Here is a 57,020-nt window from a genome sequence, read left to right as displayed (position 1 = left end):
GTTCGCGCGGTGTGGCCGGAAGAACTGCCGCTGGTGGTGCGTCTGTCGGCCACGGATTGGGTGGAAGACGGCTGGAACCCCGATGAAACTGTCGAACTGGCCCGTCGCCTGAAAAGCCTGGGCGTGGATTTGATTGATGTTTCCTCAGGCGGCACTGCGGCCAACGCCGAGATTCCCACCGGCCCGGGTTACCAGACACGTTTCGCCGAGCGAGTACGCAAGGAGGCGGGCATCGCCACAGGCACCGTGGGCATGATCACCGAGCCGGCGCAGGCTGAGCACATCTTGCGCACCTGCCAGGCGGATCTGATCTTCCTCGCCCGCGAACTGCTGCGCGACCCGTACTGGCCGTTGCACGCCGACGACGACCTGGGCGGGCGCAAAGCGGTGTGGCCGGCGCAATACCAACGCGCGACTCACCGTGATCAGCCGATCCATGAATCTGATTTGCGCGATTGAGTGAGGCCCGGAAATGCGAAAGCCCCGATCGAAGTGATCGGGGCTTTTTTTGTCTGGCTTGAATATCGTCTTCGCGAGCAGGCTGGCCCCCACAAGGGATAGCATTTCCAATGTGGGAGACCCCGCAGCGGTTCAAGCTCAGGTGTACTTGCGTTTGTCCGGCGCTGGCGGGAAGTACTGGTACAACCAGGTCTCGCTCAAAGTGCGGTCATTGGTGCGGATGAACAGGCGCAGTTCCACTGGCTCGACGCTGTCGTTGGTCGGGTACCAGTCGAACAGAATCCGGTAACCCTTGATGTCGTCGAGCACCAGCACGCTGAAGTCCTGGACCTTGCCGTTCGAGCAGGTCACCACCGGTTCGATGCCGGTGCCTTCCGGCAAGCGATCCAGACCGCCGCCGGTGAAATCCACGGCAAAGCGACGGGCCCAGACCGGCGGGTAATGCTCGCCCGGCGCCCAGCCCTCGGTGAAACCACCCATCCCAGAGCGGGTCGCGTTGACCCGCGCCAACGGTGTGCCCACCGGCGGCAGGGCGCTCCAATACAGCTTGTAGCCGTAGTTGAGCGAGTCGCCGGCGGCCACCGGTTTCTTCGGCGTCCAGAACGCGACGATGTTGTCCAGGGTTTCGCCGGTGGTAGGAATTTCCAGCAGATCGATAGAGCCTTCGCCCCACGCGGTCGTCGGTTCTACCCACAGGCTCGGACGCTTGCTGTACCAGTCGACGGTGTCCTGGTAGTTGGCGAACTCGTGGTCGGTCTGTACCAGGCCGAAGCCTTTCGGGTCGGTATCAGCGAACGCGTTGAACTGCAGGGTGGCCGGGTTGTTCAGCGGCCGGCAGATCCACTCGCCATTGCCGCGCCACATCGCCAGGCGATCAGAGTCGTGGATTTGCGGGTGGATGGTGTCGCACATCCGGCGTTCGTGGGTGCCGCAGCTGAACATGCTGGTCATCGGTGCGATGCCCAATTGCTCGATGGCGGTGCGTGCGTTGATATGGGCGTCGACCTCCATCACCACGCGCTCGGCCTGGCAATCGATGTCAAAACGGTAAGCACCGGTGGCGCTCGGCGAGTCGAGCAGGGCGTAGACCACAAAACGGGTGCTGTTTTTGTCCGGCGTCTCGAACCAGAACTTGGTGAAATCAGGGAATTCTTCGCGCTTCTTGGCGTAGGTGTCGATCGCCAGGCCGCGCGCCGACAGGCCGTATTGGCCAGTCGCATCCACTGCGCGGAAATAGCTGGCGCCGAGGAACGAGAGCACGTCATGGCGATCCAGTTCCGGTGCCTTGAACAGCTTGAAGCCGGAGAAACCCAGATCGCCAGTCAGTTGCTTGGTGTCGACCGTGGTCTTTTCGTAGTTGAACAGCGATGGGCGGAAATGCACTTCGCGGGCCTGCCGGGTCTTGGGGTCGACGCTGTACATGCGCACCGGCTGCTTGAAACCCATGCCGACGTGGAAGAACTGCACGTCCAGTTGGCCTTTCACTTCCTTCCACAGCGAGTGATCGCCGTCGTAGCGGATCGCATTGAAATTCTGCGGGGTCATGGTCGCCAAGGTCGGCGGCAGCACTTGCTTGGTGTCCTGATAGCGATTGCTGGCCAGTTGCTTGGCCTGGATCTTCAGCGCTTCGAAGTCGAAGTGTTGCGCGTCGCCGTCGGCCGCGCCGCCCGCCGCCCAAGCGTTGGCGGCGATCAGGCCACTGGCCGACAAACCGGTGTAGGCGGCGATGGCCATGGAAGCTTTCAGCAGATTTCTGCGGTGCATAGATACAACCTGTCTTGAATAATCCCGCGCCGTTCCTGGCACGTTGTGGATCAAAGAGGGGAGTTCGGACATACCTTCGGCCAAACGCTACGGACACTAAACAGATGCCCGATAGCTTAAACGGTTCGGTTGCCAAGCAAAAATGATTGGTTACACAGCCTGGGAGCGGCAATGAAACAGCATATTTCGGTAACCTTTCCCACAGTACTTTCTGTTTTATAGGGCATATCTGCTTTTTTCGACTAATTACTCTAATTCCCCCTTTTCACCGCGCAGAATATTCCTATTCTTGTACCCATGACCGGCTAGGCCCTTGAAGCCGGTGGAGTTCAGCAGAGGAGCAACGCGTGGCCGCTACTGAAAAAAACATGAGGGCGATGAGCTATCAGGATTTTCTTTGACGTACGTGAGGGACATCGTCCATGCCGAAAGTGCAGTGTGTTGCCGGTTTCTTTGGTTTGGTATCAGGTTTGGGCAATTCGCGAAGATCGCGTCGACTTAGCGTGGAGGAGGTGAAACTGGTCGAGCAATATCGCGCATTGTCAGAAAGTGATCGCATCGCCATGCGGTATCTGGTGGATGCGATGAGGAGTATTTCGCGGTTTTAGAGCGAGATGCAAAGCCCGGTCGTGTTGTTGGCGACCGGGCTTTCTCTTACCAACGACAGCTACCAGTGGTGTGATCGTTCAATTCGTTGATGCAGAATTCGCAGAATTTGTACCTGCCCATCCTTGTAACGATAGGGGGCGATAAAAGGGATATCGACCAGTACCAACTCGCGCAGGTCGGCAATCGCAGAAGGCCTGCCGGAGCCCGGAAAACGTTCCAGCTGCTGGAACCCGTGCAGGATGGTGGCAACTACTTCAATGGCTTTTGCATTGCCGGCGACGCGTTGGTAGTGCTCGTGAATAGCATCAAGATCACTGTCGGCTTTTTCAGTCAGTACTACGCTCGGCACGCTTTGCCCACTTAGCCTTCACGGCATCCAGTTCGGTCAATTTTCCAGCGTCGGCATCGGCTATGCCTTCGCTGATGGCTTGCAGATGCCAGGATTCGGCCTCCACATAACGAACCAGTGCGCGCTTGAGGTGATACTGGCGGTCGCGATCAGTGGCGGCAGCCAACAGATCAAGCTGCTGGGCCAACAGTTCTTCCACACGGAAAGACAAAACGGGCGAAGCCATGTTGGCTCTCCTGAAAGTGTATACGTTGTAAACACCGTAGGCGGCGGCAAGATTTTCGTCAACCCGTGCGTGCACTGGCATCAGAAAACCTTAGCTGCGAGCGAGCCTCGGGGAACAGCGGATATGTTGCGAAATGCTTGCTCCCAGACTTGATTGATCGCCCCAGCTCCCAGTCATCCCACGTCTGCGCCGTCCCGTGGCATAAGCGATGCCCTTGTCAGTGCTTGAACATCACATGCCGCACAACGGTGTAGTCCTCCAACCCGTACATCGACATGTCCTTCCCGTATCCGGACAGTTTCTGACCGCCATGGGGCATTTCGCTAACGAGCATGAAATGCGTGTTCACCCAAGTGCAGCCGTACTGCAGGCGCGCCGAGAGGCGGTGGGCGCGGCCGACGTCGGAGGTCCAGACCGAGGAGGCCAGGCCGTAGTCCGAGTCGTTGGCCCAGGCCAGCACTTGCGCTTCATCGTTGAATTTGGTCACCGAGACCACCGGCCCGAATACTTCGCGGCGGACGATCTCATCGTCCTGCTGGGCGTCGGCCAGCACGGTTGGCTCGAAGAAAAAGCCATTGCCTTCCACCGCTTTGCCGCCGGTGATCAAACGAATGTGCGACTGCGCCACGGCCCGTTCGACGAAGCCGGCCACGCGGTCACGATGCTGTGCGGTGATCAGCGGGCCCAGTTCGGTGGTCGGGTCATCCTGCACGCCGTACTTGATGCTGCTGACCGCTGCGCCGAGTTTCTCCACAAACTTTTCGTAGATTCCAGCCTGCGCGTAAATGCGGCACGCGGCGGTGCAATCCTGGCCGGCGTTGTAGAAACCGAAGGTGCGAATGCCGTCCACGGCGGCCTCGATGTCGGCGTCGTCGAAGATGATGACCGGGGCTTTGCCGCCCAATTCCATGTGCATCCGTTTAACGCTGTCGGCGGTACTGGAAATGATGTTCGAGCCGGTAGCGATCGAGCCGGTCAGCGACACCATGCGCACTTTCGGGTGGGTCACCAGAGGGCAGCCCACCGTAGGACCCCGGCCAAACACCAGATTGAGCACACCGGCCGGGAAAATATCCGACGCCAGTTCCATTAGGCGCAGCGCGGTCAGCGGGGTTTGTTCCGAAGGCTTGAGCACCACGGTATTACCCGCTGCCAGTGCCGGGGCGATTTTCCAGGCAACCATCATCAACGGGTAGTTCCACGGCGCAATCGAAGCGATCACGCCCACCGGGTCGCGGCGGATCATCGAAGTGTGGCCGGGCAAGTATTCGCCGCCGGCCGAACCGCTCATGCAACGGCTGGCGCCAGCGAAGAAACGGAACACATCGGCAATCGCCGGGATCTCGTCGTTCAGTGCGGCGCTGTAGGGTTTGCCGCAGTTGTCGGATTCCAGTTTCGCCAGCTCTTCGCCGTGGGCTTCGATGGCGTCAGCGAGTTTCAACAGCAGCAGTGAGCGGTCCTTCGGCGGGGTTTGCGACCAGCCTTCGAACGCGTTGTCGGCGGCGCGCACAGCGGCGTCGACCTGAGCTTCGCTGGCTTCATTGATTTCCACCAGCACACGCCCGAGCGCCGGGTTCAACACCGGTTGGGCGGGGCCTTCGCCAGCGATCAGTTGGCCGTTGATCAAGAGTTTGGTTTGCATGGGTTTGTCCTCGTTGAAGCTGTTGTTGTTCTGTTGGCGACACGTGGTCGAATGTGGGAGCGAGCCCGCTCGCGAAAGCGGTGTGTCAGTCCACATCAATGTCGGATGTCAGGGCCTCATCGCTGGCAAGCCAGCTCCCACAGAGATCGGGGTGTTGTTATCCATTTACTTGCCGCCACTCCCCGCCACACTCTCGCCACCTCGGGTCAGGTAATACGCACCAAGAATCGGCAGCATGGTGACCATCATCACCAGCATCGCCACCACGTTGGTCACCGGCACGTCCCGTGGGCGGCTGAGCTGGTTGAGCAGCCACAGCGGCAGGGTGCGTTCGTGGCCGGCGGTGAAAGTGGTGACGATGATTTCGTCGAACGACAGGGCAAACGCCAGCATGCCGCCAGCCAGCAACGCTGAGCCGAGGTTGGGCAGGATGATGTAGCGGAAGGTCTGCCAGCCGTCGGCACCGAGGTCCATCGAGGCTTCGATCAGGCTGTGCGAAGTGCGGCGCAGTCGGGCGATGACGTTGTTGTAGACGATCACTACGCAGAAGGTCGCGTGGCCGACGATGATGGTGAACATCCCCGGCTCGATCCCCAGCGTCTTGAAGGTCGCCAACAGCGCAATGCCGGTGATGATGCCGGGCAGGGCGATCGGCAGGATCAGCATCAGCGAGATGCCTTGCTTGCCGAAGAAGTCCCGGCGGTACAACGCTGCCGAGGCCAGGGTGCCGAGCACCATCGCGATCAACGTGGCGATGGCGGCGATCTGCAGCGACAGCTTGATCGCTTCCAGCACGTCCGGTCTCGAGAACGCCACGCCGATCCATTTCAGGGTGAAGCCCTTGGGCGGGAAGCTGAACGCCGCGTCTTCGGTATTGAAGGCGTAGAGGAAGATGATCAGGATCGGGAAGTGTAGAAACACCAACCCACCCCAGGCGGCGATGCGCAAACCCAGTGACGCGCGCTCAGAGTGCATCGAAAGCCCCCAGTCGTTTGACGATGGACAGATAAACCGCGATCAGCACGATGGGCACCAGGGTGAAGGCAGCGGCCATCGGCATGTTGCCGATCGCCCCTTGCTGGGCGTAGACCATGCTGCCGATGAAATAACCCGGCGGCCCCACCAGTTGCGGCACGATGAAGTCGCCGAGGGTCAGGGAAAAGGTGAAGATCGAGCCGGCGGCAATCCCCGGGATCGACAGCGGCAGAATCACCTGCATAAAGGTCTGGCGCGGCTTCGCTCCAAGGTCGGCTGAGGCTTGCAGCAGCGACGGCGGCAAGCGCTCCAGTGAAGCCTGGATCGGCAGGATCATGAATGGCAGCCAGATATAGACGAACACCAGGAAGCGCCCCAGGTTCGAGGTCGACAAGGTACTGCCGCCGATACCGGGAATTCCCAACACGAACTGCAACACGGGCTCCAGCCCCAGGTGCTGAACGAACCACTGCGCCACGCCGCCCTTGGCCAGCAGCAAGGTCCAGGCGTAAGCCTTGACGATGTAACTGGCCCACATCGGCATCATGACCGCGATGTAGAAAAACGCCTTGGTCTTGCCCGTGGTGTAGCGCGCCATGTAATAGGCAATCGGGAACGCGACGATGGCGCTGGCGATCGACACCACAATCGCCATGCTCAGGGTGCGCAGGATGATGTCGAAGTTCGATGGCTGGAACAGCGCGGCAAAGTTGGCCAGGGTCAGGTCCGGCGAGACCGCCATGGTGAAGTCGTCGAAGGTATAGAAACCTTGCCACAACAGCGTCAGCAGCGAGCCGAGGTAGATGGCGCCGAACCAGATCAGGGGCGGCACCAACAGCATCGATAAGTACAAGTTGGGCCGGCGGTACAGCAGGTCGGCAAACCGCCGCAGCGGCGAGCGGCCGGAGGGCGTTTGAGGAAGGACGAGGGCGCTCATCTCAGACCCCGCTCGCCACGGTGTCATGCAGCGGGATCATCGCTTCCCGCGCCCAGCGCGCGGTCAGGCGCTGGCCGGTCTGGTGTTGCGCGCTGCTGTCGAGCCACTGGTTGTTGGCCTGGCTGATGTTCAGGGTCTGGCCGTTTTCCAGCTTCAGCTCATAGCGTGTCGCGCTGCCCTGGTATTGGATGTCGTGGAGCTGGCCGCTGACTTCGATTTCATGGCTGGCCAACGGACCTTCGGCGAAACGCACATGCTCGGGGCGGATCGAAAACGGCTGCGAATTGCCGCTCAGTTGCTCTGCCAGGTCACCGCGAATCACGTTCGAAGTGCCGACGAACTCAGCGACGAAGGTGGTCGCCGGTTTCATGTACAGGTTGCGCGGGGTGTCGACCTGCTCGATCCGCCCCTTGTTGAACACCGCCACACGGTCGGACATCGACAGCGCCTCGGTCTGGTCGTGGGTGACGAATATGAAAGTGATGCCGAGCTGGCGTTGCAGCTTCTTCAATTCGCTTTGCATCTGTTCGCGCAACTTAAGGTCGAGTGCGCCCAGAGGTTCGTCGAGCAGCAACACGCGCGGACGATTGACCAGGGCGCGGGCCAGTGCCACTCGCTGGCGCTGGCCGCCGGACAGTTGCACTGGTTTACGCTCGCCGTAGCCGCCGAGGGCGACCATCTCGAGGGCTTCTTCGGCGCGTTTCTGCCGTTCGGCTTTGCCTACGCCTTTGACTTTCAAGCCGTAGGCGACATTGTCGCGAACGTTCATGTGCGGGAACAGCGCGTAATCCTGAAACACGGTATTGACGTCGCGCTGATACGGCGGCAACCCGGCGGCTTCCTCGCCGTGAATGCGGATCGAACCGGCACTCGGTTGTTCAAACCCGGCGATCAGGCGCAAGCAGGTGGTTTTGCCGGAGCCGGACGGGCCCAGCATGGAGAAGAACTCGCCGTCCTGGATATCGATGGACACCCGGTCAACGGCTTTCACCTCGCCGAACTGTCGGGACACGTTGGTGAACTGGACTGCAAGCGTCATGGTGCGGTGCTCCAAAAGCTGAAATCTTCAAAAGCTTCGCGAGCAGGCTCGCTCCCACCATGGAGTGCAATCAACAGTGGGAGTGGGCCTGCTGGCGAATGGGCCTTAACGGCCGCCCATGATCGCGATGTAGTCCTGAGTCCAGCGGCTGTACGGCACGAACTTGCCGCCTTCAGCCTGCGGGGTTTTCCAGAAGGCGATCTTGTCGAACTGGTCGAAACCGTTGGTTTTACAGCCTTCAGCCCCCAGCAATTCGCTGTCCTTGCACGCCGCCGGCACCGCTGGCAAAGAACCGAACCACGCCGCCACATCGCCCTGGACTTTCGGTTGCAGCGACCAGTCCATCCACTTGTAGGCGCAGTTCGGATGCTTGGCGTCGGCGTGCAGCATGGTGGTGTCCGCCCAACCGGTGGCGCCTTCTTTCGGAATGGTCGAGGCAATCGGTTGTTTCTCGTTCATCAGGCCGTTGACCTGATACGGCCAAGCGCTGGACGCGACCACGCCTTCGTTCTTGAAGTCGCTCATTTGCACGGTGGTGTCATGCCAGTAGCGGTGGATCAACGGTTGCTGGGCGCGCAACAGATCCAGCACAGCTTTGTACTGCGCTTCGGTGAGTTGATATGGATCGCTGATCCCCAGTTCAGGCTTGGCCGACTTCAGGTACAACGCCGCGTCGGCGATGTAGATCGGCCCGTCATAGGCTTGCACGCGACCCTTGTTGGGTTTGCCGTCCGGCAGATTCTGCGCGTCGAACAACACGTTCCAACTGGTGGGCGCGGTCTTGAACACATTGGTGTTGTACATCAGCACATTCGGCCCCCACTGGTACGGGGTGCCGTAGGTTTGCTGGTTGACCACGTACCAGGGCGCATCCTTCAGGCGCGGGTCGAGGCTTTTCCAGTTCGGGATCAACGCGGTGTTGATCGGTTGCACACGCTTGCCGGCGATCAAGCGCAGCGAGGCGTCGCCCGACGCCGTCACCAGGTCGTAACCACCTTTAGCCATCAGGCTGACCATCTCGTCCGAGGTCGCGGCGGTTTTCACGTTGACCTTGCACCCCGTGTCCTTCTCGAACCCCGTCACCCAGTCGTAGGCCTTGTCGCTTTCGCCCCGTTCGATGTAGCCCGGCCAGGCGACGATATCCAGTTGGCCTTCGCCAGCGCCGACCGCTTTCAGTGTGTCGGCGGCCTGCACGCTGGCGCTGGCCAGCAGGGCGGTGGTGATTGCGCTGAGCAATGCGGTCTTGTGCACGAACATGGAAACCTCTCTTTTATTTATCAGGGGTTAATTGAGAGTAGCTGCAAGCTTCGAGCCGCAAGCGGCAATCAAGCGCAAATCGCATAAGACGTTGACTTGAAGCTTGCCGCTTAAAGCTTCCGTCTATACCGGGCCATCACGTGCCGCACTTCCCGCACAGGCGATTTTCACGACGCACCTGAGTGTATATCGGATTTTCAGAATCACCGGCGCGAGCATTTAGCGACCTATGAGTGCGTGCTGCGGGTGGATGAGCAACATCTGGAAGCACACTCACGAGCGAGCGCGGGGCACTTTCGATCTAGGCTGAAGGCCTTAATGATCCAGTCAAACCGAATACGTGGAGGCGCACATGAACACCCGTGGATTGCTCGATCAATTACTGAAGTCGGGCCAGGATTTGTTGCAAAACAAGGCCGGCGGCCAGCAGAAAAAATCGTCCGGCGGTGGCTTGGGCGGCTTGCTTGGCGGGGCTGGCGCCGGCGGCCTCGGCGGATTGCTCGGTGGCTCCGGTGGCGGGGCACTGGCTGCCGGGGCGATGGGCCTGCTGCTGGGCAGCAAAAAGGGACGCGGCCTCGGCGGCAAGGTGCTGACCTACGGCGGCCTCGCGGCGCTCGGCGTGATTGCCTATAAAGCCTACGGCAATTGGCAGGCGCAACAGGGCGGCGCGCCCAAGCAGGAACCGCAGACCGTCGACCGTGTGCCGCCGGCTCAGGTCGAGCAGCATAGCCAGGCGATTCTCAAGGCCCTGGTCGCCGCCGCCAAGGCTGACGGACATGTCGACGAACGTGAGCGAGTGCTGATCGAAGGTGAGTTCACCAAACTGGATAACGACCAGGAACTGCAGCACTGGCTGCATGCCGAACTCAACAAACCCCTCGACCCCAGCGACGTCGCCCGCGCCGCCAGCACCCCGGAAATCGCCGCGGAAATGTACATCGCCAGCGTCATGCTGGTAGACGAAGAGAACTTCATGGAAAAGTCCTACCTCGATGAACTGGCCCGTCAGTTGAAGCTGGAACCGGGATTGAAGCTCGAGTTGGAGAAGCAGGTGCGCCAGGCCGCTGTTTAGATCCTCAAGACGCACTGCCCGAGTGTGGCAGCGGGCTTGCTCGCGAACGTGCATTGCCATGCAATTCATGTTCGGACGATGACTGGTTTCTCAAGCAGGCCGCCCCCGCTGGAGATCTTAGTGAACGCCGTGTGTTCACGCATGATCAACCCTGCAGGGGGCGAATCTCCTTGCGAGCGCAATTCCGGCACGCTTCCGTCATCCACTGTGCTTTTCTGCCAAGTCGCCCTCCGTGATGTACAACACCCATTAATCAAATCGGAGGGTGGTTGGCTCTGCTGGAAATCAGGTGTTTTCCATGTCGAAAGATCCGTATACGGTTCCTCCGCCGTTTTCCAGAGTGACTTGGTAGTTGCCCACTGCATGGTTGCGGGAGTTAAGGGTGACTTTCAATTCGCCGTCTTCGACGAAGTGATACTGCCCACTCACTTTTACAGACCACCTCAGGTGGTCTGGCAATGTGACGATATCTTTCTTGTAATTGAAATCCCAGGGCTTGCCAATTTGGAGGCCTCCCGGAAAACATAGCGCCACATGCTGCTGGTCTTTATCTCCAATCAGGATCGCCGTGCTCCCGCCGCCAGGTAAGTAATACACATGGTCTGTTTGTAAAATCTGTTTTCCACCTTCGAAGGCTGAAAGTTCTCCCTTTGCGGGCTGCGCTTTTTTTACGTCGTTTGAAAGGTCTTCGTAGCTGATGGCAGTCATGATTAGGTCTCACTGTGCAGATTGAGATCCAAGCCTACAAATCGCTACGCTTCGCTTCTACTGTCATATCTGACAGTTTTTTAGAGTGTTTTCGGCTGTCTTTCCCGGTTTTTATATGACTTTGGTAGGTGCAGCCCGGTTGCTACCCGTGGGGCGAGCGATGAGCTTAACTGGCTAAATGAGTAGCGGTCCGTATCACTCTGCTCCGCAGCAATAACTATCCGTCTTATAAATGAAACACCCTCAGCTATACTCCGCAGCATTTGGAAATGGCCCGAGGACTGACTGTGAAGAACTGGACGTTGCGCCAACGCATCTTGGCGAGCTTTGCGGTGATTATCACCATCATGCTGTTGATGGTCGTCGTCTCGTATTCGCGGCTGTTGAAAATCGAAGAGAGCGAAGCCAGCGTCCGCGAAGATGCGTTGCCGGGTGTTTATTACAGCTCGATGATTCGCGGCGCCTGGTCCGACAGTTTCATGCAGATCCAGGAAATGCTCGGGTTGAAGGAAGGGCAGGGCGTCAGCGCCGAGGTCGCCGCCGCGTTCAAGACCTTTGAAGAGCGCCTGCAGACGCAGATGGACAACTACAAAGCCACCGTGACCACCGAGGAAGACAAGGTCGAGTACGCCAACTTCGAAAAGCTTCATGAGAATTACCACACACTCCTCGCCGCCGTCCTTGACCTGCACAAGCGTAATGAGGAAGCCCAGGCGATCAAAATGTTCAACGAACAACTGATCCCGGCCTGGACGGCCGGCCGAGTCAAACTCAACGACATCATTCGTCAGAACAAGGCGGTGGCCGACAATGACATCGTCGCCATCGACGACGCGGTACTGACCGCGAAAATCATCATGGGCGTGTCCCTGTTGATCGCAGTGCTGGCCGCCGGGCTCTGCGGCCTGCTGCTGATGCGCACGATCATGGCACCGATGAATCGCATCGTGCAGATCCTCGAAATCATGCGCACTGGCGACCTCAGCCGCCGGCTGAACCTCGACCGAAAGGACGAGTTTGGCGCCGTGGAAACGGGGTTCAACGACATGATGACTGAGCTCACGGCACTGGTGTCCCAAGCCCAGCGCTCGTCGGTGCAGGTCACCACCTCGGTTACCGAAATTGCCGCCACCTCCAAGCAACAGCAGGCCACCGCTACCGAGACGGCCGCAACCACCACGGAAATCGGCGCCACCTCGCGGGAAATTGCCGCGACTTCCCGTGATCTGGTACGCACCATGACCGAAGTCTCCACCGCCGCCGACCAGGCGTCGGTGCTCGCCGGTTCTGGCCAGCAAGGCCTGGCGCGCATGGAAGACACCATGCACTCGGTGATGGGCGCAGCCGATCTGGTCAACGCCAAGCTGGCGATCCTCAACGAGAAGGCCGGCAACATCAACCAAGTGGTGGTGACCATCGTCAAGGTCGCCGACCAGACCAACCTGCTGTCGTTGAATGCCGCGATCGAGGCCGAGAAGGCAGGCGAATATGGCCGTGGTTTCGCCGTGGTCGCCACCGAAGTGCGGCGCCTGGCCGACCAGACCGCCGTGGCCACTTACGATATCGAGCAAATGGTGCGCGAGATCCAGTCGGCGGTGTCGGCCGGGGTCATGGGCATGGACAAGTTCTCTGAAGAAGTGCGCCGCGGCATGTCGGAAGTGCAGCAAGTCGGCGAGCAACTGTCGCAGATCATCCACCAGGTGCAGGCGTTGGCGCCGCGGGTGTTGATGGTCAATGAAGGCATGCAGGCTCAGGCCACCGGCGCCGAGCAGATTAATCATGCGCTGGTGCAGTTGGGTGATGCCAGCAGCCAGACCGTCGAGTCCCTGCGCCAGGCCAGTTTCGCCATCGACGAACTGAGCCAGGTGGCGGTGGGGCTGCGCGGCGGCGTTTCGCGTTTCAAAGTCTGATGAGCGAAATCGTCGCCAAGCGCGGCCTCGCCCCGGCGGCGCCGCATGCCCTGTTCCTGGTGTTTCGCATCGGCAGCGAGCGCTATGCCTTGCAGGCCACCGAAGTGGTGGAGGTGCTGGCGCGTCACTCGCTCAAGCCGATCGCCCGGGCGCCGGCGTGGGTCGTTGGGGTGTTCGCCTACCGCGGCAGCGTGGTGCCGGTGATCGATCTGAGTGCGCTGACCTTCGGCCAACCGGCGCAATTGCGCACCAGCACGCGGTTGGTGCTGGTCAATTACCGACCGGATGCGGCCAGTGCCAGTCAGCGGCTCGGGCTGATTCTGGAGCAGGCCACTGATACCTTGCGTTGCGACCCGGCAGAGTTCCGGCCATACGGGCTGGATAATCGCCAGGCGCCGTACCTCGGCCCGGTGCGCGAAGATGCGCACGGATTGCTGCAATGGGTGCGGGTTGCCGATCTGCTCGATGCGCAGGTCCGAGCCCTGTTGTTTCCGTCGCCGCCCCTCGACCCGGCAACGCTTGAGGCGCAGGCATGAGCAGCGATCAGCGTTTTTTTGATTTCCTCAAGACGCGCATTGGCCTCGACGTCACGTCGGTGGGCCCGGCAATCATCGAGCGCGCGGTACGCCAGCGCAGCGTGGCGCACAACGCGCAATCCGCCGACGAGTACTGGCTGCACCTGCAAGGCTCGCAGGACGAACAACAAGCCTTGATCGAAGCGGTGATCGTCCCCGAGACCTGGTTTTTCCGCTATCCCGAGTCCTTTGCCACCCTCGGCAAACTGGCGCTCAAGCGCTTGGCGCAACTCAACCACATGCGCGCGTTGCGCATCCTCAGCCTGCCGTGTTCCACCGGCGAGGAACCCTATTCCATCGCCATGGCGCTGCTGGATGCCGGCCTGGCGCCGCATCAGTTCAAGGTCGATGGCATGGACGTCAGCCCGCTGTCGGTGGAGCGGGCCAAGCGCGGGGTGTACGGCAAAAACTCGTTTCGCGGCGAACAGACTGACTTTCGGGAACGGCACTTTGTGGCCCAGGACGACGGTTACAGCATCAGCGCCAAAGTCCGCGAGCAGGTGCGCCTGCAGACCGGCAACGTGCTCGACCCGGCGCTGGCGAACGAGCCGCCGTACGATTTCGTGTTTTGCCGCAACCTGCTGATCTATTTCGACCAGGCCACCCAGCAGCAAGTGTTCGAAATGCTCAAGCGCCTCACCCAGGTGGACGGTGTGCTGTTTATCGGCCCCGCCGAAGGCAGTTTGCTCGGGCGCCTGGGCATGCGTTCGATCGGCATTCCCCAATCGTTCGCCTTCAGCCGGCACAGCGAGCCGCTGCCTGAGCCGCGGCCGATCACTGTGGCAAAACCTGCACCTATTCGCCCGCCGGCGCCCACGACCCCGCCACCCCGGCAGCGGCCGTTCAGTGGGGTCAAACCCTCGACAATCCCGGCGGCGCCCATCAAGTCTGCGAATGCGGACGCCAACGCCTTGCTCGCGACCATCGCCGCCCTGGCCAATCAAGGTAAAAGCGCTGAGGCTCGCGCCGCGTGTGACCAATATTTACGCAACCATGAGCCGGTGGCCCAAGTGTTTTATTGGCTGGGCCTGCTCAGCGACATGGCCGGCGACACCCCGCAAGCACAGGGGTTTTACCGCAAGGCGTTGTACCTGGAACCGCAGCATCCGGAAGCCTTGATGCACCTGGCCGCGTTGTTGCAATCCCAGGGCGATACCGCGGGCGCGCGGCGCTTGCAGGAACGTGCCGCGCGCAACGAGCGCACCGCTGACAGTGAGCGAAAACGATGATCGGCACCGATGCCTTGAACGTCACCCATGAAGATGCCCAGGCCATTGACGACTGCTGGAACCGCATCGGGGTCCATGGCGACAAGTCCTGCCCGTTGCTGGTCGAACACGTGCATTGCCGCAACTGTTCGGTGTACTCGGCGGCGGCCACCCGTTTACTTGATCGTTATGCCTTGCAGCAGGACGATCGCATGCAGGTCTCGACCCAGGTCGACACCGAAGTAAAAACCCGATCATTGCTGGTGTTTCGCCTCGGCGATGAGTGGCTGGCGCTGGCCACCCGCAGCCTGGTGGAAGTAGCGCCGCTGCAGACGATTCACTCGCTGCCGCACCAACGGTCACTGGCCTTGCTTGGCGTGGCCAATGTGCGCGGCGCGCTGGTGGCTTGCCTGTCGCTGGTGGAATTGCTCGGCCTCGACGGCAACAGCCGCGTGGCGTCCGGCGCGCGGGTGATGCCGCGCATGCTGATCATCGCGGCGCACGGCGGGCCGGTGGTGGTGCCGGTGGACGAGGTCGATGGCATTCACGCCATCGATGAGCAGATCCTGGAAAGCGCCTCGCGTTCAGGCAACCAGGCCAGTGCCAAGTACACCCGGGGTGTGCTGCAATTCAACGGTCGCAGCCTGCGCTGGCTGGATGAAGAACAGTTGCTGTCCGCCGTGACCCGGAGCCTCACATGACCCCCGACCAGATGCGCGACGCCTCGTTGCTGGAACTGTTCAGCCTGGAGGCCGACGCCCAGACCCAAGTGCTCAGCGCCGGGCTGTTGGCGCTGGAACGCGACCCGACCCAGGCCGCGCACCTGGAGTCATGCATGCGCGCGGCGCATTCGCTCAAGGGCGCAGCGCGGATTGTCGGGGTCGACGCCGGGGTCAGCGTCGCCCACGTGATGGAAGATTGCCTGGTCAGTGCCCAGGAAGGCCGCTTGCTGCTGCGTCCGGAGCACATCGATGCCTTGTTGCAAGGTACCGATCTGCTGATGCGCATTGCCACACCGAACAACACGGTCGGGCCGAGTGATATCGACGCTTATGTGGCGCTGATGGCTCGCCTGCTCGATCCCTCGGCGGCCGCGGCCCCGGCGGTCGCATCCGCGCCACCGGTGATGGCCGAGCTGCAACTTGAGCCGCCGGTGCCCGCCGCCCGTGCGCCTGAACCTGTGATCGTGGAGCCCGAAGCCGAGGTTCCGATCGCCACTGCGCGCAAATCCAAACGCATGACCGAGGGCGGCGAACGGGTGCTGCGGGTCACTGCCGAGCGCTTGAACAGCCTGCTCGATCTGTCGAGTAAATCCCTGGTCGAAACCCAACGCTTGAAGCCGTATCTGGCCACTTTGCAACGCCTCAAACGCATGCAGAGCAACGGCTTGCGTGCGCTGGAAGAGCTCAATGTGCAACTGCGCGAGCAGTCCTTGAGCCTGGAAGCCCAGGAAGCGCTCAACGATGCCCGACGCCTGCTGGCCGAATCGCAGCAGTTGCTGGCCGACAAACACGCCGAACTGGATGAGTTCGCCTGGCAGGCCAGCCAACGCGCGCAAGTCTTGTATGACACCGCGTTGGCGTGCCGCATGCGCCCGTTCGCCGATGTGCTCAGCGGCCAGGTGCGGATGGTCCGCGACCTCGGGCGTAGCCTTGGCAAGCAAGTACGGCTGGAAATCGAAGGCGAGAAAACCCAGGTCGATCGTGATGTCCTGGAAAAACTTGAAGCGCCGCTGACCCACCTGTTGCGCAACGCGGTCGACCACGGCATCGAATCGCCCGAGCAGCGCCTGCTGGCGGGCAAGCCCGAGGAGGGCGTGATTCGCCTGCGCGCTTCGCACCAGGCCGGTCTACTGGTGCTGGAGCTCAGCGATGACGGCAACGGCGTCGATCTGGAACGGGTACGGCGCAGCATCGTCGACCGACAGCTGTCGCCCGAGCAAACAGCGGCGCAACTGAGCGAAGAAGAACTGCTGACCTTTCTGTTCTTGCCAGGCTTCAGTCTGCGCGAGAAGGTCACCGAGGTCTCCGGTCGCGGCGTGGGTCTGGACGCGGTGCAGCACATGGTTCGCGAACTGCGCGGCGCGGTCGTGCTGGAGCAGACGGCAGGCGAGGGCAGCCGTTTCCATCTGGAGGTGCCGCTGACCTTGTCGGTGGTGCGCAGCCTGGTGGTTGAAGTCGGCGACGAGGCCTACGCCTTCCCGCTGGCGCACATCGAGCGCATGCGCGACCTGGAGCCGGAAGACATCGTGCAGGTCGAAGGGCGCCAGCATTTTTGGCACGAAGGGCGGCACGTCGGGCTGGTCGCCGCCAGCCAACTGCTGCAACGGCCAGCGGCACAGCACACTGGGCAAACCCTCAAAGTCGTAGTGATTCGCGAGCGCGACGCGGTGTATGGCGTCGCGGTGGAGCGCTTTATCGGCGAGCGCACCTTGGTGGTGTTGCCACTGGACGAGCGTCTGGGCAAGGTCCAGGACATTTCTTCCGGCGCCTTGCTGGATGACGGCTCGGTGGTGTTGATCGTCGACGTCGAGGACATGCTGCGTTCGGTGGATAAACTGCTCAATACCGGGCGCCTGGAACGCATCGCCCGGCACAACCAGCACACTGCCGACGCGGCGCGCAAACGGGTGCTGGTGGTCGACGATTCGCTGACCGTGCGCGAGTTGCAGCGCAAGCTGTTGCTCAATCGCGGGTACGACGTGGCCGTTGCGGTCGACGGCATGGACGGCTGGAACGCGTTGCGCTCGGAGGATTTCGATCTGCTGATCACTGACATCGACATGCCGCGCATGGACGGCATTGAGCTGGTCACATTGCTGCGCCGCGACAATCGTCTACAGTCCCTGCCAGTGATGGTGGTGTCCTACAAGGATCGCGAGGAAGATCGCCGTCGTGGACTGGACGCCGGGGCCGACTATTATCTAGCCAAGGCCAGTTTTCACGACGATGCCCTGCTCGACGCTGTCGTCGAGCTCATTGGAGGCGCACGGGCATGAGGATCGCAATCGTCAATGATATGCCCATGGCGGTAGAGGCCCTGCGCCGCGCCTTGGCATTCGAGCCGGCACATCAAGTGATCTGGGTCGCCGGCGACGGCGCCGAAGCGGTACGCCTGTGCGCGGAGAATACTCCGGACCTGATCCTCATGGATCTGATCATGCCGGTCATGGACGGCGTCGAAGCCACGCGGCGGATCATGGCCGAGTCACCCTGCGCGATCGTGGTGGTCACCGTCGACCGCCAGCAAAACGTGCACCGGGTGTTCGAAGCCATGGGCCATGGCGCGCTGGACGTGGTCGACACCCCGGCCCTCGGTGCCGGTAATCCACAGGAAGCCGCGGCGCCGCTGCTGCGCAAGATTCTCAACATCGGCTGGCTGATCGGCGAACGCGGCAACCCCGAGCGTACCGCTCCGACATCGCTGCGCGCCGCAGCGCAGCGTCAGGGCCTGGTGGCGATCGGTTCATCCGCCGGTGGCCCGGCGGCATTGGAAATCCTGCTCAAAGGCCTGCCGCGCGACTTTCCGGCGGCTATCGTACTGGTCCAGCACGTCGACCAGGTGTTCGCCGCCGGCATGGCCGAATGGTTGAGCAGCGCTAGCGGCCTGGACGTGCGCCTGGCCCAGGAGGGCGAGCCACCGCAGTGCGGCGTGATTCTGCTGGCGGGCACCAATCACCATATCCGACTGTTGAAAAACGGCACCCTGGCCTACACCGCCGAACCCGTCAACGAGATCTACCGACCGTCCATCGACGTGTTTTTCGAGAGCGTGGCCAATTACTGGCAAGGTGACGCGGTCGGCGTTTTATTAACCGGGATGGGCCGCGATGGCGCCCAAGGGCTTAAACTGCTGCGCCAGCAAGGTTACCTGACCATCGCGCAGGACCAGGCCAGCAGCGCGGTGTATGGCATGCCCAAAGCCGCTGCGGCCATTGATGCCGCCGCAGAAATTCGCCCGTTGGACCAGATCGCACCACGTTTGCTGGAGGTATTCGTCAAATGATCACGCCTCGCATCGACCGTGGACCAGGCAGTATTCAGGTGACCGCTCATGAATGAATTACAACTCGATGATTTCAAAACCGACGAAAACGCCGCCATGGTGTTGCTGGTCGATGACCAGGCGATGATCGGCGAGGCGGTGCGTCGCGGGCTGTCGAACGAAGAAAACATCGACTTCCATTTCTGCGCCGATCCGCACCAGGCCATCGCTCAGGCGATCCGCATCAAGCCCACCGTGATTCTGCAGGATCTGGTGATGCCCGGCCTCGACGGTCTGACGCTGGTGCGCGAGTACCGCAACCATCCGGCGACCAAGGACATCCCGATCATCGTCCTGTCGACCAAGGAAGACCCGCTGATCAAAAGCGCGGCGTTTGCCGCCGGCGCCAACGATTACCTGGTCAAGCTGCCGGACAACATCGAACTGGTGGCGCGCATCCGCTATCACTCGCGCTCCTATATGACCCTGCTGCAACGGGACGCGGCTTATCGCGCGCTACGGGTCAGCCAACAGCAACTGCTCGACACCAACCTGGTGCTGCAGCGGCTGATGAACTCCGACGGCCTGACCGGCCTGTCCAACCGCCGGCACTTCGACGAGTACATGGAACTGGAGTGGCGCCGGGCCCTGCGCGACCAGAGTCAATTGTCGCTGCTGATGATCGACGTGGATTACTTCAAATCCTACAACGACAGCTTCGGCCACCTCGAAGGCGACGAAGCCTTGCGCAAAGTCGCCACCGCGATCCGCGATGCCAGCGCCCGACCTTCCGACTTGCCCGCGCGCTACGGTGGCGAAGAGTTCGCTCTGGTACTGCCCAACACATCGCCAGGCGGCGCGCGACTGGTCGCGGAAAAACTGCGCCAGACCGTCGCTGCTCTGAAAATTCCCCACATCGCCCCGGTCGAGGGTTCGAGTCTGACCATTAGCATCGGCCTTTCCACCATGACGCCACAGGCGGGCACCGATTGCCGAGTATTGATCTCCGCAGCCGACAAGGGCTTGTACCTGGCAAAAAATAATGGGCGCAATCAGGTGGGGGTTGAGTGAATCAATGGTTTCATTCACCCCTAAAGCCGCCAGGCGGGCTGCCGTGACAGCTTGATTACGTTATACTCGCCGGCTTTCAAAAGTTCGCCAACGAGTGCTGCCCGCCATGGAAATCAACCCGATCCTTAACAGTATCAAGGACCTGTCCGAGCGCTCCGAAACTATTCGGGGGTATCTTTGACTACGATCAAAAGCATGAGCGTCTGACTGAAGTCAATCGCGAGCTTGAAGATCCGGCTGTCTGGAACAACCCGTCGTACGCCCAGGAACTGGGCCGTGAGCGGTCGCTGCTGGCACAGATCGTCGAGACCCTCGACGAGATGCATTCCGGCCTGGCTGATGCCAAAGACCTGCTGCTGATGTCCGCTGAAGAAGAAGACCAGGCTGCCGTCGATGACGTGGCCGCCGAAGTCGAGCGCCTGCGCGAGTCGCTGGAAAAACTCGAATTCCGTCGCATGTTCAGCGGTGAAATGGACGCCAACAACGCTTACCTGGACATCCAGGCCGGCTCTGGCGGTACCGAAGCCCAGGACTGGGCCAACATCCTGCTGCGCATGTACCTGCGCTGGGCTGACAAACGCGGTTTCGACGCGACCATCATGGAACTGTCCGCCGGTGAAGTCGCCGGGATCAAGGGCGCGACCGTGCACATCAAGGGCGAATACGCCTTTGGCTGGTTGCGTACCGAGATCGGCGTGCACCGCCTGGTGCGCAAGAGCCCGTTCGACTCCGGCAACCGTCGCCACACCTCGTTCTCGGCGGTGTTCGTCTCGCCGGAAATCGATGACAACATCGAAATCGACATCAACCCGTCGGACCTGCGTATCGATACCTACCGTTCCTCCGGGGCCGGTGGTCAGCACGTTAACACCACCGACTCGGCGGTACGGATTACCCACGTACCGACCAACACCGTGGTCAGTTGCCAGAACGAGCGCTCCCAGCACGCCAACAAAGACACCGCGATGAAAATGTTGCGGGCGCGTTTGTACGAGCAGGAAGTGCAGAAGCGCAACGCCGCGTCCCAGGCGCTGGAAGACACCAAGTCGGATATCGGCTGGGGTCACCAGATTCGCTCCTACGTGCTCGATGCGTCGCGGATCAAGGATTTGCGCACTAACATCGAACGCAGCGACTGCGACAAGGTGCTCGACGGCGACATCGACGAATATCTGGTGGCCAGCCTCAAGCAAGGGCTGTAAGCCGTCAGTCAAGACCTTAAGTCCCCCACCCTCGGTGGGGGCAACGAACCTGTGATGGAATTTTTAAAGACATGAGCGACCAAGAACTCGACCCGCAAGCCCTGCAACAGGAAGAAAACTCCCTGATCGCCCTGCGCAAGGAAAAGCTTGCAGCCGAGCGCGCCAAGGGCAATGCCTTCCCCAACGACTTCCGCCGCGACAACTACTGCGAAGACTTGCAGAAACAGTACGCGGACAAGACCAAGGAAGCGCTGGCAGAGGCTGCAATCCCGGTCAAGGTTGCCGGTCGCATCATGCTCAACCGTGGCTCGTTCATGGTGATCCAGGACATGTCTGGGCGGATCCAGGTCTACGTCAACCGTAAGACTTTGTCCGAAGAGACCCTGGCCGCCGTGAAAACCTGGGACCTGGGCGACATCATCGCCGCCGAAGGCACTTTGGCCCGCTCCGGCAAGGGTGATCTGTACGTCGAGATGACCAACGTGCGCCTGCTGACCAAATCCCTGCGTCCGCTGCCGGACAAGCACCATGGTCTGTCGGACACCGAGCAGCGTTATCGCCAGCGCTACGTCGACCTGATCGTCAACGAAGACGTGCGCAAGACCTTCCGCGTGCGTTCGCAAGTGATTGCGCACACCCGCAGCTTCCTGATGAAGCGCGACTTCCTGGAAGTCGAAACGCCGATGCTGCAGACCATCCCCGGTGGCGCCGCGGCCAAGCCGTTCGAAACCCACCACAACGCGCTCGACATGGGCATGTACCTGCGCATTGCGCCGGAGCTGTACCTCAAGCGTCTGGTGGTTGGCGGTTTCGAAAAAGTGTTCGAGATCAACCGCAACTTCCGTAACGAAGGCGTTTCGACCCGGCACAACCCGGAATTCACCATGTTGGAGTTCTACCAGGCGTATGCCGACTACGAAGACAACATGGACCTGACTGAAGAACTGTTCCGCGAGCTGGCTCAACTGGTTCTGGGTAGCACCGACGTGCCTTACGGCGACAAGGTGTTCCACTTTGGCGAACCGTTCGCGCGTTTGTCGGTGTTCGACTCGATCCTCAAGTACAACCCTGAGCTGACTGCCGACGACCTGACCGACATCGACAAGGCCCGCGCCATCGCCAAGAAGGCCGGCGCCAAGGTCCTGGGTTTCGAAGGCCTGGGCAAGCTGCAAGTGATGATTTTCGAAGAGCTGGTCGAGCACAAGCTAGAGCAGCCGCACTTCATCACCCAGTACCCGTTTGAAGTGTCGCCGCTGGCCCGTCGCAATGACGACAACCCGAACGTCACCGACCGTTTCGAGCTGTTCATTGGCGGCCGTGAAATCGCTAACGCTTACTCCGAGTTGAATGACGCGGAAGACCAGGCCGAGCGCTTCATGGCGCAGGTCGCGGACAAGGACGCGGGCGACGACGAAGCCATGCACTACGACGCTGACTTCGTTCGCGCGCTGGAGTACGGCATGCCGCCAACGGCCGGTGAAGGGATCGGCATCGACCGACTGGTGATGTTGCTGACCAACTCTCCGTCGATCCGCGACGTGATCCTGTTCCCGCACATGCGGCCGCAAGCGTAAATGCTCCGATTAAAAAGCCGCCGCTTACAGGCGGCTTTTTATTGCCTGTCTGGTACAAACGTATCAATTGGTTACTTTTGAAATGAGAGGGGATGTCCCGTCGTGAACCGTGCAATGGCTGAAGAAGGTGCAGCGGGTATCGCCACTGCGGTTGCTGAGAGCGTTCAGTACCAGGGTCGCAAGGCCAGCCGTCAGGGCAGCGAGCAGCGTCGACAGGAGATTCTCGACGCGGCCATGCGGATCGTCGTGCGTGACGGCGTGCGTGCCGTGCGCCATCGCGCGGTGGCGGCGGAAGCCGGCGTGCCGCTGTCGGCCACCACTTATTATTTCAAAGACATCGACGACCTGCTGACCGACACCTTCGCCCAGTACGTGGAGCGCAGCGCGGCGTTCATGGGCAAGCTGTGGGCCAGCAACGAGGGGCTGCTGCGGGAAATGGTGGCGTATGGCGATGGCAGCCCAGAGTCCCGCTCGCAACTGGCGGACGATATCGCGCGCTTGACCGCCGACTACGTGCAACGCCAATTGCACAACCGCCGCGAGCACCTGATGGCTGAGCAAGCGTTTCGCCAGGAGGCGCTGCTCAACCCGCGACTGGCGGAGTTGGTGCGCTCGCATCAGCAAATTTTGCTGCACGGCACCGGCCAGTTTTTCCAAGTCTTGGGCTCCCGCGAGCCAGAGCAGGATGCCAAAGTGTTGACGGCGATTATCGGACGGATGGAATATCAGGGCCTGCTCAACGATGCCGAGCCGCTGTCGGACGCTGAAATGCTGGGCATCCTGACCCGCTACATGCATTTGGTGCTGGCGTCGGTGTAGTCACCATTACTTGTGTGGGAGCGAGCCTGCTCGCGAATACGGTTTGACATTCAACATCTATGTTGTCTGACTCAACGCTTTCGCGAGCAGGCTCGCTCCCACATGGGGCCGGTGTGTGTTCATTAGGGAGTGTTGAATGAAAGCCTGGCGTGTCGTCGTGATCGCCTTGTCGTTCCTGCTGCTCAGCGGCTGTCTGGTGACGTTCACCGACCCGCTGCCTGCCAGCGACCCCGCGCCCAAAGGGCTGCTCGGGCAATGGACCAGCACCAATGCCTGGGGCGAGCCGATGAACCTGGAGCTCAAGCGCCTGGGCGACAGCCGCTATCAGGCCGTGAGTTATTTCAAGGCCAGGCCCAAGGCGCGCGAAGTCTTTCCGTTCACCGTCATCCGCCATGGCAGCCGCTGGTACCTCTCGGCCAAGGTGCCGGCGCGGTTTGGCGGGCATTTCATCATCGCCGGCTTTGAACTCACCGATAAACAGGAACTGGTGGTCTACAACCTCGACCTCGAGCAGATCAATCAGGCCGTGGGGCAGAAGCTGCTGGACGGCGAACACCTGCCGACCGACGACGGCGAAGGGGTGCTGATTAAAAACAGCATGGATCAAGTGTTCGCCTACCTCGACGACCCTGCCAATTCCGATGTGTTCGTCGAAGCGGCGCGCTACCAGCGGCCAGTCAAAAAAGCCCAATAAACACCTATGTCACGATTTCCCAAGGAGCTCCGGGTGGACGAATACCAGCAGACGATACGCATGTTGTCCGATCGCATAGTGCTGGCGCAGACGCCAATCCGCGTGCTCGATGCGGTGAAGTGGGACGACAACATCCGCAAGGGCTTTCTCAAGGCCAAAGGCAAGGAAATGCCGGCAGTCGACCGGGATTACTACCTCAACCGACCGCTGTCGTTTGATTCGAGCAAGGTCAAGCTGGAGTTCCAGAACATCGAGCGCGACATCACCCGCCAGCTCGGGCAGTTCAACCCGGTCGGGCAGATCATGCGGCGCATGTGCAAGGAATACCGCATGGTGGTGCGCATGCTCGAAGCGCGCGGCACCGAGGATTTCGGGTTGATTTCCCAGGAGCTGTACGGCGCCGCCTCCGATGCGTTCCACGCCGGTGACCCGACCCTGAGTGACCTGGGCATGATGCTTTCGGACTACCTCAACAACATCGACGGCCGCGGCGACCTCAAGGACGAGCCGAAAATCCTCACCGCCAAGGACGCGGTGCAGATGCTGCAAACACGCCTTAACAAAACCTTTGGCGAGGCCGAGGAAACCATTCGGGTGTTCGAGTCCGATGGCATCGTCGCCGACGCGGCGGCGGGCGCCGACTACATCAAGATCCGCGCCGACGCGATGTTTAACGAACGTGACGTGCGCGCCCTGGAAGTCCACGAAGGTCTGGTGCATGTCGGCACCACGCTCAACGGCTTGAACCAGCCAATCTGCACCTTCCTGTCGAAAGGCCCGCCTTCGTCGACCGTGACCCAGGAAGGCCTGGCGATCCTGATGGAAATCATCACCTTCGCGTCCTACCCGAGTCGCCTGCGCAAACTGACCAACCGTACTCGCGCCATTCATATGGTGGAGGAGGGCGCGGACTTCCTGCAGGTGTTCGAGTTCTTCCGCGAGCAGGGCTTCGAAATGGCCGAAAGCTACGGCAACGCCAGTCGAGTTTTCCGTGGGTCGGTGCCGAACGGTCTGCCGTTCACCAAAGACTTGTCCTACCTCAAGGGCTTCATCATGGTTTACAACTACATTCAGTTGGCCGTGCGTAAAGGCAAGCTTGAGCAAGTGCCGCTGCTCTTTTGCGGCAAAACGACTCTGGAAGACATGCGTACCTTGCGCCAGCTGGTTGACGAAGGCCTGGTGGAGCCGCCGAAATACCTGCCCGACCAGTTCCGTGACATGAACGCGTTATCGGCCTGGATGTGCTTCTCGAACTTCCTCAACCATTTGAGCCTGGACCGGATCGAGGCGGATTACTCGAACATTCTGTAAGCGGGGGAGGTCTCAGTCTGTATTTCAACCTTATTTTGCGAGGCTTCAACGGATGAGAATCCTCGGCATTTTTTGCCTGCTTCTAACCCTCGGCGGTTGCAGTTCGCTGTTGTTCTACCCTGAGCCGGGCCAGATGTTCACCCCGGAAAAGGCCAAGCTCGACTATCGCGTCGTCACCCTCACCACTGCCGATGGCCTGAAGCTGAACGGCTGGTGGCTGCCGGCGAAAAAAGGTGTCGAGGTCAAAGGCACGGTGCTGCATCTGCATGGCAACGGCGGCAATCTGCCGATGCATCTGGGCGGTAGCTGGTGGTTGCCTGAAGAGGGTTATCAGGTCTTGCTGATTGATTATCGCGGCTACGGGTTGTCCGAAGGTAACCCGAGCCTGCCGGCGATTTATCAGGACATCGAGGCCGCGTTCAAATGGCTCGACCAGGCGCCCGAGGTTAAGGGCAAGCCGCTGATCTTGTTGGGCCAGAGCCTCGGCGGTTCGATGGGCGTGCATTACCTGGTGCAACACCCCGAACGCCAGAAGCAACTCAAGGCCTTTGTTCTGGATGGCGTGCCCGCGAGTTACCGCAGCATCGGCCAGTTCGCCTTGAGCAACTCCTGGCTGACCTGGCCGTTGCAGGTGCCGCTGTCGTGGCTGGTGCCGGACGGCGACAGCGCGATCAATTCCATGGCGCAGCTCAACGGTGTGCCGAAACTGATCTACCACAGCATCGACGACCCGATCGTGCCCCTTTCCAACGGCATCCGCTTGTATCAAGCTGCGCCGCCGCCCAGGGTCCTGCAATTGACGCGCGGCGGCCATGTGCAGACCTTCGCCGATCCGGTGTGGCGCAAGGTCATGCTGCGCTACCTCGACGACCCGCAGCATTTCAATGGCCTGCGCCGTTTGGGGGAAATCCCTAACTACCCGGCGCCGCCGAATTCTGAAGACGACACCCCAGAGAGTCCGCAATGACTGAAGAACGCAACGCCATCCCGCTGATCATCACCGGTATCTGCAGTATCCTCGGCACCGTTGGCTGCCTGTGGTACTACGGCTACCTGCACTTCGCCAGGCCCGAAGATGCGTTGCTGCTGAACGACTTCACCATGCTCAAGACCGTGCCAGGCGAGGACTACAAAGTCTCGCTGCAGCCAGCGGCTCAAGTGGCGCAATGCATCGACGGCGTGCTGGTGCTGTTCGACACCGAGCAAAAAGGCCTGACCGGCGTGCTGGTCAACGGCCAGAAAAAAGCCGTGCGCTGCATGGGCCAAGAGACGCCGCAGAAACTCGAGGAATAACCAAGCTCCCTCGCCACAGGGGCTGTCGCCGACTCAATAAAAAAGCCCCGCCTGATCAGATCAGGCGGGGCTTTTGGTTACTGCGTGAAGCTTAGTTAGTGCTGACGGTCGAACGTGGCATGACCGGTTGGTTGTCGTTGGAAATCGTCACTTCCACACGACGGTTTATGGCACGGCCGGATGCGCTGGTGTTCTCGGCGACCGGGTATTCCTTGCCGTAACCTTGGGCCACGATGCGAGCCGGGTCGACACCCATTTTCACCAGGGCAGTGCGCACGGAACCGGCGCGACGCTCGGACAGCGACTGGTTGTGGGCGGCGGTACCGGTGCTGTCGGTGTAGCCCTCGACGATCACTTTGCGATCAGGGTTTTCCGAGAGGAACTGCGCCAGTTTATTGATGTTGACCAGACCGCTGGACTTCAAATCAGCGCGGTCGGTGGCGAACAGCACGTCACCGAAAGTCACGACGGTGCCGCGATCGGTTTGCTTGGCGTTGAGGCTGTCCTGCAGTTGCTTGATCTGCTGGTCACGGGCGTCGAGACGAGCCTGGGCACGTTGCGCGGCGGCGTTTTTCAGATTGGCTTCTGCGGTGCGCAGAGCGATGGTCTGCTTGGCCACTTCCACACGCTGGTTGGTCAGGTAGGCCAGTTGGTCAACCTTGGCCGCGTCCTGCTTGTCCTGATAAGCCTTGTCGGCCTTGTCCAGGTAATCGCTGGCGTCTTTGGTTTCCAGCGCGGCGACTTTGCTGGCCTGCGGATTGGTCTGCAGGGACGAGTAGTTGGTGCGCGCGCTTTCCAGGTTCGGGTTAGGTGGCGTCGAGCATGCAGCCAAGGCAACACTGGCGGCCAACAGGGCAGGGATCATCAATTGTTTACGCATAATGGTTCGTCCTTTCTAATCGATAAGAGCTTCAGCGTTGAGTCGGGATGCGCGCTTACTGCACAGTGCGCTGGCTTTCCTGACGCAGTTCCTGAACACCTTTCTGGGAATCCTTCACAGCCTGTTCGGCTTTAGCGGCCTGAGCCTTGCGTTCAGCAACGCGGGCGTCCCACTCGGCCTGTTCGGCGAGCATGCGGGCCTTGTCGTAGTTTTTGTCGTGCATCGCGATTTCGGCTTGCTTGAGCTTGTCCTGCGCCGACTTCATCTCTACTGCGGCAAACTCGGTACCGCCAGCGCTGACGGCGTTATTCACGGCCGATTCAGTCACTGCGTATTGCTCGGTAGGCGGGTTGCCAGCACAACCGGCGAGGATGAAGCTGGTACCGATCGCCAAGGCAGCCAGTTTCAGACCGCGCAGGTGGTTGAACGAGGGTTTGGCAATGCTTGTCTTCATGGTCTTCAACTCCATTGGGTAACTCCTGAAATACTTCAAAATCCATCCTGGGCGAGGAGCCGCCACCGTCATGTGAAAGCGCGTTTTGAAACGGCCGTTCCAGGCGTGGTTAATGGCTGTGACCCGAGGCGTTTTTCAAAAGTTCAGCGACGATGGCGCATTGCCCGAAAAAATAGTTGACCGTTTGGGCAGGGCTCTGAAACGGGAACTTTTACGGTGCGGAGGGGTATGTGGCGCGCGCGAATACGCGAATTCAAGAGGTAAAAATGAGCCGATGTGTGAGCGAGCCTGCTCGCGAAAGCGATCCCGAATTCAGCCCATAAGGTGAATGTTCAGACCACTTCGCGAGCAGGCTCGCTCCCACCGTGTTCAGAGAAAATTTCAGTGTTTCTGCTTGTCATTGCCCGACGACAAATCATGCAGATGCCGACGGGACAATGCCAGGAAGCGCGGCGTCGGACCGACGTCTTCGTACAGCGGATCTCCTTCTTCATCCGTGGCGACCACGGTCTGGCCCTTGATGTACGGGAAGCTCGCCTCGAGTTCTTCGAGGGCGGCGCCGATCAATTCGCCGAGCAATTCATCGGGGTGACGCTTGGGGTACATCTCAGCGATCGCCGCCAGTCGCGCGGCAGCTTCCACGTCCAGATGGATGGTGTAGCCGGTCTTGGTCAAGCGGCCCTTGGCGTTTTCTTCCCAATGCTGGGCCAGTTCACGGATTTTCATAATGACCTCATGGCACCTGCTCGTGGCAGGGCAGTGTGAGTGTCCGGCCACGCGGGCCGGTGCAGCCGTTGTACGGCTTACCTTACAGACTAGCTGCAAGCCGCAAGGTTTAAAGTCCCTTCGTCGTGCGCTTGTCAGAAGCGGCCCGTGGCGGCACTCTTGGCGATCGAAGCATGGACTGTTGAGCCGCCGGACTGACTGCTGGAGAACTGCTGATGACTGATATCGATGCACGCTTGCGCGAGGACGTTCACCTGTTGGGTGAGCTGTTGGGCAACACCATCCGTGAGCAGTATGGCGAGGGTTTTCTCGACAAGATCGAGCAGATCCGCAAAGGCGCCAAGGCCGACCGACGCGGCTCGATGGACGCCGAACTCAGCGCCAGCCTCAATCAGTTGAGTGAGGACGAATTGCTGCCGGTGGCGCGGGCGTTCAACCAGTTCCTCAACCTGGCCAACATCGCCGAGCAGTATCAGTTGATTCACCGCCGCGAGGAGTCGCAGCCGGCACCGTTCGAAGCGCGGGTGTTGCCGGAGTTGCTGGCGCGGCTGCGGGCTGAAGGCCATAGCGCCGAGTCGCTGGCGCGGCAGTTGGGACGCCTGGAAATCGAGTTGGTATTGACCGCGCACCCGACCGAAGTAGCGCGCCGCACGCTGATCCAGAAGTACGACGCAATCGCCGCGCAATTGGCCGCACAAGACCATCGAGATCTGACCACCGCCGAGCGCGAGCAGATCAAGCAAACCCTGCAACGCTTGATCGCCGAAGCCTGGCACACCGAGGAAATCCGCCGTACCCGGCCGACCCCGGTCGATGAGGCCAAGTGGGGTTTCGCGGTGATCGAGCATTCGCTGTGGCAGGCCATCCCGAACTATTTGCGCAAGGCCGATCAGGCGCTGCACGCGGCCACCGGCCTGCACCTGCCCCTGGAAGCGGCACCGATTCGCTTTGCTTCGTGGATGGGCGGCGACCGTGACGGCAACCCCAATGTCACCGCCGCCGTGACCCGCGAAGTGTTGCTGCTCGCGCGCTGGATGGCGGCGGATTTGTACCTGCGCGACGTTGATCATCTCGCCGCCGAACTGTCCATGCAGCAAGCCAGCGACGCCTTGAAAGCCAAGGCCGGCGACAGCGCCGAGCCGTATCGGGCGGTGCTCAAGCAACTGCGCGAACGCCTGCGGGCGACGCGCAATTGGGCACAAGCCTCACTGAAAGCAACCACCCCGCCGCCGGTTGACGTGCTGCACCACAACCGTGATCTACTCGATCCGCTGGAGCTGTGTTACGAGTCGCTGCACAGCTGCGGCATGGGCGTAATTGCCGACGGACCATTGCTTGATTGCCTGCGTCGGGCGGTGACCTTTGGTTTGTTCCTGGTGCGCCTCGACGTGCGCCAGGACTCATCGCGGCACACCGCCGCGATGACCGAAATCACCGATTACCTTGGGCTCGGTCGCTACGAAGACTGGGACGAGGAAGAACGCATCGCCTTCCTGATGCGCGAGCAAAATAACCGTCGACCGTTGCTGCCGGCGCACTTCAAGCCGTCCGCCGATACCGCTGAAGTGCTCAATACTTGCAAGGAAATCGCCGCTGCGCCGGGGGCGTCTCTTGGTTCCTACGTCATCTCCATGGCCGGCGCCGCTTCCGATGTACTGGCCGTGCAATTGCTGCTCAAAGAGGCTGGCGTGTTGCGGCCGATGCGCGTGGTGCCGCTGTTCGAAACCCTCGCCGACCTGGACAACGCCGGACCGGTGATCGAGCAGTTGTTGCTGCTGCCGGGCTATCGCTCGCGGCTGCAAGGTCCGCAGGAAGTAATGATCGGTTATTCCGACTCGGCCAAAGACGCCGGCACCACCGCTGCCGCGTGGGCGCAGTACCGGGCACAGGAACGGTTGGTCGACATCTGCCGCGAGCAGCAAGTGGAGCTGCTGTTATTCCATGGTCGCGGCGGCACTGTTGGCCGTGGTGGCGGCCCGGCCCACGCGGCGATTCTGTCGCAACCACCGGGTTCGGTGGCGGGGCGTTTCCGCACCACCGAGCAGGGCGAAATGATTAGATTCAAATTCGGTCTGCCGGACATCGCCGAACAGAACCTCAACCTCTACCTGGCGGCGGTGCTCGAAGCGACGCTGCTGCCACCGCCGCCGCCAGAACCGGCGTGGCGCGATTTGATGGACGAATTGGCCGCCGACGGTGTCAGCGCTTACCGCGCGGTGGTGCGGGAGAACCCACAATTCGTTGAGTATTTCCGCCAGTCCACCCCGGAACAGGAATTGGGCCGTTTGCCCCTCGGCAGCCGCCCGGCCAAGCGTCGCGCCGGCGGTATCGAAAGCCTGCGGGCAATCCCGTGGATTTTTGGCTGGACCCAGACGCGCTTGATGCTGCCGGCTTGGCTCGGCTGGGAGGCGGCGTTGAGCAAGGCGCTGGCGCGCGGCGAAGGTGAATTGCTGGGGCAGATGCGCGAGCAGTGGCCGTTCTTCCGCACGCGCATCGACATGCTGGAAATGGTCCTGGCCAAAGCCGATGCCGAGATTGCCCAATCCTACGACGATCGCCTGGTCGAGCAAGATCTGCTGCCGCTGGGCGCACATTTACGCGACCTATTGTCGCAGGCGTGCACGGTGGTGCTGGGCTTGACCGGCCAGTCGCAACTGCTGGCACATAGCCCAGACACCTTGGAATTCATCAGCCTGCGCAACACCTATCTCGACCCACTGCATCTGTTACAGGCCGAGTTGCTCGCGCGTTCGCGGCAGCAGGAAGTGGCTCAGGGCAGCCCGGTGGAGCAGGCATTGCTGGTGTCTGTGGCGGGGATTGCCGCCGGTTTGCGAAATACCGGCTAAGGTTTTCGGCTGGGGCGGGGCACTGGACGTGGGCGTCGGATGTCCGGCGAACAGGGCGCAGGGTTGTCGGCCAAGCGACAGTTAATGACGGGGTTGCGACTTGGGGCACCTCGTCGTGAGGTCGCGAGGGGCGTCGGTTTCTCCGACTTTCGGCGGCTTGTGTGGGCAAGGCCTGCTGTGTATCTTGATCAGCCTTTGGCCGTTTGGGCGGTCACGACCCTATTTTTGAGATTGGCCCCACGAGGCGAATCTGACGTTATCTATATAAAAAATTGAGGAGCACATCGATGCGCGTCATTCTGCTGGGAGCTCCCGGGGCCGGTAAAGGTACTCAGGCTAAGTTCATCACCGAGAAATTCGGCATTCCACAGATCTCCACCGGCGACATGCTGCGTGCCGCGGTCAAGGCCGGCACCGAGCTGGGCCTGGTGGCCAAAAGCATCATGGACAGCGGCGGTCTTGTCTCCGATGACCTGATCATCAACCTGGTCAAGGAACGCATCAGCCAGCCTGATTGCGCCAAGGGTTTCCTGTTCGACGGTTTCCCGCGCACCATTCCCCAGGCTGAAGCCCTGGTTAAAGCCAATGTAGAACTGGACTACGTGGTCGAGATCGACGTTGCCGACGAAGACATCGTGCAGCGCATTGCCGGTCGTCGCGTGCATGAGCCTTCCGGTCGCGTATACCACACCGTCTACAACCCGCCGAAAATAGCCGACAAAGACGACATCACCGGCGAAGCCCTGGTGCAGCGCAAGGACGATACCGAAGAAACCGTGCGCCATCGTCTGTCGGTGTACCACGCTCAGACTGAGCCGCTGGTGAAGTTTTATAAGGAACTGTCGGTCGCTCAAGGCAAGCCGAAATACGGCCATATCGAAGGCGTCGGTTCCGTGGACTCGATCACTCAGAAGGTGTTGGCCGCCCTGAGCTGAAATGTCTGCACCGCTTGATCTTCTACGGCCCGCTTGCGGGCCGTAGTTGTTTATACTGGCGCACCTTTTTTGACCTCTGCTACGGACACACCCATGAGTACCTTGCTGGCCCTGGACACCGCGACTGAAGCTTGCTCCGTTGCCTTGCTGCATGACGGCAAGGTCACGAGCCATTACGAGGTGATCCCGCGCCTGCACGCGCAGAAACTGCTGCCGATGATCCAGCAACTGCTGGCCGACGCGGGCACCAGCCTGCAAGCCGTCGACGCCATTGCCTTCGGCCGTGGCCCGGGCGCGTTTACCGGCGTACGCATCGCCATCGGCGTGGTGCAAGGCCTGGCGTTCGCGCTGGATCGCCCGGTGTTGCCGGTGTCGAACCTGGCGGTGCTGGCCCAGCGCGCTTATCGCGAACACGGCGCCAGCCAGGTGGCGGCGGCCATCGATGCACGAATGGATGAAGTGTATTGGGGCTGCTACCGCGAAACGGCAGGGGAGATGCGCCTGGTTGGCCACGAAGCGGTCTTGCCGCCGGAAGTCGCCGCACTGCCGAGCGATGCCAGCGGCGAATGGTTTGGTGCCGGCACCGGTTGGGGATACGCCGAGCGTATCGGCGTGACACTCGGCGGCCAGGACGCCGGGATGCTACCCCACGCTGAAGATCTGCTGACCTTGGCGCGTTTCGCCTGGGCACGGGGCGAGGCGATTGTCGCGGACGAAGCGCAGCCGGTTTATTTACGCGACAAAGTGGCGACACCGAAGGCGCGGTAAGTCTGAGCACTGCGTCGGTCCAATCGCGAGCAAGCTCGCTCCCACAGGCCCGGGTTAACTCTGGCTTTGCTTTTAGCTAGCTTTCTAGCCTTTGGCTTTTGGCTTTTGTGGTGAGGGGGCTTGCCCCCGTTCGGCTGCGAAGCAGTCGTGCTTTTAAAACAGGGGATCTGGCGCGCAGGTCAACGGCGGCAACCCCCCTTACAACAGGCAATCGCCTAGCCTCCGGATTGGCCCATGACTGGCGAAACCCGCCTTGATCAGCGAGCTGCCAACCCCTCCAATCGTCAGTTTCTTCCCCCGGTTTTAAACCTTTTACCGTTTATGTGTTCTAGTTATCACCAAGCGGTTTGCGAAGTGGGTTAATGGCCACTAAACTGCCATCACTGATACCGAGCATGACATTATGCGTATAGACGGCCTCTCCTCTCAGTCTTACCCACTCAAGCGCAAGGTCCGCAAAGGCCCGGTGGCGGAAGATGACTACGTCGAAATCGACGGTGAGCTGGAGATTCCGTCCGAAGAGCAACTGGCCGCCCGCGCTGCCAAAGCTTCGGCGCAACGCTTGAGCAATCTCCCCGCCCGTCAGCAAGACATGATTTACCACCGCGCCATGAAAAAAAGCGTGGCGATGGCCTTGGCCAGTTACCTGAGCACCGCCGGTTTTGTCGATTGGGACGCTGACGTGTTGGGCCTCGATCTCTACATCTGATGCGCCTGCCTTACTACCTCGGTTGTCCGTCCTGGAGTGAAAACGCCTGGCGCGATTACCTGTATCCGGCAGACGCAAAAACCAGCGATTTCCTCGCCCTCTACTCGCAAGTGTTCAACGCCGTGGAAGGCAACACCACCTTCTATGCGAGCCCGTCCGCTGCCACTGTGCAGCGCTGGGCCGAGGTCATGCCCGAACACTTTCGCTTTACCGCCAAATTCCCCGGTGACATCAGCCATGGCGGCGATCTGCGCGATCACCTGACCGCCGCCGAGACCTTCCTGCAACTGCTCAGCCCATTAGGCGAGCGGGTATCGCCGTTATGGTTGCAGCTGTCGAAAAGCTTCACGCCTCGGCGTCTCGACGAACTGGCCGGGTTTATCGACGCGGTGGACCGCCCACTGGCCATTGAAGTGCGGCACGACGATTTTTTCGCTAAGGGCGACGCCGAACGCCAACTCAATCGGTTACTGCTGGAACGTGGCGTCGAACGCATTTGTCTTGACCCCCGTGCCTTGTTCAGTTGTATCTCCACCGAACCGTCGGTGCTGCACGCGCAATCGAAAAAACCCAAAGTGCCGCCGCGCCCCGCAGCGTTCACGCAGTTCCCGCAAGTGCGCTTCATCGGCCATCCCACGCTGGAAGCCAACGACCCGTTCCTGGTGCCCTGGGTCGAGAAAATCGCCCAATGGATCGAAGAGGGGCGCACGCCCTATATCTTCCTGCACACCGCCGACAACCTGCTCGCGGCGAAACTGGCGCAACGTTTCCACGCACAATTGATGCAACGTCTGCCTGGCCTGTCGGCCCTGCCTGAGCTATACAGAGAACCCGCCTCGGAGCAACTTGGATTGCTCTAAGGCGGGTTTTTTTTGCCTTCAGGAGCCAGCCGATGGATGCGCAAACCCTTCGCGCCCAAGCGTTCAAAGCCTTGCACGAACGCGACGGGGCTTTCGTGATTCCCAATCCGTGGGATGCCGGTTCCGCCAGAATGCTCGCCAGCCTTGGCTTCGAAGCACTCGCCACCACCAGCGCCGGTTTTGCTTTTTCCCAGGCGCGCCCCGACGGCGGACTCAGCCTCGATGACACCCTGAACAACGTTCGCGCGATCGTCGCGGCCACCGAATTGCCGGTGGCGGTCGACCTGGAAAACGGTTTCGCAGACAGTCCCACCGAATGTGCGCAGAGCTTGCTGGCGGCGGCAGCGGCGGGCGCGGTCGGTGGCTCCATCGAAGACGCGACCGGCCACGCCGACGCGCCGATTTACCGCTTCGAAGACGCCGTCGCACGTATCGAAGCGGCGGTTGCTAGCGCGCGCAGTCTGCCGTTCGACTTTGTGCTGACGGCCCGCGCGGAAAATTTCCTGCACGGCAATCCCGACCTGGATGACACCATTCGCCGCTTGCAGGCATTCGCCGAGGCTGGCGCTGACGTGCTGTACGCGCCGGGCTTGCGCAATGCCGAGGACGTATTGGCGGTGGTTCGCGCGGTGGCGCCGAAACCGGTGAATGTATTGATGTCCGGCGGCTTGCAACTGACCGTGGCGCAGTTGCGCGACATGGGCGTCAAGCGCATCAGCGTCGGTTCGGCGCTGGCCTTGGCGGCGTATGGCGAGTTCTTCCGCGCTGCCGAGGAAATCCAGGCGCATGGCACTTTTGGCTTCACGGCTCGGTCGATGCCGTACGCGCGGGCCAATCAGTTCTTCAAGGACTGAGCATGCGGTTTGCGAAAAGCCTGGTGTTGCTGTTGATTCTCGCGGGGGCGGCGCTGGGCTGGTGGCGCGGCTGGATTGCCGTGCCGCCGCAGTGGAATCCCTGGGCACCGCTGGATGTGAAAGCTGCGCCCAACCTGCTGACCCGCTACAAGCTCATGCGCCTACGCAACGATCCGCAGCTCTGCGATCAAGCCCTGAGCAGCGCCGGGCTGCGGGTGGCGCGCCAGGCCGACAGCCCGAACGCGACCTGCCCGCTGAGCAACGCGTTGCGCGTGCAGGGCGGTGACGTGGCGCTCAGCAGCAGTTTCATCGCCAGTTGCCCGCTGGCGGTGGCCTTTGCGCTGTTCGAGCACCACGCCCTTCAACCCGCTGCGCAGGCGGTGTATGGGCAAGCGGTGACGCGGGTCGATCATCTCGGCAGTTTCGCCTGCCGCAACGTCTACGGCCGCGAGAATGCCCGGCGCAGTCAGCATGCCACGGCGGATGCGCTGGACATTGCTGGTTTTCGCCTGGCCGACGGCCGCGCCATCAACGTGCTCAAGGATTGGCCCAAGGCCAATCAGGACGCGCAGTTCTTGCGCCAGGTGCGCGATGGTGCCTGCGAGGCGTTCAGCGTGGTGTTGAGCCCGGATTACAACGCCGCCCATCACAACCACTTTCATCTGGATGTGGGCGCGTGGAAGGTCTGTCGATAAATCGGTGCAAGCTTTAGGCGGCGATCCGCAGGTTCTGCAATACGATCGGGCGAGCCCAGCCGAGATCGAAGTCCATGGCTTTCTGCTGCGCGACGATTTCGTCGGCCGGGAACGGCGGGAAAGGTTTGTCCAGCAGGTCGAGTTCGAATTCGGCGATCGGCAAGTGCAGCGCGCGGGGCTGCGGAGCAGGGCCTGGCAGCGGTGCCGGTTGGCCGGCGGTGAGCACGATCGGGCGGACCCAACCGGCTTCGAAGTCTTGCTGTTTTTGCTGGGCGACGATTTCGTCGGCGGGGAACGGCGGGAAGGGCTTGTCCAGCAGCTCGGTTTCGAACTCGGCGATCGGCAGGAACAGCGGCTCGGGCGGCTTCACTTCGGTGTCGGTGACTTCGCAGGCGCGCTGGGTGACGATCTGCGAGAGCAGCTCATCGCCGCTGGGCGGCTCGATCGGGCTGTCGAGGTCGAGCGGTTTGTATTCGCCCGGCAGCGGCGCAGCATCGCCCAGGTGATCGGCCAGAGCCTGGGCAAAAAAATCCTGCCACAGGTGACTGACGCCGCTCAGCGCTTGGGTGTTCTTCAGGCCAAAGTCGCCGTAAGGCGAGATGTAACCTATCGATGTGCGTTGAATGTCTGACATTTCTCTCGGTCGACGCTCAGCTCTGGCAAAATGCCCGGTAATTTTGTTATCGGCAGGTTTCGCCGATCATTAATATTTTTGAGTGTGTTTTCCATGATTGAGCAACCGGCGGCGCCCCGCATTCACGTTCAGGCCTTGGGCGAAGCCTTTCAGGCCGGCGCCGATCAATGGGCCGAACGCCTGAATCTGCCGTTGCAGGTCGATGACGCGGAGTTCGCCTTGCAGCTCGGCGAGCAGGGTTTGCAACTGCAGCAACTTGGACCGGAGGCGCCGGGCCCGGTGCGAGTCGACTTCGTCGAGGGCGGCGCGGCGCATAGGCGTTTGTACGGCGGTGGCAGCGGCCAGATGATCGCCAAGGCTGTCGGCGTTGCTCAAGGCGTGCGACCACGGGTGCTCGACGCCACGGCAGGGTTGGGCAAGGACGCATTCGTGCTGGCCAGCCTGGGTTGCGAGATGAGCCTGATCGAGCGCCAGCCGTTGATTGGCGCATTGCTGGAAGACGGCCTGGCCCGCGCCGGGGATGACTTCGAAGTGGCGCCAATCGTTGCGCGGATGCGTTTGCTCAAGGGCAATTCGATTGAGGTGATGCGCGATTGGCAAGGGGAGCCGCCGCAGGTGATTTATCTCGACCCGATGTTTCCGCATCGTGAGAAAACCGCGCTGGTGAAGAAGGAAATGCGCCTGTTCCGGCCTCTGGTCGGCGATGACCCGGACGCCCCGGCGCTGCTCGAAGCCGCGCTGGCCCTGGCCAGCCATCGCGTGGTGGTCAAGCGACCGCGCAAGGCGCCGTGCATCGCCGGGCCGAAGCCGAGCCATGCGCTCGATGGCAAGTCCAGCCGCTATGACATTTATCCAAAGAAAGCGCTTAAACCGTAAGACCGCGCCGTATTCTTCGCGAGCAGGCTCGCTCCCACAAATACACCGCTGTCCTGTGGGAGCGAGCCTGCTCGCGAAGCCATCAGCTCAGACCCCGAAAATCCATCAGGTTGACACTGGCCGATAAGCCCGCATAAACAACCCCACCACGTCTCGCACATGTGCCTCGGCGGCGGCGCCTTCCAGTCGCTCGCCGCATCCATAAAGCAAGCGGAAGTTCGCAGCGCCCTTGAGCAGGCAGAAAAAATGCTCGGCTGCATTCAGCGGTTTGTCGATGCTCAGCGCACCGCTCTGGTGGACTTTGGTCAACAGCCGCTCCATGCCCTGCAGCATGCGCTGCGGCCCGGCCTCGAAGAAAATCAGCGAGAGCTTCGGGTCCTGGCTGCCCAAAGTCATCATCAGGCGGTGCAGATTCACTGATTCGTCGCTGTTGATCAGTTGATGAAAGCCTCGGGCAATATTCAGCAACACGTTTTCTACGGCGATGCCGTCGGGCAATTCGAAAAACAACGTTGGCAGTTGCTCTTCGCATTTGGCCACCACGGCGGCGGAGAACAGCGTCTCCTTGTCATTGAAATGGCTATAGACCGTGAGCTTTGAGACCCCGGCGGCAGACGCCACCGCATCCATGCTGGTGCTGGCGTAGCCGTGGGTCAAAAACAGATTTTTCGCCGCTTCAAGAATGGCCTGGCGTTTGGCCAGGTCCTTGGGGCGACCCGGACCGCTGGGAGCTGCAAGATCGTTTGGCATTCGGCGCTTTTAATACTGGACTGGTGAGTTTGCTATTAATAACATACCGGCCAGTATAATTATTCCAAGCACCATTAGCGAAAGGTCCTTTACCATGGTCCGCCTTGCCTTGCCCCTCGCGTTGCCAGTCAGTCTGGCTTTTTTATTGTCGGCGTGCGGTCACGAAGAAGCGGTGCGGGAAACCGTGCGCCCGGCGATGGTGGTGCAGCCAGAGCCCTCGGCGCAGGCGATGGACAGTTACCCCGGCGAAGTCCGCGCGCGCTACGAGCCAGACCTGGCCTTCCGCATTGGTGGCAAAGTCAGTCGACGACTGGTCGATGAAGGGCAGCGGGTCAAGGCTGATCAGCCATTGGCCGAACTTGATCCTCAAGACGTGCGCCTGCAACTGGAAGCCACCCGTGCACAGGTCGCCGCCGCCGAGGCGAACCTGAGCATGGTGCGGGCCGAGCGCGATCGCTACAAAACCCTGATGGAGCGGCAGATGGTCAGCCGTTCCCTTTACGACAACGCGGAAAACCTCTATCGCTCCGGCGAAGCGCGGCTCAAGCAGATCAAGGCCGAATTCAACGTCTCCACCAACCAGGCCAGCTACGCCGTGTTGCGTGCGCCGCAGGACGGCGTGGTCGCCAGGCGCGCGGTGGAAGTCGGGCAAGTGGTCGCCGCCGGGCAAACCGTGTTCACCCTGGCCACCGATGGCGAGCGGGAAGTGTTGATCAGTCTGCCGGAGCAAAGCTTCGGTCGCTTCAAGATCGGCCAGCCGGTTTCGGTGGAATTGTGGAGCCAGCCGGATCAACGATTCGCCGGGCGTATCCGCGAACTGTCACCCGCCGCCGACCCGAAATCCCGCACCTTCGCCGCACGCATCACGTTTACCAGCGGCAAGGTCCCGGCCGAACTGGGCCAAAGCGCCCGGGTGTTTATCCAGGCTGCCGATGTCATCCCGCTCTCAGTCCCGCTCTCGGCACTCACTGCCGAGAACGGCGCCACTTACGTGTGGGTGATCGGCGCCAACAACACCCTGAAAAAAGCCCCGGTGCGTGTCGGACCTTTCGGCGAGAAAACCGTGCCGGTGCTCGAAGGCTTGAATGCCAGTGACTGGGTCGTGGCTGCCGGCGTGCATGTGCTGCACGAAGGCCAGCAAGTGCGCCCGGTGGATCGCTCCAACCGCGTGGTCAATCTGGCGGACAAGGAGTAGTCCCAATGGGTTTCAATCTTTCCGAATGGGCGTTGCGCAATCGCCAGATCGTACTGTTCCTGATGCTGTTGCTGGCGATCGTCGGTGCGTTGTCCTACACCAAGCTCGGCCAGAGCGAAGATCCGCCGTTCACCTTCAAGGCCATGGTCATTCAGACCCGTTGGCCCGGTGCCACGGCCCAGGAAGTCTCGCGCCAGGTCACCGAACGCATTGAAAAGAAGCTGATGGAAACCGGCGAGTACGAACGCATCGTCTCGTTCTCGCGGCCCGGTGAATCCCAAGTCACCTTCATTGCCCGCGATTCCATGCACTCCAAACAGATACCGGACCTCTGGTATCAGGTGCGCAAAAAGATCAGCGACATTCGCCACACCCTGCCGCCAGGCATCCAGGGCCCGTTCTTCAACGACGAATTCGGCACCACCTTCGGCAATATCTACGCGCTGACCGGCGACGGCTTCGATTACGCGGTGCTCAAGGACTACGCCGACCGCGTGCAGATCCAACTGCAACGGGTCAACGATGTCGGCAAGGTCGACCTGTTGGGTTTGCAGGACGAGAAGATCTGGATCGAGCTCTCCAACCTCAAGCTGTCAACGCTTGGCTTGCCATTGGCCGCGGTCCAGCAGGCGTTGGAGGAGCAGAACACGGTGTCCACCTCCGGTTTCTTCGAAACCCGCAGCGAGCGATTGCAGCTACGGGTTACGGGGAATTTTCAGACAGTCGATGAGATCAATCGCTTCCCGATCCGCGTCGGCGATCGCACCTTCCGTATCGGTGACGTGGCGGACGTGCGCCGTGGCTTCAACGATCCGCCGGCGCCGCGCATGCGTTTCATGGGCGAAGACGCCATTGGCCTCGCGGTGGCGATGAAGGATGGCGGCGACATTCTGGTGCTGGGCAAGGCACTGGAAGTCGAATTCGCACGGATCCAGAAGAATCTTCCTGCGGGCATGCAGTTGCGCAAGGTATCGGACCAACCGGCAGCGGTGAAAACCGGTGTAGGAGAATTCGTCCAGGTGCTGGTAGAAGCGCTGGCCATCGTCTTGCTGGTGAGCTTCTTTTCCCTCGGCGTGCGCACCGGCATGGTGGTGGCCCTGGCGATTCCGCTGGTATTGGCGATGACCTTCGCCTGCATGTATTACCTGGGTATCGGTCTGCACAAGATTTCCCTTGGTGCGCTGGTGCTGGCGCTGGGCTTGCTGGTGGACGACGCGATTATCGCCGTGGAAATGATGGCGATCAAAATGGAACAGGGCTTCGATCGACTCAAAGCCGCGAGTTACGCCTGGACCAGCACCGCGTTCCCGATGCTCACCGGGACCCTGATCACCGCCGCCGGCTTCCTGCCGATCGCCACCGCGCAGTCCGGCACCGGCGAATACACCCGCTCGATATTCCAGGTGGTGACCATCGCGTTGCTGGCCTCGTGGGTCGCGGCGGTGGTCTTCGTGCCGTACCTGGGGGAAAAACTCCTACCGGACCTGGCGAAAATTCACGCCGCCAAACACGGCACCGGTGACGGTCATCCCGATCCTTACGCGACCCCTTTCTACCAACGGGTCCGACGTCTGGTGGAATGGTGCGTGCGCCGGCGCAAAACCGTGATCAGCCTGACCATCGTGCTGTTTATCGGCTCGGTGGTGCTGTTTAAATACGTGCCACAGCAGTTTTTCCCGGCTTCCGGGCGGCTGGAATTGATGGTCGATCTGAAACTGGCGGAAGGTGCTTCCCTGAGCAACACCACCGAAGAGGTCAAGCGTCTCGAAACGCTGCTTAAGGCCCACGCCGGCATCGACAATTACGTCGCCTATGTCGGCACCGGCTCGCCGCGCTTTTACCTGCCGCTGGATCAGCAACTTCCTGCGGCGAGCTTCGCCCAGTTTGTAGTCCTGGCAAAAACCATCGAACAACGGGAAACCCTGCGCACCTGGCTGATCGAAACCCTCAACGAACAATTCCCGGCTCTGCGTTCACGGGTGACGCGCCTGGAAAACGGTCCGCCCGTGGGTTATCCAGTGCAGTTCCGCGTGACCGGTGAACACATTGAGGAAGTCCGCGCATTGGCGCGCAAAGTCGCGACCAAGGTTCGCGAAAACCCGTATGTGGCCAACGTGCACCTGGACTGGGAAGAACCGAGCAAAGTCGTTTACCTCAACGTCGATCAGGACCGCGCGCGGGCGCTGGGCGTAAGCACCGCCAGCCTGTCGAAATTCCTGCAAAGTTCGTTGACCGGCTCCAGCGTCAGTCAGTACCGCGAAGACAACGAGTTGATCGAAATCCTCCTGCGCGGCACACCTCATGAACGCACCGAGTTGTCGTTGCTGCCGAGCCTGTCGGTGCCCACCGATAACGGCAAAAGTGTCGCGCTGTCGCAGATCGCCACCCTGGAATACGGCTTCGAAGAAGGCATCATCTGGCACCGCAATCGCCTGCCCAACGTCACCGTGCGCGCCGACATTTATGGCAAGGAACAACCGGCGACCCTGGTGCAGCAGATTTTGCCGACCCTCGAACCGATTCGCGCGGAATTGCCCGACGGTTACCTGCTGGACGTCGGCGGCACCGTCGAAGATTCCGCCCGCGGGCAGAACTCGGTGAAGGCTGGCGTGCCTCTTTTCATCGTCGTGGTGCTGACGCTTCTGATGCTGCAACTGCGCAGTTTCTCACGCACCGTGATGGTGTTTCTGACAGCGCCCCTTGGGCTGATCGGCGTGACCCTGTTCCTGATGGTGTTCCGTCAGCCTTTCGGCTTCGTCGCCATGCTCGGCACCATCGCTTTGTCGGGGATGATCATGCGCAACTCGGTGATCCTCGTTGACCAGATCGAGCAGGACATTGCCGCCGGCCTCAAACCCTGGCAAGCCATTATCGAAGCCACCGTGCGGCGCTTCCGTCCCATCGTCCTTACCGCCCTCGCGGCGGTGCTGGCCATGATCCCGCTGTCACGCAGCGTGTTCTTCGGGCCGATGGCCGTGGCAATCATGGGCGGCCTGATCGTCGCCACGGCGCTGACGTTGCTGTTTTTGCCGGCGTTGTATGCGGCGTGGTTCAGGGTCAAGAAAGAGTCAGTGGGTGCTTAGAGTGAAAGGCTGTACCCCTGTCGTTACCGATTGGGATACAGCCTTTTCATAGACAGGGACATTAAGGATCAGATGTTGATTGCTACCCTACGCAGCATCTTCAACGATTCAGGTTTCCAGATTATCCAGCGCTCGATCCACCACCAGTTCGCCCAAAGAGATCATCTGTTGAACAGCCAGCGCCGTGTTGCGTTTGGGACCATCAAGACTGAAGGCCAAGTCGCTGACCATGATGTTGGCCGAGGCCAGCGTTTCGTAAGCTTGGGCCAGTAACGTTTCGGTATCGATGCCTTTTGCCACCGTGAAGATGGTGCTTGTGTGGCGTTTGGCTCGAGGTTTCTTTTTATCGGGTTTAGGGTCGAGATAGTGATTGAGTGCGCGTTGAACGGCAGCCTCGTCCTTCAGCAGGTTTTCAGTAATTTGCTGATCGCTGAAGGGTTTTGAAACGTTGTACGGCGGGTCTGGTATGACTTTGTCCAAGGCGTTGCTCCTACTTCCAATGGGAGCCATCTTTCACCGTTTCCACACGGTAAGAAGGTGGCAGCTGTACGCGGGGTGGAAAACCGGTTAGTAGGCACCCGGCCAGACCTAAGTCTGCCCACGCACAGCCGCCATAGGGCTTTTTGCGGACGAGAGAATACATCGGCAAAAGCTGACAGGCCATGCGGCTACTAATTGGTCACAGGTTTCCACACCCGTTCGCTGGTTTCAGCGACCACCAAAAGGTACGTCAGGGTTGGAAAACAGCGCAACCGACGCGACTCGTCAGAGAATTCGCTGCCAATTGCCGTGCTGTAGGAATTTGCTTCAGACCGTTGCTACGTACTCAGTGGTCAGTTCGAGTCCCATGTGGGAGCGAGCCTGCTCGCGAAAGCAGGCTTTCAGCAGCCAAGATGTCAGCTAACGGCTCGCCCCATGGGGTTTGCACCACGCTTACAACGTCCCGAACACTTTCTTGGCCAAGCTGGTCGCTGCAGCCGCTGGGTTGTTACGCAGGGTTTCTTCCTGTTTGCCGATCATCTCGAACAGGCCGTCCAGGGCTTGCTCGGTCACGTAGTTTTCGATATTGGCACTCTTGGCGTCGACTACGCCCAGGGTGGCGGCCTGGCCGGCGAAGCTGTTGTATTTCTGCGCGAGGCCGACTTTGTCGGTGGCGGTTTTGACGATGGGCAGGAACTTCGCGCGGATTTGCTCGCGGCTGGTTTTGTTCAGGTATTGGGTGGCCGAATCCTGGCCGCCGCTGAGGATGCCCTTGGCGTCGTCCACGGTCATTTTCTTCACCGCGTCGATCAGGATCGGCTGTGCCTGGACCACGGCGGTTTCCGCTGCCTGGTTCATGCTGGTTTCCAGTTGCTCGACCTGCGCGCCCATGCCGAACTGTTTCATCTTGCTGGCGACTTTACCGAGCTTGCCCGGCAGTTCGATTTTCACCTCCGGGTTGTTGCTGAAACCGCCGGGCTTGCCCAATTGCTTGACCGCGATTTGCGCGCCTTGGGTCAGGGCGTCCTTGAGGCCGCCGCTGGCGTCTTTTTGCGACAGGTCACTGAGCGACAAGGCCAGGGCGCTGGCGGAGATCATCAGGCCGGCGCACAAGCCGGTGAAGCGAAGGGTGGTACGGAGCATGGGCGCTTCCTTATTTCGAAAAAAGGTGATGATCGTGTAGCCGACCGCACCTTCAGGGCTGCGGCTCCTCGCTGTGCAGTTACAGGCAGGGTGTTCAGCGCTGAGGAACAGCAAGTTGCCGTCGGTTTCAATTCGAACACTGACCGACAGCGTTGGCCGGGTTTGATCTGCGCCGGATCGTAGCTCAGATGGGAGGGCAATGGCACCTGACCTTTGATCAAGCCTTCGGATTCATCCAGCACACCGCTCGGGGCCAGCCCCTTCAGATATCGGCAGTGAAACCAACAGGTACTAAGACCGCTGTTGCCGGATGGACCGCGATAGGCTGTTGGTATTTGTTGGCTCGACCTTCCAGTGCGTAGCGTTTTCCCGGAATTGCCTCGCGCGGGTCGTAGTTCAGGTAAAACGCAGCGGCCGTTTGTTCGTCATGATTAATGCGCACAAGTTCGGCGTCCGGTTCATGCTGTTCATGGGCACGGATGGTCACCGCTTCGCGCTCATCAACGATGTAAGGTGGCTGGGCTTCGACGAACAATTGGCCGATCGGGCTCAAGTGCACGGTCTGGCGAAACGGGGTCTGGGAGACCACCACGTAATGGTCCATATCGACCAGTAACGGCTGACGATTGCGGGTCATCGCTACATTGATCTGATATTTCACGCTGATGTCGGTGTAGTGATGCTGGAACGAGAACCGCCATTGGCCGCTGAAGATGGCCGGACGCCTCCAGTGGGTGACGGTAATTGGCGTAGACGCATTGGCGACTTGAATACTAATCCGTGTTTCACAGTCGCCGTCCGTGGGCGCGACAAATTCGGGTGGCAGGCTGAAAGTGAGGGTGACAGTTGAATTGACTTCATTAGATGACGTCATCGCGATGTCCTTATCGTGATTAATTGAAGCCGGTATTTATTCATGAATACATGCACTAAGAAAACAGTCGTGTTTACTTAGTGCATGTCCGAAAGTGTCAAACGGCCGGTGCTACGTCCGCCGCATCTTCGCTGCGATGCAACGCCACTTGGCGGATCGACAGGCGAATGTCCGCCGGTAACACGCGCTTGGCCGCGCCTTCGGCCAATTCGCCGAGCAGCGGGTGATAGCTCAGCTTGCCCGCTTCGTCGCGGCGCAGCACCTCGAGGTCGAGCAGGGTCTGGATGAAATGGCGGAACAGGCTCTTGTCGAAAAACTCCGGCGCGTTCAAGCCGTGCAGGATCGACAGGCGTTGGGCCATGACCGTGCACAGGTCTTCCAGTTCTTCGGCGCTGATGCTGTTCTGGCCGCTGTTGAGCAGCAACGACACCGTCATGTAAAAGCGTTGCAGAGTCTGGGCGATGCTTTTCGACAGCAGGGTCAGCAGCACGAAATGCCGCGAACTCGGCGCCGGGCGCAGGTACACCTCGTTCTCGTAGCGCAGCAGGCCTTGTTCGACAAATGCCTCGAGCCATTGGTCGACGACCGCGTCGAGTTCTTCCAACGACCAGCGGATGAACAGCTCCGATTGCAGGTACGGATACAACGCGCGGGTATAGCGCAGGATCTGTTCGCGGCTCATCCGCGAGGCGCTCTGGAAGAAACTCGCCAGCAGCGCCGGCAAGGCAAAGATGTGCAGGACGTTGTTGCGGTAGTAGGTCATCAGCACCGCGTTCTGCTCGTCCAGGTACAGAATCTTGCCCAACGCGTCGCTCTGCTCCGACAGCAACTGCATGTCTTTGACATGCTGGATCAGCGCCGCGCCGTCACCCTCCGGCAGGGTGGTGTGCGGCGAGTAAGGCACTGTGCGCAGCAGCGCCAGGTACAGGTCGAGCACCCGGGCCATGGCGCGATCGTCCAGGGCCAGGCGACTGGTAGACAGCAACGCCAGCGCCACCAGGTTGACCGGGTTGATCGCCGCCGCTTCGTTGAGGTGCCGGGCAACCTTTTCGCCGAGGCGATTGGTGGTTTCGTTCAGCCACGCCGGTTTGAACTGCGGGCCCAGTTCCTGGCTGCGCCAGTCCGGTTGCTCGCTGTCGAGGAATTCCGCCAGTTTGATCGGCTCGCCAAAATTCACCGCGACCTGACCGAAACGCTGCTTGAGCGCGCCGATGACTTTGAAGATGTCGAAGATCGATTCTTTCTTCTTGCTCGCGCCACGCAACTCGCCGAGGTAGGTCCGGCCTTCCAGCACCCGCTCGTAGCCGATGTACACCGGCACGAACACGATCGGCATCCGCGACGAGCGCAGGAAACTGCGCAAGGTGATGGCGAGCATGCCGGTTTTCGGCTGCAGCATGCGCCCGGTGCGCGAACGGCCACCCTCGACGAAGTACTCCACCGGGAACCCCTTGGTGAACAAGGTGTGCAGGTATTCGTTGAACACCGAGGTGTAGAGCGGGTTGCCCTTGAAGGTGCGGCGCATGAAAAACGCGCCGCCACGGCGCAGCAGGCTGCCGATCACCGGCATGTTGAGGTTGATCCCGGCGGCGATGTGCGGCGGCGTCAGACCGTTGCGGAACAGCAGATAGGAGAGCAGCAGGTAGTCGATGTGGCTGCGATGGCACGGCACGTAGATCACTTCGTGACCCGGCGCGACGTCCTGCACGCCTTCGATGTGGTTGACCTTGATCCCGTCGTAGATTTTGTTCCAGAACCAGCTCAGCACCACTTCCAGAAAACGAATCGCGGTGTAGGTGTAGTCCGAAGCGATTTCGTTGCCGTAGCGCAGGGCCTGGGCCTTGGCTTTTTCCGGGGAGATGTTTTCGCGCTCGGCTTCATCAAGGATCGCCTGCTTGACCAGCGGCTCGTTGAGCAAGCCCTTGACCAGGTTGCGCCGGTGGGAAATATCCGGGCCGATCACGGCGGCTTTGAGGTTGCGGAAGTGCACCCGCAGGATGCGCTGGGCCATGCGCACGGTGCGCTCGTGGCCCTTGTTGTGCTCGATCAGTTCGCGCAGGTGGATCGGCGCGGAGAACTGCACTCGAGTCTTGCGCCCGAGCACGATGATGCTGAGCAAGCGGCGCAGACGCCCGGTGACCGCCCAGCTGTCGGCGAACAACAGCTTCCACGGGCTCGACTCGCTGTCCGGCGACTGGCCCCAGAACACGCTGACCGGAATGATCTGCGCGTCTTCGGCGGCGTTCTCGCTCAGGGCGCTGACCAGTCGGGTCAGGGTCGGTGGCGCACCGCGCTTGTCCTGGCGACCGAGGAAGTCCGGTTCGGGGGTCAGGTAGAAAAACGCCGCCGGTTCCAGCAGGTTACCCACCGACACCGGCAGCACCGGGCGCGGCAAACCAGCCTTGGTGCACTCGGTGTCGACCACTGCCAAATCGGACAGCGAGGGATTTTGCAGGACGTAGAACACCGGGCGACTGCGGTCGAGGTTGAGGGTGAATGACGACTGGTTGATCGTCTCCGAGCGCACCCAGAGGTAGAGCAATCGGCGCAAGGTGCCAAACACAAGACGGCGAAACGGGGAACGGGTCATACGGCTTCTGCGTGAGTGAATAAAACCAAGCGCGCGCTTGGGCGGCTAGTGTGCCGGATTCGCCGAAAATCGGCAAAAAACCGCCGAAGTAAACTCCTGTTGATCTTTTGTTGAGAGTTTTGAGGCTTGTCATATACTCGGCGAGTTCACGCTGGCCCTATAGTGGCCACTCTCAGCGCGCGCACTGTTCTCGAGGCTTGCTGCGATAAGCCCGATCCATAATAAAAAAGGAGTATGACCAGATGACAACACGCGAAACCGGCAACGTGAAGTGGTTCAACGACGCCAAGGGCTACGGTTTTATCCAGCGCGCAGACGGGGCGGACGTGTTCGTCCACTACCGTGCGATTCGTGGCGAAGGGCACCGTTCGCTGGCGGAGGGCCAACAGGTGGAATACGCCTTGGTCAATGGCGAGAAGGGCTTACAGGCTGAGGATGTGTTGGGGCTGTAACTTTGCCCCCAGGATCACGCAACACGGTGGGAGCGAGCCTGCTCGCGAAGACGGCGGCACATCCAGCATTGATGTTGGCTGGCCCAGCGCTTTTGCGAGCAGGCTCGCTCCCACACAGGATCGTGTGAAGGCTTACGCGGTTTTCCAGGTGATCTCTTCCTCACCATCGGCGCTGATGCGAATCCAGCGGTCAGCCGATTCTTCACCTTCTTCCTCGACCCAAGTCCCCGGCGCACAACGCACTTCGACGTTCAGCGCGGCAAATGCGGCGCGGGCGCAGGCGATGTCGTCCTCCCACGGCGTCTGGTCGCTCTCCAGGTACAGGCTGTTCCACTTTCCCACGGCTTTCGGCAGCCAGGTTACCGGCACGTTGCCGGCCTTGCATTTCCAGGTCTGGCCCTTCTGCACCCAGTCGCTGCACGGGCCCAGCGCGGTACCCAGCCAAGTGGCGATGGCCTTGTGATCGACGTCGGCGTCTTTCAGGTAAATCTCGATATCGGGCTGGCGCATGGATGTCCTCATGGCGGTCGTGGAAAAATCCATTCGCGGATTTAGCCGGCCCCGAGCCGTTGCTCCGGGCCAAGAAATTGGGGTTATTGGACGACGAAATAATCGTAGCGCATCGACACGCTGACTTCGAAGGGCTCCGCCTGCTCGATCACGGCCGCCCGGCGCTCGGCACTGGCGCGCCAGCCGTGGGGCGTCATCGCCAGCAGGTTGGCGCGGTCCTGACCGCTGGCCAGGGTCAGCTTGAAGTCCAGGGTCTCGCTGTGGGCCAGTGCCATGCCGTCCGGCACCAAGGCCAAGTGTTTGTCGTCGGTGTACTCGCGCACTTCGTCGTACAGGCGTTCGCGCAGTTCCATCAGGTGGCCGCTGGTGGGGCCGACTTTCATCAAGCCACCGCCAGGGCTGAGCAGGCGCTTGGCTTCCTGCCAGTCGAGCGGGCTGAACACGCTCGCCAGAAACTGACAACTGCCCGACGCCAGCGGCACGCGCGCCATGCTGGCGATCAACCAGGTCAGGTGCGGGTTGCGCTTGCAGGCGCGCTTGACCGCTTCGCGGGAAATATCCAACGCGTAGCCGTCGGCATTCGGCAAGGCTTCGGCGATTTGCGCGGTGTAGTAACCCTCGCCGCAGCCAATGTCGAGCCAGCGGTGCGGTGCACGCTCAGCGGCCAACTCGGCCAGGCGCTTGGCTACCGGAGCGTAATGCCCGGCGTTGAGGAAATCGCGCCGCGCCTCGACCATCGCCAGGTTATCCCCAGGGTCGCGGCTGTTCTTGTGCTGCACCGGCAACAGGTTCAGGTAACCCTGGCGCGCGCGGTCGAAGCGATGCCCGGCGGGGCAGGCGACGCCATGGTCCACCGCATTCAGCGGTTCGCTGCAGATCGGGCAGGCGAGCATCAGGCGAGCAACTTGATCAGGGTCTGATAGTAGATTTCGGTCAGCACATCGAGATCGGCGGCCAATACACGCTCATTGACCTGATGGATGGTCGCGTTGACCGGGCCCAGTTCCACTACTTGTGTGCCCATGGTGGCGATGAAGCGCCCGTCGGAGGTGCCGCCGCTGGTAGAAGCTTGGGTGTCGCGGCCGGTGATGTCCTTGATGCTCGACGCCACCGCATCGAGCAGCGCGCCCGGTTCGGTGAGGAACGGCAGGCCAGACAGCGCCCAGTCGATGTGCCAGTCCAGGTCATGTTTATCGAGGATATCCGCGACGCGCTTCTGCAGGCCTTCAACCGTGGACTCAGTGGAGAAACGGAAGTTGAACACCGCCACCAGGTCGCCCGGAATTACGTTGGTCGCGCCGGTGCCGGAGTTGACGTTGGAAATCTGGAAACTGGTCGGCGGGAAGAAATCGTTGCCGTGGTCCCAATGCTCGGCGGCGAGTTCCGCCAGGGCCGGGGCGGCGAGGTGGATCGGGTTCTTCGCCAGGTGCGGGTAGGCAACGTGGCCCTGCACACCGCGTACGGTCAGCTTGGCGCCGAGGGAACCGCGACGGCCGTTCTTGACCACGTCACCGACCAGGGTGGTGCTCGACGGTTCGCCAACGATGCACCAGTCCAGACGTTCCTTACGGGCGGCGAGGCGTTCGATCACGGCTTTGGTGCCGTGGTGCGCCGGGCCCTCTTCATCGCTGGTGATCAGGAAAGCCACCGAGCCCTTGTGGTCCGGGTAATCGGTGACGAAGCGCTCGGCGGCCACGGTCATCGCCGCGAGGCTGCCTTTCATGTCCGCCGCGCCGCGGCCACAGAGCATGCCGTGTTCGTCGATCACCGCGTCGAACGGGTCGATCTGCCACGCCTGCACCGGACCGGTCGGCACCACGTCGGTGTGACCGGCAAAACACAGCACCGGGCCGTCGTGTTTACCGTGGGTGGCCCAGAAGTTATCCACATCCTCGATGCGCATAGGCTCCAGTTTGAAACCGGCATCGCCCAGGCGCTGCATCATCTGCTTCTGGCAATCGGCATCCAGCGGCGTCACGGACGGACGACGGATCAGATCGATGGCGAGTTGGAGGGTCGGCGAAAGGTCGGCGTGGGCCGTCATGGAAAACTCCGAAAGCTTGAAATGGGGCGAGGGGTGAGGCCGGCCGTCAGACCGAGCCCCGCCAAGCCCTGCAAAATGGCGGTTATCTTAAAGCAAAACGGCGGCCATTGGCCGCCGTTTAGTCCATCGGCGCGGATTTACACCGCCGGCGCGGTTTGCGTCTGTGCCGCCGGTTTCGGCAGCGACGACAGGAACGCCATGATCAGCGCCGCCAGGTACGGCAGCGACTGCACCAGCAGCATGGCCACCCAGAAGCGCATGTCGTTGCTCGGCAGACCCTGCACCAGGAAGATCCCCAGCGCCGCGCTCCACAACAGCAGCATGATGAACAGCTCTTCGCGAGCTTCCGAAATCGCCACCCAGAAGCCGTGGTTATCAGCGTTTTTGGGTGTGCGGAAAAACGGAATGCTGCTGGTGAAGAAGCCGTACAACACCGCTTTGGCGATGGTGTGCGACAGCGCCAGACCGGCCAGCGCGGCGCAGAACGCGTCCTTGAGGTTGACGCCCACCGCGCGGCGGTAGAGGAAGATGATCTTGCCGACCTTGAACACAAACAGCGCCAACGGCGGAATGGCAAAAATCAGCAGCGGCGGATCGACCCGTTGCGGCGAGATGATCATCGCCGACGACCACAACAGCGCGCCGACGGTAAAGAAGATGTTCATGCCGTCGGCGATCCACGGTAACCAGCCCGCCAGGAAGTGATAACGCTGGCCTCGGGTCAGTTGGGTGTCCTTGCCGCGCAGCAAACTGGCGGTGTGCCGCTTGATGATCTGAATCGCCCCGTAAGCCCAGCGGAACCGCTGCTTCTTGAAGTCAATAAAGGTATCGGGCATCAGACCCTTGCCGTAACTGGTGTGGTAATACGCCGCCGACAGTCCTTTTTCGAACACCCGCAGGCCCAGTTCGGCGTCTTCGCAGATGCACCAGTCGGCCCAGCCGAGTTCTTCGAGCACCGAGCGTCGAGTCATGGTCATGGTGCCGTGCTGGATGATCGCGTCACGATCGTTGCGGGTCACCATGCCAATGTGGAAGAAGCCTTTGTACTCGGCGTAGCAGAGCTTCTTGAAGGTGCTTTCGTTCTGGTCGCGGTAATCCTGCGGCGACTGCACCACGGCGATTTTCGGGTCGGCGAAGTGCGGCACCATGTGTTTCAGCCAGTTGGGATCGACGCAGTAATCCGAGTCGATCACCGCAATGACTTCGGCATCCTTGGCAGTGTGCGGAATCAGGTAATTCAGCGCGCCGCCCTTGAACCCGGCCAGTGGCGCGACGTGGAAGAACTTGAAGCGCGGGCCGAGGGTTGCGCAGTAGTCACGCACCGGCTCCCAGACAGCCGGGTCCTTGGTGTTGTTGTCGATGAGCAGGACTTCGAAATCCGGGTAATCGAGGTTGGCCAGGGCGTTGAGCGTCTGCTTCACCATGTCCGGCGGTTCGTTGTAGCAAGGTACATGAATCGACACTTTCGGTCGGTAGTCCGAATCCCCCACCACCGGCAGGAATTCTCGTCGGCGCTTGTGGGTCCAGACCGCTTCGGCGAGTTCGTGGGCTTCGGTGAGCAACACGATAAATACCCCGAGCGCACCGAGGGCGAGGAGGAATCCGACGGTGAGGCTGAACCAGGTGCTGTATTGCTGGCTGTAGTCGTAGCCGATCCACACCAGCACCGACCCACACAGGAATGCGATAAAGGTCAGGAAGGTGCGGCCGCGCTGGCGCAGGGCCGAGCCGTCAATCATCAACAAAGTCAGCGACAGCAGCGCCAACACCACCGAGCCGACCGCCAGCACTCGCCACTGCGGGATCGCCACCACCGGGCCTTCAAAGTTGAATTTCTGCTGGCGCGCGGCGTTGAACACGCCCCAATAGGCGCCCACCGAACCTTCGTCGCTGGCCTTCCAGGGTTGGTCAAACGCCTCGATCACGAAGTAGTTGAAACCCTGGCGGTTGAGTTTGTTGACCAGGGTGCGCAGGTAAATCGCCTGGTCCGCCGGTGAGGCGTCGGCGCCACCGCGCATACGACCGTTGCTCGGCCAGCCGACTTCCGACAGCAACAACGGTTTTTTCGGGAAGGCTTTCTTCAGATCGCGGGCGCGGTCGAGTACGAATTGTCCCGCCTGGGCCATCGGAATATGTTCCCAGTACGGCAGGACGTGGGCCGCGATCAGGTCTACGTGTTTGGCCAGTTGCGGGTTGTGTTCCCAGATGTGCCACTGCTCGGAGGTGGTTACCGGCACTTTCACTGCGGCGCGCACTCGGTCGAGCAATACGATCAGCGCTTCCGGGGTGATTTCTTCGCGGAACAGCGCTTCGTTGCCGACCACCACCCGCACCACGCTGCGCGAGGTATTAGCCAGTTCGATGGCGCGCTGGATTTCCCGTTCGTTGCGCTCCAGGTCCGGGCTGATCCAGATCCCCAGCGTCACGCGCAAACCGAATTCCTCGGCAAGCTTGGGAATATCGCCGAGCGAACCGTCGACCGAGTAAGTCCGGATGTTGTCCGTGAGCTTGCTCATGATTTCCAGGTCGCGGCGCATCTGATCGTCGTTCGGGTACTGCTCTTTCTGCGGGTATTGACCCTGCTGGAACGGCGAATACGAGAAGCCTGAAATCTGTTCCGGCCAGTTGGGGGTCGTGACCGGGCGATTGACCAGCGCCCAGAAACCGGTGAACAGCGCCGCAATGCCAAGCACTACCACCAGGTTGAGTCCAAATTTACGCGATGACATGGTTATTTCAGGTTCCAAAGGCTGTGGAACGAAGGACCGGAAGGCGGCTGGCTGCCTGCGAGGGCAGGGGGGGGGCGCATCCTACACCGGGCTTTCCATTTTTCGTACAGAAGGCGGGGAAAAGCCTGACGTTTGGCAACTCCGTTTCACATAAGTTCTTACACTTGTCGCTTGTAGCTTAGAACTTGTGGCGGCGTGGCCCTATAATGCGCGCCGGTTTTTTAGGTAATGGTCATGAGCACAGAAGATCCGCGGTTTGCAGGCATCGCCCGGTTATATGGCATCGAAGGCTTGGCGCATTTGCGCGCCGCGCATGTGGCGATCGTCGGCGTCGGCGGTGTCGGTTCCTGGGCAGCGGAAGCGATTGCCCGGTGTGGCGTCGGCGAAATTTCGCTGTTCGACCTCGATGACGTCTGCGTCAGCAATGCCAACCGGCAGTTGCACGCGCTGGACAGCACCGTCGGCAAACCCAAGGTTGAGGTGATGGCAGAGCGCCTGCGTGGGATCAACCCGGATTGCACGGTGCACGCCGTGGCCGATTTCGTCACCCGCGAGACCATGGCCGAGTACATCACGCCGAACATCGACTGCGTGATCGACTGCATCGACAGCGTCAACGCCAAGGCTGCGCTGATCGCCTGGTGCAAGCGACGCAAGATCCAGATCATCACCACCGGCGGCGCGGGCGGGCAGATCGACCCGACGCTGATCCAGGTCTGTGACTTGAACCGCACCTTCAACGACCCGCTGGCTTCAAAAGTGCGCTCGACCTTGCGCCGCGACTACGGCTTCTCGCGCACCGTAACCCGCCACTACAGCGTGCCCTGCGTGTTCTCCACCGAACAACTGCGCTACCCGAAACCGGACGGCAGTATTTGCTTGCAGAAGAGTTTTGTCGGTGACGGCGTGAAGCTCGACTGCGCCGGCGGGTTCGGCGCGGTGATGATGGTGACCGCGACCTTCGGCATGGTCGCTGCCACCAAGGCTGTGGATAAGATTGTGGCGGGTGTGCGGCGGCCGGCAGATCGGGTCAAGGCTCAGGCCTGACGGGCAGTGCTGTTGTGGCAAGGGAGCAAGCTCCCTCGCCACAGGTTATTGCGCCAACTCTTTCATCCGTTGCAGCACGGCATTCAGACCGTTACTGCGCGACGGCGACAACTGCCGGCTCAAGCCCAGTTGATTGAACCAGTCCGGCAAATCCACTTGCTGCAACTCGCTGGCCGACAGCCCGTTAACCCGCGTCAACAGCAACGCCACCAGGCCACGAATCAACCGGGCATCGCTGCTGGCACGAAATTGCCAATGCCCCTCGTGCAAAGCACCGGTCAGCCACACCTGGCTTTCGCAGCCGTGGACGCGGTTGGTCTCTGACTTATCCACAGGCTCCAGCGGCGGCAGGCGTTCGCCCCACTGCATCAGCAATCGCGCGCGCTGTTCCCAACTGGCGGCTGCCTGGAATGCTTGCAGCGCGGTGACAGCCTCGGCCGGCAGGTTCATCGCAGCAACTCCAGCGCTTGATCCAGTGCTTCGAAGAAACGCTCAAGGTCGGCGGAATCGTTGTACAGCGCCAGCGACACCCGAATCGCCCCGGCCAGTTCGAAGCTTTTCAGCAACGGCATGGCGCAGTGATGCCCGGCGCGCACCGCAATGCCCTGCTCGGTCAGCAAATGCGCCAGGTCCGAGTTATGCACACCCTCAACGACAAAACTGGCCAGGGCCAATTGCGGCTTGCCCAGTAGGCGGATGCCTTTGCGTGCCTGCAAACCCTGAAGCAGGTAATCGTGCAGCGCGGTTTCATGGGCCGAAACCGCGTCCTGGTCCAGCGTGGCCAGGTAATCCAGGGTGGCGCCGAGGCCGATCACACTGGCGATCGGCGGCGTGCCGGCTTCGTAACCCAATGGCGCGGGGCGAAAGCGCGCAGCGTGGTAATCCGCGTCCAGCACCATCTCACCACCGAATTGCCAATGGCGCAGTTGCTTGAACGCTGCATGGCGGCCAAATAACACGCCCAAGCCATCCGGGCCGTAGAGCTTATGGCTGGAGAACACATAAAAGTCGCAGCCCAGCGCCTGCACGTCGTGTCGGCCATGGACCACGCCCTGGGCGCCGTCGACCACGGTCAACGCGTCGTGCGTCTTGGCCATTGCCAGCAGCGGCACCAACGGTTGCCAGGCACCGAGCACGTTGGACAACTGGCTGACGGCCAGCAGACGCGTGCGCGGGCCGATCAAATGCGCCGCAGTGTCGAGGTCGATGAGGCCGTCTGCGTCCAGCGGCAATACCACCAGTTTCAGCCCGCGGCGTTGCGCCAGTTGCTGCCAGGGGAGCAGGTTGGCGTGATGCTCCAGGGCGCTGATGACAATCTCATCGTCCGGCTCGAACAGCGATTCGAGGCCATAGGCCAGCAGGTTGAGCGCACTGGTGGCGCCGTGGGTAAAGACAATCTGCCCGCTGTCGCCGACATTCAGCCATTGCCCGACTTTGCCGCGGCTGTCCTCAAAGGCCTGGGTTGCATGGGCGCCGGGCAAATGCTGTGCACGGTGCACGTTGGCTGCGCCGTTGGCGTAGTAATGCACCATGGCATCCAGCAGGGCTTGAGGTTTTTGCGTGGTGGCGGCGTTGTCCAGATACGTCTGGTCTTGCCGTTGCAAAGCGGCGATGGCCGGGAAGTCGGCGCGCCAGGGAGAGGGGATCATCATGTTATCGGGCCCTGGTGAACATGGGCGGGTGTACGCAAAACCAGGTGGGAGCGAGGCCGCTCGCGAAGCATTGGCGACCTGACGGACGCCTTCGCGAGCAGGCTCGCTCCCACCGGATCGAGGTTTAGTTGTGAGCGTGCAGCGCTTCGTTCAGTTCGATGGCCGACTTGTGGGTTTTGCATTCCACCGCGCCGGTTTCCGAATTGCGACGGAACAACAGGTCTGGCTGGCCGGCCAATTCACGGGCCTTGACCACTTTGACCAGCTTGTTGTTCTCGTCCAGCAGCGCGACCTTGGTGCCGGCGGTCACGTACAGGCCCGACTCCACGGTGTTGCGATCGCCCAACGGAATGCCGATGCCGGCATTGGCGCCGATCAGGCAGCCTTCGCCAACCTTGATCACGATGTTGCCACCGCCCGACAGGGTGCCCATGGTCGAGCAACCGCCACCCAGGTCCGAACCCTTGCCGACGAACACGCCGGCAGATACGCGGCCTTCGATCATGCCCGGGCCTTCGGTGCCCGCGTTGAAGTTGACGAAACCTTCGTGCATGAC

The 57,020-nt window shown here is 61.0% G+C and carries 54 protein-coding genes (2 of these 54 cut by a window edge); 29 read left to right on the top strand and 25 right to left on the bottom strand.

All coding sequences use genetic code 11. The annotated features are described in order from the left end of the window. Positions 1-459 carry the 3' end of an NADH:flavin oxidoreductase/NADH oxidase gene (locus RG836_RS27075; RefSeq protein WP_310850916.1) on the top strand. It extends 648 nt beyond the left edge of the window, so the window shows 459 of its 1,107 coding nt (coding positions 649-1,107); its start codon lies beyond the left edge, outside the window; its stop codon occupies positions 457-459. A 138-nt stretch (positions 460-597) separates the two neighbouring features. Here RG836_RS27075 and RG836_RS27070 read toward each other — a convergent pair whose 3' ends face one another. Beyond that, complete coding sequence (locus RG836_RS27070) at positions 598-2,223, bottom strand: glucan biosynthesis protein D (RefSeq protein WP_310850915.1); 1,626 nt, start codon at positions 2,221-2,223, stop codon at positions 598-600. A 422-nt stretch (positions 2,224-2,645) separates the two neighbouring features. Here RG836_RS27070 and RG836_RS27065 point away from each other — a divergent pair, with 422 nt between their 5' ends. Beyond that, entirely contained in the window at positions 2,646-2,831 is a 186-nt protein-coding gene (locus tag RG836_RS27065) for a hypothetical protein (RefSeq protein ID WP_310850913.1), read from the top strand. A gap of 59 nt (positions 2,832-2,890) precedes the next feature. Here the strand turns inward: RG836_RS27065 and RG836_RS27060 are convergent, their stop codons facing one another. The 7 genes from RG836_RS27060 to ydcS form a co-directional block, all read right to left on the bottom strand. Then, a complete protein-coding gene (locus tag RG836_RS27060; protein ID WP_310850911.1) occupies positions 2,891-3,181 on the bottom strand; it encodes a type II toxin-antitoxin system RelE/ParE family toxin in 291 nt (96 codons plus the stop codon). Then, positions 3,159-3,407, bottom strand: coding sequence for a CopG family ribbon-helix-helix protein (locus tag RG836_RS27055; RefSeq protein ID WP_310850910.1), 249 nt, complete (start codon positions 3,405-3,407; stop codon positions 3,159-3,161). Before RG836_RS27055 ends, RG836_RS27060 begins: the two co-directional genes overlap by 23 nt. A 217-nt stretch (positions 3,408-3,624) precedes the next feature. Continuing rightward, positions 3,625-5,049 (bottom strand): gamma-aminobutyraldehyde dehydrogenase, encoded by a 1,425-nt coding sequence (locus RG836_RS27050; protein ID WP_310850908.1) that lies wholly within the window; start codon positions 5,047-5,049, stop codon positions 3,625-3,627. A 165-nt stretch (positions 5,050-5,214) separates the two neighbouring features. Continuing rightward, the gene (locus tag RG836_RS27045) at positions 5,215-6,024 is read right to left on the bottom strand and encodes an ABC transporter permease (protein WP_310850907.1); all 810 of its coding nucleotides are present in this window, start codon (positions 6,022-6,024) and stop codon (positions 5,215-5,217) included. Further along, positions 6,014-6,961, bottom strand: a complete 948-nt coding sequence (locus RG836_RS27040; RefSeq protein WP_310850906.1) for an ABC transporter permease — start codon at positions 6,959-6,961, stop codon at positions 6,014-6,016. The genes RG836_RS27045 and RG836_RS27040 overlap by 11 nt, the downstream gene beginning before the upstream one ends. A 1-nt stretch (position 6,962) precedes the next feature. Beyond that, positions 6,963-8,000 carry an ABC transporter ATP-binding protein gene (locus tag RG836_RS27035; RefSeq protein ID WP_310850905.1) on the bottom strand — a complete coding sequence of 346 codons (1,038 nt, stop codon included), beginning with the start codon at positions 7,998-8,000 and terminating at the stop codon, positions 6,963-6,965. A 105-nt stretch (positions 8,001-8,105) separates the two neighbouring features. After that, complete coding sequence (gene ydcS / locus RG836_RS27030) at positions 8,106-9,257, bottom strand: putative ABC transporter substrate-binding protein YdcS (RefSeq protein WP_310850903.1); 1,152 nt, start codon at positions 9,255-9,257, stop codon at positions 8,106-8,108. Between the two features lie 352 nt (positions 9,258-9,609). Between ydcS and RG836_RS27025 the strand changes: the two genes are divergently transcribed. Beyond that, a complete protein-coding gene (locus RG836_RS27025; RefSeq protein ID WP_310850902.1) occupies positions 9,610-10,329 on the top strand; it encodes a tellurite resistance TerB family protein in 720 nt (239 codons plus the stop codon). A gap of 285 nt (positions 10,330-10,614) precedes the next feature. Here RG836_RS27025 and RG836_RS27020 read toward each other — a convergent pair whose 3' ends face one another. Further along, a complete protein-coding gene (locus tag RG836_RS27020) occupies positions 10,615-11,037 on the bottom strand; it encodes a hypothetical protein (protein WP_310850900.1) in 423 nt (140 codons plus the stop codon). 287 nt (positions 11,038-11,324) lie between these two features. Here RG836_RS27020 and RG836_RS27015 point away from each other — a divergent pair, with 287 nt between their 5' ends. The 14 genes from RG836_RS27015 (at position 11,325) to RG836_RS26950 (ending at position 26,678) form a co-directional block, all read left to right on the top strand. Beyond that, positions 11,325-12,947, top strand: a complete 1,623-nt coding sequence (locus RG836_RS27015; protein ID WP_310850899.1) for a methyl-accepting chemotaxis protein — start codon at positions 11,325-11,327, stop codon at positions 12,945-12,947. After that, complete coding sequence (locus RG836_RS27010; RefSeq protein ID WP_310850897.1) at positions 12,947-13,483, top strand: chemotaxis protein CheW; 537 nt, start codon at positions 12,947-12,949, stop codon at positions 13,481-13,483. The genes RG836_RS27015 and RG836_RS27010 overlap by 1 nt, the downstream gene beginning before the upstream one ends. After that, on the top strand, positions 13,480-14,751 hold the full coding sequence (locus RG836_RS27005; RefSeq protein WP_310850895.1) for a CheR family methyltransferase: 1,272 nt from the start codon (positions 13,480-13,482) through the stop codon (positions 14,749-14,751). Before RG836_RS27010 ends, RG836_RS27005 begins: the two co-directional genes overlap by 4 nt. Continuing rightward, positions 14,748-15,431 carry a chemotaxis protein CheW gene (locus RG836_RS27000; RefSeq protein WP_310850894.1) on the top strand — a complete coding sequence of 228 codons (684 nt, stop codon included), beginning with the start codon at positions 14,748-14,750 and terminating at the stop codon, positions 15,429-15,431. The genes RG836_RS27005 and RG836_RS27000 overlap by 4 nt, the downstream gene beginning before the upstream one ends. Beyond that, complete coding sequence (locus RG836_RS26995) at positions 15,428-17,728, top strand: hybrid sensor histidine kinase/response regulator (RefSeq protein ID WP_310850893.1); 2,301 nt, start codon at positions 15,428-15,430, stop codon at positions 17,726-17,728. The genes RG836_RS27000 and RG836_RS26995 overlap by 4 nt, the downstream gene beginning before the upstream one ends. After that, positions 17,725-18,735, top strand: a complete 1,011-nt coding sequence (gene cheB, locus RG836_RS26990) for a chemotaxis response regulator protein-glutamate methylesterase (protein ID WP_310850891.1) — start codon at positions 17,725-17,727, stop codon at positions 18,733-18,735. The genes RG836_RS26995 and cheB overlap by 4 nt, the downstream gene beginning before the upstream one ends. A 48-nt stretch (positions 18,736-18,783) precedes the next feature. Next, positions 18,784-19,785: a PleD family two-component system response regulator gene (locus tag RG836_RS26985; protein WP_310850890.1), complete on the top strand. Its 1,002-nt coding sequence runs from the start codon at positions 18,784-18,786 to the stop codon at positions 19,783-19,785. A 106-nt stretch (positions 19,786-19,891) separates the two neighbouring features. Next, positions 19,892-20,987 (top strand): peptide chain release factor 2 gene (gene prfB / locus RG836_RS26980; protein ID WP_102593528.1). Its coding sequence is split into 2 segments (ribosomal slippage): positions 19,892-19,963 and positions 19,965-20,987, totalling 1,095 coding nucleotides; the frame shifts between segments, so codons are not numbered across the junction. Positions 20,988-21,058: 71 nt separating this feature from the next. Next, on the top strand, positions 21,059-22,561 hold the full coding sequence (gene lysS, locus RG836_RS26975; RefSeq protein ID WP_310850888.1) for a lysine--tRNA ligase: 1,503 nt from the start codon (positions 21,059-21,061) through the stop codon (positions 22,559-22,561). Between the two features lie 102 nt (positions 22,562-22,663). After that, positions 22,664-23,380, top strand: a complete 717-nt coding sequence (locus RG836_RS26970) for a TetR/AcrR family transcriptional regulator (RefSeq protein WP_310850887.1) — start codon at positions 22,664-22,666, stop codon at positions 23,378-23,380. A gap of 136 nt (positions 23,381-23,516) precedes the next feature. After that, entirely contained in the window at positions 23,517-24,074 is a 558-nt protein-coding gene (locus RG836_RS26965) for a hypothetical protein (protein WP_310850886.1), read from the top strand. A 6-nt stretch (positions 24,075-24,080) separates the two neighbouring features. Next, on the top strand, positions 24,081-25,385 hold the full coding sequence (locus RG836_RS26960) for a flavohemoglobin expression-modulating QEGLA motif protein (protein ID WP_310850885.1): 1,305 nt from the start codon (positions 24,081-24,083) through the stop codon (positions 25,383-25,385). 52 nt (positions 25,386-25,437) lie between these two features. After that, positions 25,438-26,352: an alpha/beta hydrolase gene (locus RG836_RS26955; RefSeq protein ID WP_310850884.1), complete on the top strand. Its 915-nt coding sequence runs from the start codon at positions 25,438-25,440 to the stop codon at positions 26,350-26,352. Further along, a complete protein-coding gene (locus RG836_RS26950; protein WP_310850883.1) occupies positions 26,349-26,678 on the top strand; it encodes a hypothetical protein in 330 nt (109 codons plus the stop codon). Before RG836_RS26955 ends, RG836_RS26950 begins: the two co-directional genes overlap by 4 nt. A 91-nt stretch (positions 26,679-26,769) precedes the next feature. Here RG836_RS26950 and RG836_RS26945 read toward each other — a convergent pair whose 3' ends face one another. The 3 genes from RG836_RS26945 to RG836_RS26935 all read right to left on the bottom strand — a co-directional run bounded on the left by RG836_RS26945 (position 26,770) and on the right by RG836_RS26935 (position 28,738). Beyond that, positions 26,770-27,558, bottom strand: coding sequence for a lipotoxin F family OmpA-related protein LptF (locus tag RG836_RS26945; RefSeq protein ID WP_310850882.1), 789 nt, complete (start codon positions 27,556-27,558; stop codon positions 26,770-26,772). Positions 27,559-27,613: 55 nt separating this feature from the next. Continuing rightward, on the bottom strand, positions 27,614-28,027 hold the full coding sequence (locus RG836_RS26940; protein WP_310850881.1) for a DUF4398 domain-containing protein: 414 nt from the start codon (positions 28,025-28,027) through the stop codon (positions 27,614-27,616). A 366-nt stretch (positions 28,028-28,393) separates the two neighbouring features. Further along, complete coding sequence (locus RG836_RS26935; RefSeq protein WP_310850880.1) at positions 28,394-28,738, bottom strand: pilin assembly protein; 345 nt, start codon at positions 28,736-28,738, stop codon at positions 28,394-28,396. A 215-nt stretch (positions 28,739-28,953) separates the two neighbouring features. Here RG836_RS26935 and ppc point away from each other — a divergent pair, with 215 nt between their 5' ends. The 7 genes from ppc (at position 28,954) to RG836_RS26900 (ending at position 36,405) form a co-directional block, all read left to right on the top strand. Continuing rightward, positions 28,954-31,584 (top strand): phosphoenolpyruvate carboxylase, encoded by a 2,631-nt coding sequence (gene ppc, locus RG836_RS26930; protein ID WP_310850879.1) that lies wholly within the window; start codon positions 28,954-28,956, stop codon positions 31,582-31,584. 287 nt (positions 31,585-31,871) lie between these two features. Beyond that, entirely contained in the window at positions 31,872-32,519 is a 648-nt protein-coding gene (gene adk, locus RG836_RS26925) for an adenylate kinase (RefSeq protein WP_310850878.1), read from the top strand. Between the two features lie 93 nt (positions 32,520-32,612). Further along, on the top strand, positions 32,613-33,287 hold the full coding sequence (gene tsaB, locus RG836_RS26920) for a tRNA (adenosine(37)-N6)-threonylcarbamoyltransferase complex dimerization subunit type 1 TsaB (RefSeq protein WP_310850877.1): 675 nt from the start codon (positions 32,613-32,615) through the stop codon (positions 33,285-33,287). 403 nt (positions 33,288-33,690) lie between these two features. Further along, positions 33,691-33,996, top strand: coding sequence for a hypothetical protein (locus tag RG836_RS26915; RefSeq protein WP_310850876.1), 306 nt, complete (start codon positions 33,691-33,693; stop codon positions 33,994-33,996). After that, positions 33,996-34,856, top strand: coding sequence for a DUF72 domain-containing protein (locus tag RG836_RS26910; protein ID WP_310850875.1), 861 nt, complete (start codon positions 33,996-33,998; stop codon positions 34,854-34,856). Before RG836_RS26915 ends, RG836_RS26910 begins: the two co-directional genes overlap by 1 nt. 32 nt (positions 34,857-34,888) lie before the next feature. Next, entirely contained in the window at positions 34,889-35,710 is an 822-nt protein-coding gene (locus tag RG836_RS26905; protein ID WP_310850874.1) for an isocitrate lyase/PEP mutase family protein, read from the top strand. Between the two features lie 2 nt (positions 35,711-35,712). Further along, complete coding sequence (locus RG836_RS26900; RefSeq protein ID WP_310850873.1) at positions 35,713-36,405, top strand: extensin-like domain-containing protein; 693 nt, start codon at positions 35,713-35,715, stop codon at positions 36,403-36,405. Positions 36,406-36,418: 13 nt separating this feature from the next. Here RG836_RS26900 and RG836_RS26895 read toward each other — a convergent pair whose 3' ends face one another. Then, positions 36,419-37,039, bottom strand: a complete 621-nt coding sequence (locus tag RG836_RS26895; protein ID WP_310850871.1) for an energy transducer TonB — start codon at positions 37,037-37,039, stop codon at positions 36,419-36,421. Positions 37,040-37,135: 96 nt separating this feature from the next. Between RG836_RS26895 and RG836_RS26890 the strand changes: the two genes are divergently transcribed. Beyond that, a complete protein-coding gene (locus tag RG836_RS26890; protein ID WP_310850956.1) occupies positions 37,136-37,915 on the top strand; it encodes a class I SAM-dependent methyltransferase in 780 nt (259 codons plus the stop codon). A 105-nt stretch (positions 37,916-38,020) separates the two neighbouring features. Here the strand turns inward: RG836_RS26890 and RG836_RS26885 are convergent, their stop codons facing one another. Continuing rightward, positions 38,021-38,665: a TetR/AcrR family transcriptional regulator gene (locus RG836_RS26885; protein ID WP_310850869.1), complete on the bottom strand. Its 645-nt coding sequence runs from the start codon at positions 38,663-38,665 to the stop codon at positions 38,021-38,023. A gap of 94 nt (positions 38,666-38,759) precedes the next feature. Here RG836_RS26885 and RG836_RS26880 point away from each other — a divergent pair, with 94 nt between their 5' ends. Together RG836_RS26880 and RG836_RS26875 are read left to right on the top strand one after the other, a co-directional pair. Beyond that, positions 38,760-39,860 (top strand): efflux RND transporter periplasmic adaptor subunit, encoded by a 1,101-nt coding sequence (locus RG836_RS26880; protein ID WP_310850868.1) that lies wholly within the window; start codon positions 38,760-38,762, stop codon positions 39,858-39,860. Between the two features lie 5 nt (positions 39,861-39,865). Further along, entirely contained in the window at positions 39,866-42,943 is a 3,078-nt protein-coding gene (locus RG836_RS26875; RefSeq protein WP_310850867.1) for an efflux RND transporter permease subunit, read from the top strand. Positions 42,944-43,051: 108 nt separating this feature from the next. Here the strand turns inward: RG836_RS26875 and RG836_RS26870 are convergent, their stop codons facing one another. From RG836_RS26870 to plsB, 4 genes are all read right to left on the bottom strand, one after another. Continuing rightward, positions 43,052-43,423 (bottom strand): DUF6124 family protein, encoded by a 372-nt coding sequence (locus RG836_RS26870; protein WP_310850866.1) that lies wholly within the window; start codon positions 43,421-43,423, stop codon positions 43,052-43,054. A gap of 453 nt (positions 43,424-43,876) precedes the next feature. Then, positions 43,877-44,566, bottom strand: a complete 690-nt coding sequence (locus RG836_RS26865; RefSeq protein ID WP_310850865.1) for a DUF4197 domain-containing protein — start codon at positions 44,564-44,566, stop codon at positions 43,877-43,879. 262 nt (positions 44,567-44,828) lie between these two features. Continuing rightward, complete coding sequence (locus RG836_RS26855; protein ID WP_310850864.1) at positions 44,829-45,440, bottom strand: hypothetical protein; 612 nt, start codon at positions 45,438-45,440, stop codon at positions 44,829-44,831. 97 nt (positions 45,441-45,537) lie between these two features. Then, complete coding sequence (gene plsB, locus RG836_RS26850; RefSeq protein ID WP_310850863.1) at positions 45,538-48,030, bottom strand: glycerol-3-phosphate 1-O-acyltransferase PlsB; 2,493 nt, start codon at positions 48,028-48,030, stop codon at positions 45,538-45,540. Positions 48,031-48,272: 242 nt separating this feature from the next. Between plsB and RG836_RS26845 the strand changes: the two genes are divergently transcribed. Further along, positions 48,273-48,482: a cold-shock protein gene (locus RG836_RS26845; RefSeq protein WP_310850862.1), complete on the top strand. Its 210-nt coding sequence runs from the start codon at positions 48,273-48,275 to the stop codon at positions 48,480-48,482. 132 nt (positions 48,483-48,614) lie between these two features. On the opposite strand, the gene RG836_RS26840 is transcribed toward RG836_RS26845, so the two are convergent. From RG836_RS26840 to RG836_RS26825, 4 genes are all read right to left on the bottom strand, one after another. Beyond that, positions 48,615-48,992 carry a hypothetical protein gene (locus RG836_RS26840; RefSeq protein WP_310850861.1) on the bottom strand — a complete coding sequence of 126 codons (378 nt, stop codon included), beginning with the start codon at positions 48,990-48,992 and terminating at the stop codon, positions 48,615-48,617. Between the two features lie 83 nt (positions 48,993-49,075). Further along, on the bottom strand, positions 49,076-49,885 hold the full coding sequence (locus tag RG836_RS26835) for a putative RNA methyltransferase (RefSeq protein WP_310850859.1): 810 nt from the start codon (positions 49,883-49,885) through the stop codon (positions 49,076-49,078). After that, the gene (gene dapE / locus RG836_RS26830; protein WP_310850858.1) at positions 49,885-51,036 is read right to left on the bottom strand and encodes a succinyl-diaminopimelate desuccinylase; all 1,152 of its coding nucleotides are present in this window, start codon (positions 51,034-51,036) and stop codon (positions 49,885-49,887) included. The genes RG836_RS26835 and dapE overlap by 1 nt, the downstream gene beginning before the upstream one ends. A gap of 137 nt (positions 51,037-51,173) precedes the next feature. Then, the gene (locus tag RG836_RS26825) at positions 51,174-53,765 is read right to left on the bottom strand and encodes a glycosyltransferase (RefSeq protein WP_310850857.1); all 2,592 of its coding nucleotides are present in this window, start codon (positions 53,763-53,765) and stop codon (positions 51,174-51,176) included. 228 nt (positions 53,766-53,993) lie between these two features. On the opposite strand from RG836_RS26825, the gene tcdA reads away from it, so the two are divergent. After that, on the top strand, positions 53,994-54,812 hold the full coding sequence (tcdA, locus tag RG836_RS26820) for a tRNA cyclic N6-threonylcarbamoyladenosine(37) synthase TcdA (protein WP_310850856.1): 819 nt from the start codon (positions 53,994-53,996) through the stop codon (positions 54,810-54,812). A 45-nt stretch (positions 54,813-54,857) separates the two neighbouring features. Here tcdA and RG836_RS26815 read toward each other — a convergent pair whose 3' ends face one another. From RG836_RS26815 to dapD, 3 genes are all read right to left on the bottom strand, one after another. After that, entirely contained in the window at positions 54,858-55,262 is a 405-nt protein-coding gene (locus RG836_RS26815; RefSeq protein ID WP_310850854.1) for a SufE family protein, read from the bottom strand. Continuing rightward, complete coding sequence (locus RG836_RS26810) at positions 55,259-56,464, bottom strand: aminotransferase class V-fold PLP-dependent enzyme (protein WP_310850853.1); 1,206 nt, start codon at positions 56,462-56,464, stop codon at positions 55,259-55,261. Before RG836_RS26810 ends, RG836_RS26815 begins: the two co-directional genes overlap by 4 nt. A gap of 124 nt (positions 56,465-56,588) precedes the next feature. Then, positions 56,589-57,020, bottom strand: partial view of a 2,3,4,5-tetrahydropyridine-2,6-dicarboxylate N-succinyltransferase gene (dapD, locus tag RG836_RS26805; RefSeq protein WP_310850851.1) — the 3' end only. The gene runs 603 nt beyond the window's last position; only the last 432 of its 1,035 coding nucleotides appear in the window; the start codon falls outside the window, past its right edge; the stop codon is at positions 56,589-56,591.

This window comes from Pseudomonas rhizozeae (genome assembly GCF_031583775.1).
Taxonomy (GTDB): Bacteria; Pseudomonadota; Gammaproteobacteria; order Pseudomonadales; family Pseudomonadaceae; genus Aquipseudomonas.
The sequence above is the reverse complement of the archived record's forward strand: the minus strand, read 5'-3'. Positions and strand labels throughout refer to the sequence as shown.

Coding starts and splice junctions, on each gene's coding strand:
- RG836_RS27070 (WP_310850915.1), bottom strand. CDS start 2,223: ATGCACCGCAGAAATCTGCTGAAAGCTTCCATGGCCATCGCCGCCTAC.
- RG836_RS27065 (WP_310850913.1), top strand. CDS start 2,646: ATGCCGAAAGTGCAGTGTGTTGCCGGTTTCTTTGGTTTGGTATCAGGT.
- RG836_RS27055 (WP_310850910.1), bottom strand. CDS start 3,407: ATGGCTTCGCCCGTTTTGTCTTTCCGTGTGGAAGAACTGTTGGCCCAG.
- RG836_RS27050 (WP_310850908.1), bottom strand. CDS start 5,049: ATGCAAACCAAACTCTTGATCAACGGCCAACTGATCGCTGGCGAAGGC.
- RG836_RS27045 (WP_310850907.1), bottom strand. CDS start 6,024: ATGCACTCTGAGCGCGCGTCACTGGGTTTGCGCATCGCCGCCTGGGGT.
- RG836_RS27040 (WP_310850906.1), bottom strand. CDS start 6,961: ATGAGCGCCCTCGTCCTTCCTCAAACGCCCTCCGGCCGCTCGCCGCTG.
- RG836_RS27035 (WP_310850905.1), bottom strand. CDS start 8,000: ATGACGCTTGCAGTCCAGTTCACCAACGTGTCCCGACAGTTCGGCGAG.
- ydcS (WP_310850903.1), bottom strand. CDS start 9,257: ATGTTCGTGCACAAGACCGCATTGCTCAGCGCAATCACCACCGCCCTG.
- RG836_RS27025 (WP_310850902.1), top strand. CDS start 9,610: ATGAACACCCGTGGATTGCTCGATCAATTACTGAAGTCGGGCCAGGAT.
- RG836_RS27020 (WP_310850900.1), bottom strand. CDS start 11,037: ATGACTGCCATCAGCTACGAAGACCTTTCAAACGACGTAAAAAAAGCG.
- RG836_RS27010 (WP_310850897.1), top strand. CDS start 12,947: ATGAGCGAAATCGTCGCCAAGCGCGGCCTCGCCCCGGCGGCGCCGCAT.
- RG836_RS27005 (WP_310850895.1), top strand. CDS start 13,480: ATGAGCAGCGATCAGCGTTTTTTTGATTTCCTCAAGACGCGCATTGGC.
- RG836_RS27000 (WP_310850894.1), top strand. CDS start 14,748: ATGATCGGCACCGATGCCTTGAACGTCACCCATGAAGATGCCCAGGCC.
- RG836_RS26995 (WP_310850893.1), top strand. CDS start 15,428: ATGACCCCCGACCAGATGCGCGACGCCTCGTTGCTGGAACTGTTCAGC.
- cheB (WP_310850891.1), top strand. CDS start 17,725: ATGAGGATCGCAATCGTCAATGATATGCCCATGGCGGTAGAGGCCCTG.
- RG836_RS26985 (WP_310850890.1), top strand. CDS start 18,784: ATGAATGAATTACAACTCGATGATTTCAAAACCGACGAAAACGCCGCC.
- lysS (WP_310850888.1), top strand. CDS start 21,059: ATGAGCGACCAAGAACTCGACCCGCAAGCCCTGCAACAGGAAGAAAAC.
- RG836_RS26965 (WP_310850886.1), top strand. CDS start 23,517: ATGAAAGCCTGGCGTGTCGTCGTGATCGCCTTGTCGTTCCTGCTGCTC.
- RG836_RS26960 (WP_310850885.1), top strand. CDS start 24,081: ATGTCACGATTTCCCAAGGAGCTCCGGGTGGACGAATACCAGCAGACG.
- RG836_RS26955 (WP_310850884.1), top strand. CDS start 25,438: ATGAGAATCCTCGGCATTTTTTGCCTGCTTCTAACCCTCGGCGGTTGC.
- RG836_RS26950 (WP_310850883.1), top strand. CDS start 26,349: ATGACTGAAGAACGCAACGCCATCCCGCTGATCATCACCGGTATCTGC.
- RG836_RS26945 (WP_310850882.1), bottom strand. CDS start 27,558: ATGCGTAAACAATTGATGATCCCTGCCCTGTTGGCCGCCAGTGTTGCC.
- RG836_RS26940 (WP_310850881.1), bottom strand. CDS start 28,027: ATGGAGTTGAAGACCATGAAGACAAGCATTGCCAAACCCTCGTTCAAC.
- RG836_RS26935 (WP_310850880.1), bottom strand. CDS start 28,738: ATGAAAATCCGTGAACTGGCCCAGCATTGGGAAGAAAACGCCAAGGGC.
- ppc (WP_310850879.1), top strand. CDS start 28,954: ATGACTGATATCGATGCACGCTTGCGCGAGGACGTTCACCTGTTGGGT.
- adk (WP_310850878.1), top strand. CDS start 31,872: ATGCGCGTCATTCTGCTGGGAGCTCCCGGGGCCGGTAAAGGTACTCAG.
- tsaB (WP_310850877.1), top strand. CDS start 32,613: ATGAGTACCTTGCTGGCCCTGGACACCGCGACTGAAGCTTGCTCCGTT.
- RG836_RS26915 (WP_310850876.1), top strand. CDS start 33,691: ATGCGTATAGACGGCCTCTCCTCTCAGTCTTACCCACTCAAGCGCAAG.
- RG836_RS26910 (WP_310850875.1), top strand. CDS start 33,996: ATGCGCCTGCCTTACTACCTCGGTTGTCCGTCCTGGAGTGAAAACGCC.
- RG836_RS26905 (WP_310850874.1), top strand. CDS start 34,889: ATGGATGCGCAAACCCTTCGCGCCCAAGCGTTCAAAGCCTTGCACGAA.
- RG836_RS26900 (WP_310850873.1), top strand. CDS start 35,713: ATGCGGTTTGCGAAAAGCCTGGTGTTGCTGTTGATTCTCGCGGGGGCG.
- RG836_RS26895 (WP_310850871.1), bottom strand. CDS start 37,039: ATGTCAGACATTCAACGCACATCGATAGGTTACATCTCGCCTTACGGC.
- RG836_RS26885 (WP_310850869.1), bottom strand. CDS start 38,665: ATGCCAAACGATCTTGCAGCTCCCAGCGGTCCGGGTCGCCCCAAGGAC.
- RG836_RS26880 (WP_310850868.1), top strand. CDS start 38,760: ATGGTCCGCCTTGCCTTGCCCCTCGCGTTGCCAGTCAGTCTGGCTTTT.
- RG836_RS26875 (WP_310850867.1), top strand. CDS start 39,866: ATGGGTTTCAATCTTTCCGAATGGGCGTTGCGCAATCGCCAGATCGTA.
- RG836_RS26865 (WP_310850865.1), bottom strand. CDS start 44,566: ATGCTCCGTACCACCCTTCGCTTCACCGGCTTGTGCGCCGGCCTGATG.
- RG836_RS26855 (WP_310850864.1), bottom strand. CDS start 45,440: ATGACGTCATCTAATGAAGTCAATTCAACTGTCACCCTCACTTTCAGC.
- plsB (WP_310850863.1), bottom strand. CDS start 48,030: ATGACCCGTTCCCCGTTTCGCCGTCTTGTGTTTGGCACCTTGCGCCGA.
- RG836_RS26845 (WP_310850862.1), top strand. CDS start 48,273: ATGACAACACGCGAAACCGGCAACGTGAAGTGGTTCAACGACGCCAAG.
- RG836_RS26840 (WP_310850861.1), bottom strand. CDS start 48,992: ATGCGCCAGCCCGATATCGAGATTTACCTGAAAGACGCCGACGTCGAT.
- RG836_RS26835 (WP_310850859.1), bottom strand. CDS start 49,885: ATGCTCGCCTGCCCGATCTGCAGCGAACCGCTGAATGCGGTGGACCAT.
- dapE (WP_310850858.1), bottom strand. CDS start 51,036: ATGACGGCCCACGCCGACCTTTCGCCGACCCTCCAACTCGCCATCGAT.
- RG836_RS26825 (WP_310850857.1), bottom strand. CDS start 53,765: ATGTCATCGCGTAAATTTGGACTCAACCTGGTGGTAGTGCTTGGCATT.
- tcdA (WP_310850856.1), top strand. CDS start 53,994: ATGGTCATGAGCACAGAAGATCCGCGGTTTGCAGGCATCGCCCGGTTA.
- RG836_RS26815 (WP_310850854.1), bottom strand. CDS start 55,262: ATGAACCTGCCGGCCGAGGCTGTCACCGCGCTGCAAGCATTCCAGGCA.
- RG836_RS26810 (WP_310850853.1), bottom strand. CDS start 56,464: ATGATGATCCCCTCTCCCTGGCGCGCCGACTTCCCGGCCATCGCCGCT.